The 57,671-nt window shown below is 35.0% G+C and carries 53 protein-coding genes, 1 tRNA gene and 1 pseudogene (2 of these 55 cut by a window edge); 37 read left to right on the top strand and 18 right to left on the bottom strand.

The window, feature by feature from the left end; all coding sequences use genetic code 11:
* Window positions 1-540: the 5' portion of an o-succinylbenzoate synthase gene (locus tag PUH65_RS07230; protein ID WP_305519208.1), read on the bottom strand. Its footprint begins 465 nt before the window's first position; the window shows 540 of its 1,005 coding nt (coding positions 1-540); the start codon lies at window positions 538-540; its stop codon lies off the left edge, out of view.
* Between the two features lie 47 nt (window positions 541-587).
* On the bottom strand, window positions 588-1,604 hold the full coding sequence (fbp, locus tag PUH65_RS07225) for a class 1 fructose-bisphosphatase (RefSeq protein WP_305519207.1): 1,017 nt from the start codon (window positions 1,602-1,604) through the stop codon (window positions 588-590).
* Between the two features lie 265 nt (window positions 1,605-1,869).
* On the opposite strand from fbp, the gene PUH65_RS07220 reads away from it, so the two are divergent.
* The 5 genes from PUH65_RS07220 (at window position 1,870) to PUH65_RS07200 (ending at window position 6,754) form a co-directional block, all read left to right on the top strand.
* Window positions 1,870-3,108 (top strand): aspartate kinase, encoded by a 1,239-nt coding sequence (locus PUH65_RS07220; protein WP_305519206.1) that lies wholly within the window; start codon window positions 1,870-1,872, stop codon window positions 3,106-3,108.
* Between the two features lie 6 nt (window positions 3,109-3,114).
* Entirely contained in the window at window positions 3,115-4,953 is a 1,839-nt protein-coding gene (locus PUH65_RS07215) for a lysophospholipid acyltransferase family protein (protein WP_305519205.1), read from the top strand.
* Window positions 4,954-5,038: 85 nt separating this feature from the next.
* A tRNA-Phe gene (locus PUH65_RS07210) sits at window positions 5,039-5,111 on the top strand.
* 354 nt (window positions 5,112-5,465) lie between these two features.
* Complete coding sequence (locus tag PUH65_RS07205) at window positions 5,466-6,038, top strand: DUF421 domain-containing protein (protein WP_305519204.1); 573 nt, start codon at window positions 5,466-5,468, stop codon at window positions 6,036-6,038.
* A gap of 125 nt (window positions 6,039-6,163) precedes the next feature.
* Window positions 6,164-6,754, top strand: coding sequence for an HD family hydrolase (locus PUH65_RS07200; RefSeq protein ID WP_305519203.1), 591 nt, complete (start codon window positions 6,164-6,166; stop codon window positions 6,752-6,754).
* Window positions 6,755-6,860: 106 nt separating this feature from the next.
* Here the strand turns inward: PUH65_RS07200 and PUH65_RS07195 are convergent, their stop codons facing one another.
* Window positions 6,861-9,011 carry a DNA mismatch repair protein MutS gene (locus PUH65_RS07195; protein WP_305519202.1) on the bottom strand — a complete coding sequence of 717 codons (2,151 nt, stop codon included), beginning with the start codon at window positions 9,009-9,011 and terminating at the stop codon, window positions 6,861-6,863.
* 193 nt (window positions 9,012-9,204) lie between these two features.
* Here PUH65_RS07195 and PUH65_RS07190 point away from each other — a divergent pair, with 193 nt between their 5' ends.
* Together PUH65_RS07190 and PUH65_RS07185 are read left to right on the top strand one after the other, a co-directional pair.
* Window positions 9,205-9,711, top strand: a complete 507-nt coding sequence (locus PUH65_RS07190; protein WP_305519201.1) for a GNAT family N-acetyltransferase — start codon at window positions 9,205-9,207, stop codon at window positions 9,709-9,711.
* 17 nt (window positions 9,712-9,728) lie between these two features.
* Window positions 9,729-10,370: a uracil-DNA glycosylase gene (locus PUH65_RS07185; protein WP_305519200.1), complete on the top strand. Its 642-nt coding sequence runs from the start codon at window positions 9,729-9,731 to the stop codon at window positions 10,368-10,370.
* Here PUH65_RS07185 and PUH65_RS07180 read toward each other — a convergent pair.
* Together PUH65_RS07180 and PUH65_RS07175 are read right to left on the bottom strand one after the other, a co-directional pair.
* On the bottom strand, window positions 10,357-10,875 hold the full coding sequence (locus PUH65_RS07180) for a hypothetical protein (RefSeq protein ID WP_305519199.1): 519 nt from the start codon (window positions 10,873-10,875) through the stop codon (window positions 10,357-10,359). The two genes, PUH65_RS07185 and PUH65_RS07180, sit on opposite strands and share 14 nt — an antisense overlap.
* An 11-nt stretch (window positions 10,876-10,886) precedes the next feature.
* A complete protein-coding gene (locus PUH65_RS07175) occupies window positions 10,887-11,372 on the bottom strand; it encodes a DUF456 domain-containing protein (protein ID WP_305519198.1) in 486 nt (161 codons plus the stop codon).
* 69 nt (window positions 11,373-11,441) lie between these two features.
* On the opposite strand from PUH65_RS07175, the gene PUH65_RS07170 reads away from it, so the two are divergent.
* From PUH65_RS07170 to PUH65_RS07145, 6 genes are all read left to right on the top strand, one after another.
* Window positions 11,442-12,701: a mechanosensitive ion channel family protein gene (locus PUH65_RS07170; RefSeq protein ID WP_305519197.1), complete on the top strand. Its 1,260-nt coding sequence runs from the start codon at window positions 11,442-11,444 to the stop codon at window positions 12,699-12,701.
* Between the two features lie 4 nt (window positions 12,702-12,705).
* Entirely contained in the window at window positions 12,706-13,425 is a 720-nt protein-coding gene (locus PUH65_RS07165; protein ID WP_305519196.1) for a pyridoxine 5'-phosphate synthase, read from the top strand.
* Between the two features lie 94 nt (window positions 13,426-13,519).
* Window positions 13,520-14,305, top strand: coding sequence for an alpha/beta fold hydrolase (locus PUH65_RS07160; protein ID WP_305519195.1), 786 nt, complete (start codon window positions 13,520-13,522; stop codon window positions 14,303-14,305).
* A 71-nt stretch (window positions 14,306-14,376) separates the two neighbouring features.
* Window positions 14,377-15,381, top strand: a complete 1,005-nt coding sequence (locus PUH65_RS07155) for an NAD-dependent epimerase/dehydratase family protein (protein WP_305519193.1) — start codon at window positions 14,377-14,379, stop codon at window positions 15,379-15,381.
* 2 nt (window positions 15,382-15,383) lie between these two features.
* Complete coding sequence (locus tag PUH65_RS07150; protein ID WP_305519191.1) at window positions 15,384-17,147, top strand: long-chain fatty acid--CoA ligase; 1,764 nt, start codon at window positions 15,384-15,386, stop codon at window positions 17,145-17,147.
* 50 nt (window positions 17,148-17,197) lie between these two features.
* Window positions 17,198-18,250 (top strand): diphosphomevalonate/mevalonate 3,5-bisphosphate decarboxylase family protein, encoded by a 1,053-nt coding sequence (locus PUH65_RS07145; RefSeq protein WP_305519189.1) that lies wholly within the window; start codon window positions 17,198-17,200, stop codon window positions 18,248-18,250.
* Between the two features lie 139 nt (window positions 18,251-18,389).
* Here PUH65_RS07145 and PUH65_RS07140 read toward each other — a convergent pair whose 3' ends face one another.
* The 9 genes from PUH65_RS07140 to PUH65_RS07100 form a co-directional block, all read right to left on the bottom strand.
* The gene (locus tag PUH65_RS07140) at window positions 18,390-18,584 is read right to left on the bottom strand and encodes a hypothetical protein (RefSeq protein WP_305519187.1); all 195 of its coding nucleotides are present in this window, start codon (window positions 18,582-18,584) and stop codon (window positions 18,390-18,392) included.
* Between the two features lie 11 nt (window positions 18,585-18,595).
* Complete coding sequence (locus PUH65_RS07135; RefSeq protein WP_305519185.1) at window positions 18,596-19,192, bottom strand: MarC family protein; 597 nt, start codon at window positions 19,190-19,192, stop codon at window positions 18,596-18,598.
* Window positions 19,193-19,235: 43 nt separating this feature from the next.
* Window positions 19,236-20,975 (bottom strand): BatD family protein, encoded by a 1,740-nt coding sequence (locus PUH65_RS07130; RefSeq protein WP_305519184.1) that lies wholly within the window; start codon window positions 20,973-20,975, stop codon window positions 19,236-19,238.
* Window positions 20,975-21,718, bottom strand: coding sequence for a tetratricopeptide repeat protein (locus PUH65_RS07125; protein WP_305519183.1), 744 nt, complete (start codon window positions 21,716-21,718; stop codon window positions 20,975-20,977). The genes PUH65_RS07130 and PUH65_RS07125 overlap by 1 nt, the downstream gene beginning before the upstream one ends.
* Before the next feature lie 88 nt (window positions 21,719-21,806).
* A complete protein-coding gene (locus PUH65_RS07120; protein ID WP_305519182.1) occupies window positions 21,807-22,814 on the bottom strand; it encodes a VWA domain-containing protein in 1,008 nt (335 codons plus the stop codon).
* A gap of 199 nt (window positions 22,815-23,013) precedes the next feature.
* Entirely contained in the window at window positions 23,014-24,021 is a 1,008-nt protein-coding gene (locus PUH65_RS07115) for a VWA domain-containing protein (RefSeq protein ID WP_305519181.1), read from the bottom strand.
* Window positions 24,022-24,918 carry a BatD family protein gene (locus PUH65_RS07110; protein WP_305519180.1) on the bottom strand — a complete coding sequence of 299 codons (897 nt, stop codon included), beginning with the start codon at window positions 24,916-24,918 and terminating at the stop codon, window positions 24,022-24,024.
* 3 nt (window positions 24,919-24,921) lie between these two features.
* Entirely contained in the window at window positions 24,922-25,785 is an 864-nt protein-coding gene (locus PUH65_RS07105; protein ID WP_305519179.1) for a DUF58 domain-containing protein, read from the bottom strand.
* Window positions 25,786-25,878: 93 nt separating this feature from the next.
* Window positions 25,879-26,883, bottom strand: coding sequence for a MoxR family ATPase (locus tag PUH65_RS07100; RefSeq protein ID WP_305519178.1), 1,005 nt, complete (start codon window positions 26,881-26,883; stop codon window positions 25,879-25,881).
* A 287-nt stretch (window positions 26,884-27,170) separates the two neighbouring features.
* Between PUH65_RS07100 and PUH65_RS07095 the strand changes: the two genes are divergently transcribed.
* From PUH65_RS07095 to PUH65_RS07075, 5 genes are all read left to right on the top strand, one after another.
* Window positions 27,171-27,641 carry a DinB family protein gene (locus PUH65_RS07095; RefSeq protein ID WP_305519177.1) on the top strand — a complete coding sequence of 157 codons (471 nt, stop codon included), beginning with the start codon at window positions 27,171-27,173 and terminating at the stop codon, window positions 27,639-27,641.
* 26 nt (window positions 27,642-27,667) lie between these two features.
* Window positions 27,668-28,447 (top strand): 23S rRNA (guanosine(2251)-2'-O)-methyltransferase RlmB, encoded by a 780-nt coding sequence (gene rlmB, locus PUH65_RS07090; protein ID WP_305519176.1) that lies wholly within the window; start codon window positions 27,668-27,670, stop codon window positions 28,445-28,447.
* A gap of 81 nt (window positions 28,448-28,528) precedes the next feature.
* Window positions 28,529-28,978, top strand: coding sequence for a hypothetical protein (locus PUH65_RS07085; RefSeq protein WP_305519175.1), 450 nt, complete (start codon window positions 28,529-28,531; stop codon window positions 28,976-28,978).
* A 20-nt stretch (window positions 28,979-28,998) separates the two neighbouring features.
* A complete protein-coding gene (locus PUH65_RS07080; protein WP_305519174.1) occupies window positions 28,999-29,508 on the top strand; it encodes a nitroreductase in 510 nt (169 codons plus the stop codon).
* A gap of 65 nt (window positions 29,509-29,573) precedes the next feature.
* Entirely contained in the window at window positions 29,574-29,876 is a 303-nt protein-coding gene (locus tag PUH65_RS07075) for a TM2 domain-containing protein (RefSeq protein ID WP_370692025.1), read from the top strand.
* A gap of 54 nt (window positions 29,877-29,930) precedes the next feature.
* Here PUH65_RS07075 and hemB read toward each other — a convergent pair whose 3' ends face one another.
* On the bottom strand, window positions 29,931-30,923 hold the full coding sequence (gene hemB / locus PUH65_RS07070; protein WP_305519173.1) for a porphobilinogen synthase: 993 nt from the start codon (window positions 30,921-30,923) through the stop codon (window positions 29,931-29,933).
* Between the two features lie 124 nt (window positions 30,924-31,047).
* Here hemB and PUH65_RS07065 point away from each other — a divergent pair, with 124 nt between their 5' ends.
* The 8 genes from PUH65_RS07065 to PUH65_RS07030 all read left to right on the top strand — a co-directional run bounded on the left by PUH65_RS07065 (window position 31,048) and on the right by PUH65_RS07030 (window position 39,997).
* Window positions 31,048-31,404 (top strand): T9SS type A sorting domain-containing protein, encoded by a 357-nt coding sequence (locus tag PUH65_RS07065; RefSeq protein ID WP_305519172.1) that lies wholly within the window; start codon window positions 31,048-31,050, stop codon window positions 31,402-31,404.
* A gap of 111 nt (window positions 31,405-31,515) precedes the next feature.
* Complete coding sequence (locus PUH65_RS07060; protein WP_305519171.1) at window positions 31,516-32,778, top strand: NAD(P)/FAD-dependent oxidoreductase; 1,263 nt, start codon at window positions 31,516-31,518, stop codon at window positions 32,776-32,778.
* Window positions 32,775-33,455, top strand: coding sequence for a tRNA (guanosine(37)-N1)-methyltransferase TrmD (trmD, locus tag PUH65_RS07055; protein WP_305519170.1), 681 nt, complete (start codon window positions 32,775-32,777; stop codon window positions 33,453-33,455). The genes PUH65_RS07060 and trmD overlap by 4 nt, the downstream gene beginning before the upstream one ends.
* Window positions 33,456-33,482: 27 nt before the next feature.
* Window positions 33,483-34,466 (top strand): endonuclease, encoded by a 984-nt coding sequence (locus PUH65_RS07050; RefSeq protein WP_305519169.1) that lies wholly within the window; start codon window positions 33,483-33,485, stop codon window positions 34,464-34,466.
* A gap of 25 nt (window positions 34,467-34,491) precedes the next feature.
* Complete coding sequence (locus tag PUH65_RS07045) at window positions 34,492-34,962, top strand: Lrp/AsnC ligand binding domain-containing protein (protein ID WP_305519168.1); 471 nt, start codon at window positions 34,492-34,494, stop codon at window positions 34,960-34,962.
* Window positions 34,963-35,135: 173 nt separating this feature from the next.
* Window positions 35,136-36,134, top strand: a complete 999-nt coding sequence (deoC, locus tag PUH65_RS07040; protein ID WP_305519167.1) for a deoxyribose-phosphate aldolase — start codon at window positions 35,136-35,138, stop codon at window positions 36,132-36,134.
* Window positions 36,135-36,415: 281 nt separating this feature from the next.
* Window positions 36,416-38,809 carry an aldehyde dehydrogenase family protein gene (locus PUH65_RS07035; RefSeq protein ID WP_305519166.1) on the top strand — a complete coding sequence of 798 codons (2,394 nt, stop codon included), beginning with the start codon at window positions 36,416-36,418 and terminating at the stop codon, window positions 38,807-38,809.
* 324 nt (window positions 38,810-39,133) lie between these two features.
* Entirely contained in the window at window positions 39,134-39,997 is an 864-nt protein-coding gene (locus PUH65_RS07030) for a glycoside hydrolase family 25 protein (protein ID WP_305519165.1), read from the top strand.
* Between the two features lie 49 nt (window positions 39,998-40,046).
* Here the strand turns inward: PUH65_RS07030 and PUH65_RS07025 are convergent, their stop codons facing one another.
* Window positions 40,047-41,225: a thioredoxin fold domain-containing protein gene (locus PUH65_RS07025; RefSeq protein WP_305519164.1), complete on the bottom strand. Its 1,179-nt coding sequence runs from the start codon at window positions 41,223-41,225 to the stop codon at window positions 40,047-40,049.
* A 232-nt stretch (window positions 41,226-41,457) separates the two neighbouring features.
* On the opposite strand from PUH65_RS07025, the gene PUH65_RS07020 reads away from it, so the two are divergent.
* From PUH65_RS07020 to rpoN, 8 genes are all read left to right on the top strand, one after another.
* Window positions 41,458-43,335, top strand: coding sequence for an ABC-F family ATP-binding cassette domain-containing protein (locus PUH65_RS07020; RefSeq protein ID WP_305519163.1), 1,878 nt, complete (start codon window positions 41,458-41,460; stop codon window positions 43,333-43,335).
* Window positions 43,336-43,507: 172 nt separating this feature from the next.
* Complete coding sequence (locus PUH65_RS07015) at window positions 43,508-44,884, top strand: APC family permease (RefSeq protein WP_305519161.1); 1,377 nt, start codon at window positions 43,508-43,510, stop codon at window positions 44,882-44,884.
* A gap of 153 nt (window positions 44,885-45,037) precedes the next feature.
* Window positions 45,038-47,275 carry a TonB-dependent siderophore receptor gene (locus tag PUH65_RS07010; protein ID WP_305519160.1) on the top strand — a complete coding sequence of 746 codons (2,238 nt, stop codon included), beginning with the start codon at window positions 45,038-45,040 and terminating at the stop codon, window positions 47,273-47,275.
* Window positions 47,276-47,383: 108 nt separating this feature from the next.
* Window positions 47,384-47,902 (top strand): hypothetical protein, encoded by a 519-nt coding sequence (locus tag PUH65_RS07005; protein ID WP_305519159.1) that lies wholly within the window; start codon window positions 47,384-47,386, stop codon window positions 47,900-47,902.
* Window positions 47,903-48,282: 380 nt separating this feature from the next.
* Window positions 48,283-48,897 (top strand): 30S ribosomal protein S16, encoded by a 615-nt coding sequence (locus PUH65_RS07000; protein WP_305519157.1) that lies wholly within the window; start codon window positions 48,283-48,285, stop codon window positions 48,895-48,897.
* A gap of 77 nt (window positions 48,898-48,974) precedes the next feature.
* Window positions 48,975-49,517: a ribosome maturation factor RimM gene (rimM, locus tag PUH65_RS06995; protein WP_305519156.1), complete on the top strand. Its 543-nt coding sequence runs from the start codon at window positions 48,975-48,977 to the stop codon at window positions 49,515-49,517.
* Between the two features lie 306 nt (window positions 49,518-49,823).
* A complete protein-coding gene (gene asnS / locus PUH65_RS06990) occupies window positions 49,824-51,269 on the top strand; it encodes an asparagine--tRNA ligase (protein WP_305519155.1) in 1,446 nt (481 codons plus the stop codon).
* 68 nt (window positions 51,270-51,337) lie between these two features.
* On the top strand, window positions 51,338-52,816 hold the full coding sequence (gene rpoN / locus PUH65_RS06985; RefSeq protein WP_305519153.1) for an RNA polymerase factor sigma-54: 1,479 nt from the start codon (window positions 51,338-51,340) through the stop codon (window positions 52,814-52,816).
* 40 nt (window positions 52,817-52,856) lie between these two features.
* On the opposite strand, the gene PUH65_RS06980 is transcribed toward rpoN, so the two are convergent.
* Together PUH65_RS06980 and PUH65_RS06975 are read right to left on the bottom strand one after the other, a co-directional pair.
* Window positions 52,857-53,528 carry a beta-carotene 15,15'-monooxygenase gene (locus PUH65_RS06980; protein ID WP_305519152.1) on the bottom strand — a complete coding sequence of 224 codons (672 nt, stop codon included), beginning with the start codon at window positions 53,526-53,528 and terminating at the stop codon, window positions 52,857-52,859.
* Window positions 53,521-54,015 carry an RNA polymerase sigma factor gene (locus PUH65_RS06975; RefSeq protein WP_305519151.1) on the bottom strand — a complete coding sequence of 165 codons (495 nt, stop codon included), beginning with the start codon at window positions 54,013-54,015 and terminating at the stop codon, window positions 53,521-53,523. The genes PUH65_RS06980 and PUH65_RS06975 overlap by 8 nt, the downstream gene beginning before the upstream one ends.
* A gap of 298 nt (window positions 54,016-54,313) precedes the next feature.
* Here PUH65_RS06975 and lptB point away from each other — a divergent pair.
* From lptB to PUH65_RS06960, 3 genes and pseudogenes are all read left to right on the top strand, one after another.
* Window positions 54,314-55,039: pseudogene (gene lptB, locus PUH65_RS06970) on the top strand (LPS export ABC transporter ATP-binding protein); the annotation flags it as partial.
* A 522-nt stretch (window positions 55,040-55,561) separates the two neighbouring features.
* Window positions 55,562-57,289 (top strand): ABC transporter ATP-binding protein, encoded by a 1,728-nt coding sequence (locus PUH65_RS06965; protein WP_305519318.1) that lies wholly within the window; start codon window positions 55,562-55,564, stop codon window positions 57,287-57,289.
* An 8-nt stretch (window positions 57,290-57,297) separates the two neighbouring features.
* Window positions 57,298-57,671, top strand: the 5' portion of a protein-coding gene (locus tag PUH65_RS06960; RefSeq protein WP_305519149.1) for a hypothetical protein. It continues 211 nt past the right edge of the window; 374 of the gene's 585 nt are visible here — the first part of the coding sequence; it begins with the start codon at window positions 57,298-57,300; its stop codon lies off the right edge, out of view.

Genomic DNA, 57,671 nt, shown 5'->3' with positions numbered 1-57,671 from the left:
ATTGGCGTCAACTCTTAATTCTAAATCTTCTTTTGAGAATTTTTGTCGAATTTTTTTTAAAATTTCTTTTTCTGATTTCCAATCTACACCAATTTTCAGTTTAATGCAACCGAATCCTTGTTCCAGTTTTTCTTCGATTTGCTGTTGCATAAATTCTGCAGTTCCCATCCAGATTAAACCATTGATTTTCAAAGAAGAATATCCTTCGGAAAAGTCGCTTGGGAAATAAAGATCTTCACCATTTTGGAGATTCAACATTGCCTGTTCATATCCAAACCAAATGGAAGGAAAATGAAGCAGTTCTTTCCGAAGTAGTTTTTTATTCGCGTTGATATTATCGCAAAGCCATTGCAGCATCTCTTCATATTCTGGAACGTCTTCAAAACTGAGTCCACGGAAAATTCCGCATTCGCCGATTCCTTTTTTATCACCTTCGGTAATTTCCAGAAAATAAGTTTCTTTACTAGTCAAAACACCACGCGAAGTTCCGCTCGGTTGTTTGAACTCTAAAAAGTATTGTTTAAAAGTAGCATTTTTCATAAAAAAAGTCAGAGCATGCTCTGACCGAATTTTGTTTATTTTTAATTTTATTTTGCAGCGGCTTCTCTCATGAACTCTTCCGCTTTTTCAACCATATCATAACTTCCGCAGAAGAATGGTACTCTTTGGTGTAATTCTGTAGGTTCAATTTCCATAATTCTTTGGAAACCGTTGGTGCATTTTCCACCTGCTTGTTCGGCTAAAAAGGCCATTGGATTACATTCGTATAAAAGTCGAAGTTTTCCGTTGGGTGATTGGGCAGTTGAAGGGTAAATATAGATACCACCTTTAATCATATTTCTATGAAAGTCAGAAACCAAACTTCCGATGTATCGGGAAGTGTAAGGTCGGTCACTTTCTTCTAACTGACAATATTTGATGTAATTTTTTACGCCTTGGGGAAATTTAATATAGTTTCCTTCATTGATGGAGTAGATTTTTCCAGTGCGAGAAAATTGCATGTTTGGGTGAGAAAGGTAGTAGGTTCCTAAACTCGGATCGAGTGTAAAACCATTTACTCCATTTCCTGTCGTAAATACAATCATGGTTGATGAACCATAAACCACGTATCCCGCTGCAATTTGATTCACTCCTTTTTGTAAAAAATCTTCCAAAACTACTGGAGTTCCAGGTTCAGAAACTCTTCTGTAAATCGAGAAAATTGTTCCTACAGAAACGTTTACATCAATGTTTGAAGAGCCGTCTAACGGATCAATTAAAACAACATATTTGCTCAAATGCGCATTAGAACTTGCCTTAATTTCGATAAAATCGTCGCTTTCTTCCGAAGCGATTCCGCAAACGACTTCTCTTTGAGATAAAGCTTCGATGAAAATTTCATTTGCCAGAACATCCAGTTTTTGTTGTTCTTCACCTTGAATGTTTTCATTACCGGCTTTTCCGATAATATTGGCGATGCCCGCTTTGTTAACTTGGCGGTTAACCATTTTTGAAGCCAAACGAATTGCACTTAATAAACGAGAGAGTTCACCAGTGGAATACATGAAATCTTCTTGTTTGTCGATGATGAATTCACCAAGAGTTTGGAACGACTGTTCTTGCATTATTTTACTTTTTCGGGTTGTTACAAATTTCGGAAAATTCTTTCAATTTAACAGCATTTTGTTATCAACAAATAGCACAAATAAACGATTCTTTATTTAAATATTGATTAATTTTCTGTTAATCAGAATCGAGTAGGGTTCTTTTCAGAACTATAATCTGAATGCAAGTTTTTTTTATTCGCATAGAATTAATAATTTTGACGGTTGGTATTTTTCACAGAGATGAATTCTGATCGAAATAGAGTATTGATGTTGAGTAATTTAGATGAAGGTTTTTAAGTTTGGAGGTGCCTCGGTTAAGGATGCACAAAGTGTGAAAAATGTAGCCCTGGTTTTAGAAACACAGGGTTTTGAGAGTTGTCTGCTCGTGGTTTCTGCTATGGGGAAAACTACCAATGCTTTAGAAAAAGTGGTGGAAAACTATTTTGCAAAACTTGATTACCAATCTGAAATTGAAAAGGTTAAGTTAAAGCATCTGGAAATCTCCCAAGATTTGTTTGCTGAAAATCACGCGGTTTTTGCAGAGATTTCTCTCTTTTTCAGTGATATCGAATCATTCTTAAGAAGAAATAAATCACCGAACTATAATTTCGTTTATGATCAGGTCGTAAGTTGTGGAGAACTGATTTCCTCTAAAATTTTGAGTGAATATTTAAATGATATTAACTTTAAAAATGTTTGGTGTGATTCCCGGGATTATATAAAAACCGACAGCAATTACCGAGAAGGGAATATTAATTGGGAAGAGACCGAACAGAATATGTCAGCGTTGAATCAGCACGACTGTTATGTTACTCAAGGATTTATAGGTTCTGATGATAATAACTTTACAGTAACTTTAGGTAGAGAAGGGTCTGATTATTCTGCTGCAATTTTCGCCTATTGTCTAAATGCTGAAGCCATGACCATTTGGAAAGATGTTCCTGGTGTAATGACAGGCGATCCCCGAAAATTCGAAAATGTCTCTCTTCTCGACCATATCTCCTATGAAGATGCGATTGAAATGGCGTATTACGGAGCGTCGGTAATTCACCCGAAAACCTTGCAGCCACTCAAACAAAAGAATATCCCTTTTTATGTAAAATCATTTTTAGAACCCAAGAACACAGGAACTAAAATAGGTGCACGTGAAGAAAGAAGTCAAAAAGAATCCTTTATATTAAAAGAAAATCAGCATTTAATGCGCATTGCGACACGGGATTTTTCTTTTATAGCAGAAGAGCATTTAAGTCAAATATTTTCCAGTTTAGCCAAATATAAAATCAAAATTTCATTGATGCAGAATTCTGCGATTTCCCTGGATCTTTGTTTAGAAGATATGTACGGAAGAATTACAGAACTTGAGCAAGAACTTCAACAACAGTTTAATACAGAGATTATAAAAAATGTATCTCTTTATACCATAAGAAATGCTAATTTAGAGCAGTTAAATAAATTTTATTTAAACAAAAATATACTGCTGGAGCAGATTGCTCAAAAAACGATACAAGTCGTAACTAATTAATTGCCAATGAGTCTTATTTCTAAAAGTGATTTAATAAAAGCATCGGGTTTAAGCAAACTTGGTTTTCTAAAGAATCCAACAGCGTCGGCGATTATGCGTTTGACCAAAATTGATGAAGTCAATAAATTATATGATATTCTAAAAGACAAAAAAGGCAAAGATTTCTTTGATTCTTTTGTGCGCGAACGCCATTTGAAATATGTGGTGTTTGAAGAAGACTTGGAAAGAATCCCGAAAACAGGCCCATTTATATTAGTTTCTAATCATCCGCTTGGTGCCATTGATGGAATTTTAATGACTAAAATTTTGTCTGAGATTCGTCCGGATTTTAAAATCATGGGAAATTTTTTATTAGAGAAAATAGAACCGATGAAACCGTATGTGATTTCGGTGAACCCTTTTGAAGGTAGAAAAGAACTTAAAAATAGTTCTTCTGGCATGCGCGAAACTTTAAAACATTTAGAGAATGGCGGTTGTGTCGGAATTTTTCCTGCAGGCGAAGTTTCTAACCGAAATAATGAATTTAGTGAAATCAAGGATAAGAAATGGGAAAGGCCAGCTTTAAAGTTAATCAAAATAGCAAAAGTTCCGGTAGTTCCAATGTATTTCCATGCTAAGAATAGCCGATTTTTTTATCAGGTCGCGAAACTTCATCCCGATTTGCAAACGCTCTTGCTTCCTGCTGAAATGATGCATAAGAGAGAAAAGCCAATACGTGTAAGACTGGGGAAACCGGTCTCTGTTAAAGTACTGGAAGATCACGATTCTGTAGAAGAAATGGGCGAGTTTCTACAAAAGAAAATTCATTTATTAAAATCTTATTACGAAAAAAGAAAATCGTTGGCCGATCGATTAAATATACCTAATCTACGGCTTAATTTCCCTTTGCTTAAAGAGGAAAATGTGGTTCAAAATATCATCGATGAAACGCCGCAGGAAGATTTGATCAGTGAAATAAACACTCTTTACAAATCAGATAAAATGCTTTTTCGTAATGGAAATTACGAAGTCTTTTTTGCGACGTATAACGAAATTCCGTCCATCATGCGAGAGATTGGGCGACAGCGGGAACTTACCTTTAGAAAGATTGGAGAAGGGAGCAATCTGCCTTTTGACCTCGATGAATACGATGAGCATTACCATCATTTATTTCTTTGGGATAATCAAACCAAGAAATTAGTTGGAGCATATCGCATGGCTTTGGGGTGTGAAGTGATGAAAAAATACGGAATAGAAGGGTTTTATACCAGTTCACTTTTTGAATTTGATCCAGAACTCCGACCGTTTTTCCGGAAAGTAATCGAAATGGGTAGAGCTTATATTTCTTCCGAATATCAACAGAAACCTTTGCCTCTTTTCCTTTTGTGGCGTGGGATTGTGCATGTTTGTTTACGGAATCCGGAACATAAATTCTTGATGGGAGGTGTTAGTATTTCAGATAAATTTTCAGAATTTTCAAAATCCCTGATGATTGAGTTTATGCGTTCTCATTACTACGATTCCGCTGTTGCGCAGTACATTCACCCGAAACATGAGTTTAAAGTGAAGTTAAAAGAACGCGATAAAAATTTATTTTTCGATGAAGTTGAATCTGATTTGAATAAGCTCGATAAGATTATCGACGATTTAGAACCAGAAATGCGTTTGCCAGTGCTTATTAAGAAGTATATTAAGCAGAATGCGAAAGTAATCTCATTCAATGTAGATCCCAGTTTTAATGATGCGATTGATGGATTAATGTATATCCGAATTAGCGAATTACCAGAAAGTACCATCAAGCCAGTTTTGGAAGAAATGAGTGAACAAATTCGCCGGGAAGAAAATAATGAGGTTGATAATCAATAGTATTGGTTTTTTTTAAGAAAAAATTTGGATTTCATTTGTATCATAAGGATAAAGTTGTTACTTTTGCACCACTCAATTAACGAAAGGTCTCTTAGCTCAGTTGGTAGAGCAATGGATTGAAAATCCATGTGTCCCTGGTTCGATTCCTGGAGAGACCACTTTTTAAAAAAGGTAAAGCGTTTAGTTTCAAAACTAAGCGCTTTTTTTATGTTCTTTTTGTACAGAAAATTCCCACAATACTCCCACATTGATTTGAAAATTTAGTAATCTGCAAGATTAATTTGATGTTTATTTTAAAGTTTCTGTAGAGTTTATTAATTTTAAGTTTAGTCCAATTTAAGACTTGTAATTTTTCATTTATGATTTATTTTCTAGTTCAAGTGGATTGTTCAACTCTTGCAAATCATCTTTGACGAAGAAAAAACGAATTAAGTTTATAAACCAATGATCTTTTTGCTTAATATTTGATGATATTATTTTTTAGCACAATTACTAACCTAAATTTTAATGCCATGATTGAAGCCAGTGAATATACCTTTGATTTCTGGAAAATGCTCTTTGGTGATTTTACCCTTACCATTTATTTCGAAATCGTCTTACGTGTCATCATTATTATGGGGTATACCATTTTTATGATTCGATGGATTGGTAAACGTGTCGTCGGTGGTTTGGGTAGTGCCGATGTTTTATTAATCGTAGCCATGGGAAGTGCCGTGGGTGATGCCATGTTTTATCCAGATATTCCGCTTTCAATTCCGATTACGGTAATTACTTTAATTGCGGCCTTTCAGAAATTATATGTTTATGTTGGAATTAAATATGAATCTGTTAGAAAAGTAACGGATCCAAAAGTAATGAAACTGGTAGAAAACGGTCAACTTTTAAAACACAATTTTACCGAAGACGATATTGATGAAAATGAAGTTTATATGCTTTTAAGACAGCAAGGAATAAAATTTTTATCAGAAGTTGAACATGCCTATTACGAGCAGTCTGGCGTTTTAAGCGTTTATAAATTTGAAAATCCTAATTTGAAAAATTCAATCTTACCCGAACATATTGAAGTTTTGCAGAAAAATGATTAAAAATAAATTTCTGTTCACAAGATTCATTTATCAAGTAATATTAATGAACAAGTAATTTCTAAAAGATCTTTGCTACTTCTTCATTATGAAATTTACTTCTCCTCTTTTTTTACGAAATTTGCCACATGATTTTAGAAAAAGAAATACAATTCATTCTCGCTTTAGATGCATTGAAGAGTGTGAACCGAAGAAACTTTAACCTCGATGATTCGCGCAGAGAAAATACGGCAGAACACAGTTGGCAAATTGTGGTTTTTGCCCAGATCCTTTTGCCTTATGCAAAACAGAAAGATAAGATCGATCTTTTAAGAGTGATTAGGATGCTTTCTATTCACGATGTAGTAGAAATAGAAGCAGGAGATACTTTTATTTTTGATGAAAGCGCAATGACCGGTAAATATGAACGAGAATTAGCTGCAGCAAAAAAGACTTTCGGTATTTTAGATGAACCTTTAAGTTCCGAATTTCTAAATCTTTGGATTGAGTTCGAAGCCGAAGAAACGCCCGACGCAATTTTTGCTTGCGCAGTGGATCGCATTATACCATTTTTATTAAATGTGTACGGTTCTGCTAAAAGTTGGACAGAAGCCGATGTCAATGTAAACCAAGTCGAAAATATAGTGGGTAAAGCCGTAAAAAGAGCGTCCGATGAAATGGGTGAAGCGTTTGATGTTTTGTTGAAGAAAGCTTTGGATGAAGGAAAGTTGGTTGAATAAAGCTTTTATAATAGAAATAAAAAATGCGAGATTATCAATAAATCTCGCATTGTTTTTTTTAAGTTTTCTGAAATTTAAAATCTAAAATCCATCATTTAAAGTTTCCTTAAATCCGCTCCAGTTCATCACCGCTAATCTGGGTTTTAAACGTTCCATAATTCACAGAAACTTTTCCATTCTTCTCAATTTTTTCAATCGTTCCGACACTTGTCGATCCAGGAATTCTAACACGTTGTCCAATTTTCATCCAAACGGCGCGTTCTTTTTGACGTTTGTCTTCCAGTTTTTCATTGGTTTCTACAATCTTTTCCTGAACATCAACTTTCTTTAATTGCTGCGTTATCTTGCGTTTTACAACTTGTAATCGTTTGGTTTCATCTTTATCAGAACCTAGTTTTCGGAATTTTTCCTGCTCCAGAATTTTCACGAAATCAGCAACCACTAATTTCCTCGATTTCCCTTTCACATAAGAATCGATGAAGGCTTCAATCTTATTCCCAAACTGTAATTTGCGGTGTTCGTCTTCGTAGAGTTTTTGAAAATTAAAGAGTTTTTGCTCCAGTTGATCATTCAGTTTTTCCAGATTCTCCTTTTTATTTTGAGTGGAATCTCTTTTTTCTGTTAAATCTGTTTTCAATTTTTCAACTTCAAATTTTTCCTGCTGTAATTTTACAATCGTTTTATCGAGGTTAATGATATCGTGTTCGACTTTCTTTTTCGCAGATTCAATAATGAATTTTGGAATTTTATTTTTCTCCGCAACTTCAAAAGTAAATGAACTTCCGGCTTGCCCTACTTCCAATTTATAAAGCGGTTCAAGCGAATTTTCATCAAAAAGCATCGCAGCATTTGTTGCATGCGGAAGTTGCTCAATGACTAATTTAATGTTGGTGTAATGCGTCGTTATAATCGAAAAACTTTTTTTATCGTAGAAAAACTCCAGGAAACTTTCGGCGAGAGCCCCACCCAATTCCGGATCAGAACCCGTTCCGAATTCATCGATGAGCAATAATGTTTTTGAATCGGCTTCCCGAATAATTTTTGACATTTTCTTCAATCGGGAAGAATAGGTCGAAAGATGATTTTCAATCGATTGATTGTCACCGATATCGGTCATTAATTTTTCAAAGAAAAACATTTCAGATTTCGGATGAACAGGAACCAAAATCCCACTCTGAATCATCAATTGCAGTAATCCAACTGTTTTTAAAGTAATTGATTTTCCACCCGCATTTGGTCCGGAAATACAGAGAATCCGATTCTGTTCAGTTAATGTTAAAGTTTGTGGAAATATCTTTTTCTTCTTTACTTGATTTCTAATCAGCAACAAAGGATGAAAAGCATTAAATAGTCGCAATGTTCTATGGCGATTGATTTTAGGTAAAATACCACCAATCTTTTCTGCGAATTTTGCTTTTGCTCTCGTGATATCTAAATCAAAAATATACTTTTGATAAGAATACAATTGAGGTTGAAATTCGGAGATTTCAAAGGTGAGTTTTCGAAGAATTTTATCAACTTCTTTCTTTTCCTCTTCAATATCTTCTCTTAATTTAAACTGATGTTTTACAACAGATTCCGGTTGAATGTAAGTAATGGAACCTGTTTTTGAAAGTCCTAAAACCCTTCCTGGAACACGCTTTTTATATCCCGATTTTACGGCCAAAACCCTTTGATCATCAACAATACTTTCTCGAATATCATCTAAATAATCAGTATTGGTAAGAGCAGTTAAGGCTCGGTTAAAATTCTCCTGAATCGCTTTTCTCGCGTGAGAAATATCATGTCTTAATGCTTTCAGAATGGGTGAAGAATCACTTTTTACTTCTCCAAAACGGTTGAATACTTTGTCGATTTTGTCAACGATTTCTTTTCGATATTCTAAATCTTTAACATCGTTATTCAGATGAATAAATAAATGTTCATGAACTGGATAAAATTTTTGAAGTCTCGCGATTTGCTCCGTCAAACTTTTTATTTTGAGGAAAGACGCATTGTCTAATCTGAAATTTTCAATCAACATGAGTTTTAACTCCTCGTCAATATCTTCAAATTCACTAAATGGAATTGCGTTATCACTTTCAAAACTCGATACATATTCAGCGACTTTCTTTAAGGAAAGTTCGGCTTCATCAATATCAAATGGACGAATTGCTGCAATTCGATCTGCGGTTTTTTTCGAAAAGGCAAAAGGGGAAATCTCCGCTAATAATTCGGGAAACTCAAGTTCGTTTAAATCTTCTTTTTGTATATGCACGCGCAAATTTAGTGAGTTAATTTGAGAATGAGATAATTTGAGTAGGAGTTATTTGAGAATGTGGCAGTTGGAATATGATTTTTATATTTTTTTAGTTCAAAGTAGATCTGCTGCTTTAAAATTATTCGCTCTGCATCTTTGCGTAAATCTTTGCGTCTTTGCGTGAAAAGAATCAAATTTCTATCTTTGAAAGATGAAGTTTTCTACGGAACGATTAATTTTAAGAACAATCACAGAATACGATGCCAGTGAGATTTTGAACATTAGAAGTAACGTTGAAATTAATCAATTCCTTCACCGTAATCCACCGAAACATTCTTTTGAAGCGTTAGAGTTTATTTTAAATATCAAAAGAAAATCAGCGAATAATGAAATCGTCTTTTTAGGAATTGCTCTTCAACATCATCCAAAATTATTAGGAACAATTTGCCTTTGGAATTTTTCAGAAGATCGAACTGTTGCTGAATTAGGTTACGAATTACTTCCAGAATATCACGGAAAAGGAATCATGTCGGAAGCGGTAAACTGTATTTTAACTTATGGTTTTAAAGTTTTAAATTTAAAAAAGATAGAAGCTTTCACCCATAAAAATAATTTGAATTCCATAAAATTACTTCAGAAATCAAAGTTTGCTTTAAATGAAAATCGCCGTGACGAAAAGTATCCGGAAAATCTTATTTTTGAATTAAACACTATTTAAATAATCAAACCATTACGATGACTTGCACTGAAATTCTTTCGCCGATAAAAAACACAGAATACTTCAAAAACCTTTGGCAAAAAGTAGAAGAGGAATATTCTACCGAAAAATGTTTTCCACCAAAAGGACAGATTTTTCGTGCGTTGGATTTAACGCCTTTTGAAAATGTAAAAGTGGTGATTATTGGTCAGGATCCTTATCATAACGATGATCAGGCAAATGGATTGTGTTTTTCTGTTTCTGAAAAAGTAAAATCGCCTCCTTCTTTAAAAAATATTTTTAAGGAATTAAAAGATGATTTAGGAATCGAAAGATCCCGAAAAGAGTTGGATGATTGGGCAGAGCAAGGTGTTTTACTTTTAAACGCAACCTTAACTGTGAAAGCACATTCACCAAATTCTCATAAAGATTTAGGATGGGAGAAATTCACCGATTTCATTATTAAAGAAATTTCAGATAAAAAAGAAAATGTAGTCTTTGTTTTATGGGGAGCTTTTGCACAAAAAAAAGTCTCGCTGATTGACGAGACAAAACATTTTATAATTAAATCGGCACATCCATCGCCGTTTTCTGTTTATCGTGGATTTTACGGAAGCAGACCTTTTTCTCAGATTAATGATTATTTAAAATCAAAAAATAAAGAAACTATTTCGTGGTAACTCCGCCGCGTTGTGTTGAAGGATTTTCTTCAGTTGCTTTTTCAAATCGAAGACCAATTTTATAACTTCCCTGAAGATCTTTAAATCCTTTTCCAGAAGTTGTTTCTGGACTTACTTCAACCAATGAAATCGTGTAGCCGTTGAAGTTCTGTTTGGTAAAGTATCCTCTGTTTGCGTCGTTCATGGTACTGAACTGTAAAACCATCGGTCTGGTAGAAACTCCCATGAACTCTACTTCTGCCGTGGCATTTCCTGCCCAGACACATTGCACGTCTTTTGGGCAACGGCTGTCTTCAATCATTTTTTTGAAAGTGACATTCATTTTATATTCCTTTAAATATAAGTTTTGACCCTCTTTTAAATAGATAATTTCTTTTTGAGGAGAAGTTGGAGTTGTTTCCCCCGTTGTATTTTCGTTTGAATTTGCGGAGTTTGCTGTATTTTGATTTTGACAGTTTGCCAAAGAAAAAATAGTCATTGCACTTATTAGCAGTCTGTAAATCATGATTTTATTTTTTAAAACATATCGATTAAAACTACCAAAAACATTGCCAACCCGACTATGAAATTAAATCCTGTGCCATAGAGAAATCCTATAAGAGCACCTTTAGTAGAATTCCAAGCTTTCTTTTTGTCGGACGCGTCGTGCAATAATTCACCAATGAAAACGCCTAGAAACATTCCTATTAGAAATCCAAAAGGAACTGGAATAAGAAATAATCCTACCAATGTTCCAACAACTGATCCGACACTTCCCCAGCGCGTTCCGCCATATTTGCGATTGGTTCTGGCTGGAATGACATAATTTAAAATGGTAGACAAAATAGTTAGGCCTACAAAAATCCAAATGAATACCATTGATAAAGGCGCATCTGTTCCGAATTTATAAATAAGTAAGCCTGCTAAACTTAATAATAAGCCAGGTAAAATAGGGAGGAAAGTTCCTAAAATACCGACAACCAATAATATTATACTAACGATTTGAATTAAAGTAGTGTCCATACCAACTAAATTTTGTTAAATGTACTTATTAATCTGCTAAAGACAAACAGAATTCTTATTTTTGCTGAGATGAATAAAGATATCAATGATACTAAAGATTTCCTGCAGAATATAAGCGATTATATTCACGTTTTCGTTCGGCAAAATTTTCCAGACGGTTGGGTTTTACTCCTTCAGATTTTATTTAAGTTTATATTTTTTATTGGGATTATCTATGTTGTAGATTTTCTTTTTAGGTTGTTGATCAATACGGTTTTTAGATTATTTTTTGACCGAGAGAAATATCCTATTTTAAAGTCAGTTTATGCTGCAAAAATAACCAACTCTATTTCCCATTTAATGGCGCTGTTTGTCGGGAGTTTTTCTTTGGAATCTTTTTTCTATCGTCATCCGAAAAGTTATGATTTTTTGGAACGCTTAATTGCTTTATTATTGGTCATCGTAGTTGCGAAAATGCTGTTCCGTGGTTTAACCGCAATCAGAAGTTATTTTGTAATTAAACAAGATTATTACAAGATTATCGCATTAAATGCAGTTTCTCAAACCTTGAAAATTTTTGGAATCTTCATTACTTCAGTAGTGGCGATTTGTGTGATTTTTGGAATTAGTGGTTCTGCCATTGTGGGAAGTTTAGGAGCAATTACTGCAGTTATCGTTTTGGTTTTTCGGGATACGATTTTGGGTTTTGTTACCGGAATTCACGTGGCTACTTCAAAAAACTTGAAAGTCGGTGACTGGATTGGAATTCCGAAATATAACTTAGAAGGAACGATCATCGATTTAAATCTGTTGACCACGAAAATTCAGAATTTTGATAAAACAATCTCTACCATTCCAACGTACGATTTCTTGACTACTGAAATAAAAAACCTTCAGGTAATGTCGGAAAGTAATACCCGACGGATTAAAAAATCAATTGTCTTTAATATTAATTCCTTTAAATTTTTAAATTTAGAAGAAGTAGATCGTTTGTCTAAAATTAATTTGATAACAGATTATCTTCAAAAAAAGAAAGACGAAATTATTAAAGAAAGATTGACCATTGAAAATTCAGAACTCGTAATTAATGGACGACAATTAACGAATATTGGTGTTTTTAGAAAATATACTTATAATTATCTTAAAGCAAGTGAGCATATCGATCAGAGTGGAACTTTGATCGTGAGACAACTGGAAAACACGCCACAGGGCATGCCTTTAGAAATTTACTGCTTCACCAACGATTCTGCGTGGGCCAATTATGAAGTGATTATGGCAGATATTTTTGATCATCTTTTGGTAGCGTCCAAAGAATTTGATTTAGAAATTATGCAGTTTAATAAAATATAATACAATGACAAAACTTAGTGTAAATATTAATAAAATTGCAACCATCAGAAATGCAAGAGGTGGCGAAATACCAAGTGTAACCGAAGCGGCGATTAAGTTGCAGGAATTTGGTGCGCAGGGAATTACCATTCATCCAAGACCTGATCAAAGACATATTACCAGAAAAGATGTTTATGATTTAAAACCTTTGGTTCACACCGAATTTAATATTGAAGGAAATCCACATCGTGCTTTTATCGATATGGTTTTAGAAGTGAAACCCGAGCAAGTGACGCTGGTCCCAGATGGTGAAGACGCAATTACATCTAACGCTGGTTGGGATTGTGAATATAATTTGGAGTTTTTAAAATTGGTAATTGCTGAATTTAAAAATGCCGGAATTCGAACTTCTATTTTCTTGGATCCAAATCCAGAAATGGTAAAATATGCCAAAGAAACCGGTGCTGATAGAATTGAATTGTACACCGAAGCCTACGCAACTAATTATTCGAAAAATAAAGAAGAAGCGATTAAACCTTACATCGAAACCGCTTTAGAAGCAGAGAAATATGGACTAGGGGTTAATGCCGGACATGATTTAAGTTTAGAAAATTTGAAATATTTTGCAGATCAGATTCCAAACCTTTTAGAAGTTTCTATTGGTCACGCTTTAATTTCTGAGGCATTATATATGGGACTTGAAAATACGGTGCAAGCGTATCTGAAACGTTTGGCAAAATGGTAAAATAATAGGAGCGGGCTTTAGCCCGTTTTTCTGTATTTAATATTTATAGGCTTTAGCCGAAATTTATGTTAATTTTGAACTTTAATTATTATTGATGGAAATTCTACACTCAAAAATTTACGGAGAAGACAAATCAGGAACGCCACTTTTGGTATTCCATGGATTATTCGGAATGCTCGATAACTGGGGAAGTTTTGGTAAAGAAATGGGCGAGTTTCTTCCGGTTCATTTGATTGATTTAAGAAATCACGGAAAAAGTTTTCATTCACCAGAAATGTCACATGATGATTTAGCACACGATATTTTGCATTATATGGAATTTCACAATTTGCAGAAAATCAATTTGTTGGGTCATTCATTAGGTGGAAAAGCTGTGATGCAATTTGCTATTAAATATCCGATTAAAGTAGAAAAATTAATCGTAGTTGATATTGCTCCAAAAGCGTATCCGCCGCATCATCAGGGGATTATAAAGGCGTTAGAAAGTGTTGATTTCGAAAAAGTAACTTCCCGACAAGAAGTTGAAGAGATTCTACATCAATATATTCCCGAGAAATCCGTCATTCAGTTTTTGGCAAAAAACCTTTATTGGACTGATGATAAAAAACTGAATTGGCGTTTTAACTTAAAAACCCTTTCAGAAAAATATTCACAATTTGTTTCAAATGCAATTAAATTCGGAGTATTCTCAGGAGAAACTTTATTTGTCTCTGGTGCCAAATCAAATTATATTTTGCCTCAGGATGAGTTTCAGATCAAACAGCAATTTCCTAATTCTTCAGTCGTTACCATCAAAAATGCCGGACATTGGGTGCAAGCAGAAAATCCTACCGACTTCAATGAAGTGGTGAAAGAGTTCCTTTCTGAACACAGAGTTTAATATATGTTTATTTTAATTAGTGCAACACTCAAAGTTTCCAATTTCATGTCTTCAAATTTCCCCGGTAAATTATGGTATTAGTCACAGGCGCAACCGGAATTCTCGGCAGAGTCATCGTTTTAGAATTACTGAAACGAGGGAAATCGGTGCGTGCAACCAAACGACCTTCCAGTAACTTAGATGAGGTTCGGGAATCTTTTCGGTTTTATACTGATCAACCAGAAGTGTTTTTTAATAAAATTGAATGGATTGATGTGGATTTTGAAGATATCGATTCCCTTCAAAATGCTTTGGATCAAGTTAAAGAAGTTTATCACTGTGCTGGGAAAGTGAGTTTTCATACGAGTGATAGGCTAACAATGTATCGAACGAATATTGATGGAACACGTCAACTTCTTTTTGCTTGTGAAAACTCTTCAGTAAAGAAATTTTGTTTTGTGAGTTCAACGGCAGTTTTAGATGGCGTTAATGAAAATTTTGAAGTAGATGAAGATTCTAACTATAATCCCAAAGTAGCACATTCCTCGTATTCGAAATCCAAACATTTTTCAGAAATGGAAGTTTGGCGTGCTTCTGCGGAAGGTCTCAATACCGTCATCATTAATCCCGGAGTAATTATCGGTAGTGGAAACTGGCAATCGAGCAGCGGTGAAATGTTTGATGCTTTCGACAAATATCCTTACGCAATGAGCGGAAGTACGGCGTATGTAGACGTACGGGATGTTTCGAAAATCGCAATTTCATTAATGGAGAAAAATGTTTTTGGAGAACGATATATCATCATTTCTGAAAATAAAAAAACACTGGATGTTGCTAATTTCGTTCGTCAAAAACTCGGAAAATCGAGAGCAAAGGTTCTTTCGAAAGCCTTTTTGAAATTGGGTTACGCTTCAAATATACTTTTGGGTTGGCTGATTCCAAAACTCAAAATAATGAATAAAGTCAATTTAGAAACCGTAACTTCACGTAACATGGTTTCTAATCAAAAAATTAAGAAAAAACTCGATTTTCAATTTATTTCTGTTTTTGAAAGCCTCGATTTCCATTTAAAAAATTATATCTCTGATAAAAAATAATTATGAACGTTGCTGAATTTTTAAATATAAATACTGCAAAATTTCCCATGAAACCTGCAATTGGTTTTAAGAAAAAGGAAAAGTGGACAGAAATCAACTGGTCAGATTTTCGCCGTTTGGTTTTTAAAACTGCCAATGCACTTCGCGAAGCCGGAATTTCTGAAGATGATAAAGTAGCGATTTATTCTGATAATTCGGCAGAATGGATCATTACCGATTTGGCCATTTTGTCTTTAGGTGCGGTAACTGTTCCGATTTATTCAACGAATAATGAAGAGCAATCAGAATATATTTTAAATGAATCTGAATGTAAAATGATACTGGTCGGAAATCAAGAACAGTACGACGCAGCTTTCAATATTCTAAAAAAGAATCAGGTTTTAACACAAATTATCGTTGCTAAAAAATCGATTTGGATCAAAAAAGAACACAGCCAATATCTGGAGGATTTTATTAAAGATGCAGCAGAAACTTTTGATATTGTTCCGAAAGAAGATAACGATTTAGCAACCATTATTTATACTTCGGGCACCACTGGTGTTCCAAAGGGAGTTATGATCGCCCACGGGAATTTCCATAAATCTGTGGAAGCCCATTTCGAGTTTTTTAAATTTAAAAACTTCGAGCAGGAAACTTCACTGGCATTTTTACCTTTAAGCCATATCTTCGAAAGATCCTGGACTTTACTTGCGCTTTATGGTGGCGCAAAAGTTTACTTCTTAGAAAACACAAAACTCATCGCTAGCGCTTTAGCCGAAGTTAAACCTACGGTAATGTGTGCTGTGCCAAGGTTTTATCAGAAAATTTACGCTGGAGTTAATGAAATGGCTCGTAACAGTTCGAACTCAAAAAAGAAAATTTTTGATTGGGCGATCAAAACAGGAAGTGAAGTTGCAGAATTGAGGAGACTGAATAAAGAAATTCCATTTACATTAAACCTGAAAAATAAAATTGCGGGCATGATGGTCTTTAATAAGATCAAGCGAAAGATGGGCGGCAAACTTTGGTTTATGCCTTGTGGTGGCGCTTCTGTATCGGCTGAGGTGACCCAGTTTTTTGAAGCATTAGGCATTCATATTACCGTTGGTTATGGCTTAACGGAAACTACGGCGACTTTAACTTGTTTTCCATTTCACAATTTTAAACACGGTTCAGCGGGAATTCCTTTAGGCGATACTCAAATTAAAATTGGTGAAAATGACGAGATTCTCGCCAAAGGAAGCTCTATTATGAAAGGATATTATAAAAAACCTGTAGAAACTGCCGAAGTTTTCACCGAAGATGGTTGGTTTAGAACAGGAGATGCCGGAAAATTTGACGAGGCTGGAAATTTATTTATTACCGATCGAATCAAAGATTTAATGAAAACTTCCAATGGTAAATATATTACGCCGCAACCCATAGAAAATCTTCTTTCAAATAATAATTACATTAATCAGGCAATGATTGTGGCAGAAGGGAAACCCTATGTTACAGCGTTGATAATTCCAAACTTTGAGGCGTTACAGGAATTGGTTTCAAAGATGGATATTCCTTTTACCAACTGGTCGGATATTGTAAATTTGGAAAGCATTAAAGAATTTTATCGGGAAAAAATGGATGAAATTCAGAAAGGACTTTCCGGTTTGGAAAAGGTGAAAAAATTTACTTTAATGCCGGCAGAATTTGAAATAGGAAGTGGCGAAATTACTCCAACTTTGAAAGTGAAGCGAAATGTAGTTTTGCAGAAATATGCTGAAGTAGTAGATAAAATGTACAATTCTTAAAATACATTTAAAAAAAATAGTCTTTGTTAAAGTAAATTAGAAAATAGAATATGAACGAATTTTCGGAAAATAAAAACTTCGATATCTCTAATCAGAAAGTTACAGAATCTTGTCCGTCGAATATTGCCTTGATTAAATATTGGGGAAAATATGAGAATCAGATTCCAGCGAATCCCAGCATTAGTTATACTTTGAATCTGTGTAAAACCAATACGGAAATGGAATTTATTGCCGATGAGGAATTTTCTGTACAGACTTTTTTAGCTGGAAAAGAAGAGTTGAAATTTGCTGAAAAAATCGAGAAATACTTTAGAAATATTGAAAAATATTTGCCTTGGATTTTAAAAGGGAAGTATATTATTAAAACTGAAAACACTTTTCCTCACAGTTCGGGTATTGCGAGTTCAGCATCTGGTTTTGGAGCCATTGCAAAATGTCTCATGGATTTAGATCGAATATTTTCCGGACAAATTGATGCGGATTTTTCTTTAAAGAAAGCCAGTTTTTTAGCCCGTTTAGGAAGCGGAAGTGCGTGCAGGAGTCTGTATGACGGAATGGTTGTTTGGGGGGAAACTAAAAAAGTTACTGGAAGTTCAGATTTATTTGCAGTGCGGTATCCGAATGAGGATGTTCATAATGTTTTCCGAAATTTTAATGATTGGGTTTTACTGATTCATGAAGGTGAGAAATCAGTAAGTTCTACTGTTGGTCACGGTCTTATGAATACCAATCCTTACGCAGAAAGAAGATTTCAGGAAGCGCATGAGAACTTTGCACTTTTGAAAGACATCTTGAAAAATGGTGATATGACTGCTTTTATTCGATTGGTTGAACATGAAGCATTAACACTTCACGCAATGATGATGATGAGCGAACCTGCATTCATTTTAATGAAAACCGGAACTTTGGCCGTCATCAACAAGATCTGGGACTTCAGAAAAGAAACCAATCTTCCTTTATTCTTTACTTTAGATGCCGGAGCAAATGTTCATTTACTTTTCCCCAGCGATAAAGATGAATCTAAAATTCAGGAGTTCATTATCAAAGAATTAGTACAACATACCCAGAATAATGGTATTGTAAAAGATGTGATGAGGTTTTAAGAGACGCCAATTTAGTCGGATAAATCTTCAATAGAAAATTAAAAAAAAGGTTTTTCCACTTTGGGTTACTTCTTCTTTAAAGATGACTTTTGAGGTTTTGCTATTTTAAGAATTTTTTATTTCAATTCTTAAGATGCACTTATTTTTTAACCGAAAGTCTACTCATGGTATGCATCACCAAAACAACGATAATTCCTAAAATTCCTGCTGACATAGAAAAAATGAATTTGGAATTTTCTTCATCCCAAAATCCTAAATCCCATTCTATAACATAAAGGTTAATGGCAATAAATACGATGAAAAGTACTAAGAATATTTTATAGAAGCGTTGCATTTTTTTGATAATTAAAATTTAACATACGTTGAAAAAAGTTGAGCGAAATTAGCTGTAAACAACTTGATTGAAATGGCAAGAAGGATAATTCCAAAAACTTTCTGAAGAACCTGTAATGTTCCATCTCCTAATTTTTGTTCTAACCAGTTCGCTGATTTCAGCACCAAATATACGAAAATTGTGTTGATGATAATTCCCGCAATAATATTTATATCATGATATTCGGCACGTAAAGAAAGAGTAGTAGTCAAGGTTCCCGCACCCGCAATCAGTGGAAATGCAATCGGCACGATTGAAGCTGATTTAGATTCTGTATTCTTCTGAATTTCAATGCCTAAAATCATTTCTAAAGCAATCACAAAAATTACAAATGCCCCGGCAATCGCAAATGAATTCACGTCAACACCGATTAGTTTAAGAATTTTATTTCCAATAAAAAGAAATGCGATCATCAAAATTCCCGCAACAATTGCAGCACGTTCGGCTTCTATTTTACCAAACTTCTTTTTTAACCCAACGATAATTGGTACTGAACCGATAATATCGATTACAGCGAAGAGAATCATCGAGGAGGTTAGGGTTTCTTTTAAAGAGAAAAATTCAAACATTATTTGTGTTTATTAATTTCGCAAAAATATAAAAAATAAAGCATTATTTGTTAATCTCAGAATATAAAGTTTGAATGCTGTTGTAGAGGTCATCCATCTGATCATCTGAATGAAATGGGGCGTATTTTTCTATTTGAATTTGTTCACAAAGTACTCTGTATTGTTCCAATACTTGCCGACCTTTATTTTGTTCTAAAAATGTTCTGAAATCAGCTTCTGTATTTGCGTAATGATGTTCTTTGGTCAGACGATTCAGTTCATCGTATGCCATAAAGAAATTTGTGAAATCTTTATTATCTTTTAAAATCTTTAAATATTCGATACTTTCTTCGAAATGATTGCTTAAATTTTTTCTGATGACTTCTTCAGTCTCTGCAATTGTGGTCGTGCTTTTTGAAATTAGAACAGGTTTTAATGATTTCTTCTTTTCTCTGCGTTGGAGTACAAAAAGAAAAAGCATAATCGATGAAGCCAGCAATGTTAGATTTCCGGCAACCACTTTCCAGTTAATTTTTTCTTTATCTTTTATTTTGAAATTGGTAGTTTGCAATACAGGGGTATTTACCGTTTCCAAAACCGTATTGGTATAATCATTAACCCTTTCTAAAGTTGTTTTTGCGTCCGCTATCTGTGCGGGTGTTTTTACATTAATCATCAATTCTTTGGAACCTAAATCAATGTATTTTTTTTGCTCGGGATCAAAGAAAGAGAAATCTTCAAACTTGATGGTGACCGGTCCAGATTTTTTTGGAACCACCACATATTCTGCGATCCTGGAACCAGTAAGTCCGTTCTTTTTTGCGACTGTTTGTGCTGTGATCTTCGGTTCAAAGAAAATATAGTCGGGCGAATTCAATATTTTTGGTAGATGTAAACTTGCTAAATTTCCAGAACCTGTCACCTTTAAAATAATATTTAAAGGTTTATTAATTTCGGGGATTTCTTCACTACGAAGATGTAGCAAATCAATGTTGAATTGCCCCACCGCGTTTTTGAAATGCTGTGGCATTCCGACCGGAAGTTTTTTGACATTCAAATGTACTTTGTTGGATGATATTTTATTTGCTTTTGCAGCACTTGTAAACGTTGCAGAAATTGGGTTGATTTCAACAGTTCCCGTTTCTGAAGGAAAAATCATGAAAACTCCAATGATTTGAGAAGCTAGGCCAGACTTAGATTCAATCTCGGATTTTGCAAAACTTACTGGTTTAATGTTCGCATTTCTCTGCTGCGGAAAATGTATTTTTCCAACTTTACGGAAATTGTCGTAGTTGCGACTGTAAGCACGTAAAATTGCAATTGTTGGTTCGTTTTTATAAACCACTTTATCCTCAATTTCTAAATTCAGATAAATGTCATTTCGGTCGGAAAAATCTGCGACGGAATTTACTTTTTCATTATCTCGAATGTTGATGTCAAAAGGTTCTGTTTTATAAATCTTGCCGTTTACTGTAACCAAAGCAGATCCGATTTTAATTCGGCCTGTCTGTTTAGGAGCCAAAACAATTTGATAAATAAGTTGATTAATGACATCCCCTTTTTTCGCATCCAGTATAATCGTATTCCTTTCTGATGCAGTTCCTATAATATCGAACTTAGAAAAATCCGGCATTTGTAGCGGAGTTTGCTGCTCCATATTTTCTCCACTGATTTCTAAAAGTACGGTTAAAGTAAATCGCTGATTAACTTTTTGGTCTTTCACATTAGACATTTCTAAGGTAACCTGCCCGTAAGTAAATACTGCAGAAATTAGAATTAATATGTAAGACAGTTGTTTTTTCATCACCAATCCTTTTCGTTGCTTTCGGGCATCGAATAGGAATTTTTGTTGAGAATTCGCTTAGCGGTTTCTCGTTCTTTATTACCAACCCGGTCTAGAATTGCGTTCTGTAAATCTTTGGGCAATTCGTTCGGATTATTGTTTTTATTTTTGTTGGGATCATCACCATCACCTTTTCCTTTGTTCTGTTCCCCGCTTCCGGCTTCTTTCTGTGGTTGATCTCCTTTGTCTTGACCTTTATCTTTTTCTTTATTCTGTTCGTCGCCGTTGCCACCACCAGAATTATCTTTCTGCTTTTTCTGTTCTTCCTTTTCTTTTTCTTTCAACATGGCAATCTCATAATTCTTACGAATGCTTTCATTGTAAGGATCTTGCTTTAATGCCTGTTTGTAAAGTTCTGCTGCTTTCTTAGAATCCTGCTGCTGCATATAGGTATTTCCTAAATTATACAGCGCAGCGCTTTTATCGGGAAGATTAGTTGATCGTTTTTCGGCTTTTTCAAATTCTGCTTTTGCCTCATCAAACATTTTTCTTTTGTAAAGTGAATTACCAAGATTATAGTGCGCCATAAACTCTTTATCATTGAGTTGTATGGCTTCCATATATTTTGAAGAAGAGGATTCGTAATTTTCTTTGTCGAATTTTTGGTTTCCTTTGAAGACTAAAGTCTTATAATTTTCCTGAGCAGAAAAAAAGGTAAAGCCAATCGCTAAAAAAAACGCCGCAAAAAATAATTTTATATTCATTACTGCAAAATTATTCCTTTATATGTTAAAGTCTATGGATGAATTTGTTAAATTTCGGTTAAAGTCAGGCGAATGTATTGGTTTTGAATCAAATATTGAAGTCTCGCTTGGGATTTAATAGAAAAATAAGAAGAAATAAAAAGATAGAAACTCCCAGAAAATACTGGTAATAGTGAATCGCATTATTTGATTTTACGATACTTTCGGAGGAAGTTGCACTTTTTCTCAATGCATCAATGATTTGATTGGTCGCATCATCTAAATTATTTCCATCAACATACGTTCCTTCCGTTTCGCTGGCGATATTTTGTAGAGCCATATTTTCTCTTTTCGAAATTACGGTTTGTCCTTGCAGATCTGTTTTGTAACCCATCAACTGACCAAAGACATATTCAGGAATTGGTGCACCTTCTTCGGAGCCAATTCCAACTGTAGTAACTGAAATCCCTTCTTTTTTGGCTAGTTTAATGGCTGATTTCTCATTTCCTTCATTATCTTCCCCATCACTTAGCAAGATTACTTTTCGCGCACCTTTTGGAATATTTTTAAACTTATCTGCCGTAGTTTGCATTCCTTTTAAAAAATCTGTTCCCTGCGTTTTTACAATATTAGTTTCTACGCCACCAAGGTAAATTTCTACTGCAGAAAAATCTGTTGTTAAAGGCATGATCGAAGTTGCTTCACCTGCAAAAACAACGATTCCAACTTTGTCATTCTTCATTTTATTCATCGTGCTGATGATGATGTTCTTAGCTTCGTCTAATCGGTTTGGCGCAACATCCTGAGCATTCATAGAATTGGAAACATCGAGTAGAAAAATCACGTTGTTCATTTTCTGTTTTGATTTTACTTCTTCGGAACCGCTTAATATATCAACAATTGATAAAATTAAAAATAGGGTTGCCAACAAATAAAGAAGCGGTAAAACTTTTGAAAAGCCTGATTTTTTCTCAAATAATTCGGCTTGAAATCGCTCTTCTGCAAAGATGTTTTTTCTTTGGTTTTTCCATTTGAGGTAACGGACAATAATGATTCCAAGTAGCGGCAAAAGCAGCAACAAAAGTAAATACCAGTTATTTCCTAAAGTCCAGTTCATTATTTATAATAGTTCATTATTTTAAAGTTGCCTTTTCGAAAGATAAAATGCCTGAAATTCTAGCCCCGATCGAAGTGAAAATCTTTTTGCGTAGTCTGTTTTTAAAACGATATTTTCTGAAAAAAGATTGTAACGAAGAGCGGGACTGCTTTTGTAACGATCTAAAATTGTGTTGCTCCTAAAAATACGCATTCCTTTTTTAACTTAAAAACTTATAGAAAACCCAACGCAACAGCGCATCAAAAAATAAAACGCCCAAAGCAATCCAGAGGAAATATCTGAAATATTCCTGATAATTATAGAGTTTGGTCGATTTAAGTTCTGTCTTTTCAAGTTGGTTAATTTCGTTATATACGTTTTCTAAACTTTGGTTGGTAGTGGCTCGAAAGTATTTACCGCCCGTAGTTTGCGCAATCTCACGCAGTACAGGTTCATCTATTTGAACTTCTGATTCGGTGAAAACGAGGTCACCAGCATAATCAACTGCAGTCGGCATTAATGCGTATCCGTTGGTTCCGATCCCAATTGTGTATACTTTGATTCCACTGCTTCGCGCTAATTCTGCGCCAACTTGTGAAGGCATTGCGTTTGCGATGGTGTTTACGCCATCAGTCATTAAAATAATGATTTTAGATTTTGCTTTGCTGTTCACAAGATGCGAAACTGCGACGGAAAGTCCTTCTCCGATTGCTGTTCCCTGAATCAATTCCATGGTATTGAGATTGTCTAATTCATCGATAACCACAGCGTGATCAGATGTTATGGGAACTTTGGTAAATGCCTCTCCAGCGTAAGTCACTAGACCGATTCTGTCGCCAGGTCGGCTGTTGACGAAATTTTTTGCGATTTTTTGGAGGGCGGTTAAACGGTCTGGTTCTAAATCTTTTGCCAACATACTGAGTGAAACATCTACGGAGAGCATGATGTCTATTCCTTTGCTGTCATCTTGATCTTGGGAAATGGTAAACGTTCGCGGTCTTGCCATTGCGATGATTAAACAGGAAAGGATGATGTATTTTGAAATTTTCAGCAGAAATAAAACGAAGAGAATCGATTTGTTCTCTTCCATATTTTGGGTGGAAGGAACGGTGATTCCAGAACGTTTTTTCTTGCGTAAATCCCGAGTAATCAATGGAATGAAAACTGCAAATAGCAATAAAAACCACGGACTGTATAATTCGAAATTTAAAAAATCTAAAGTCTTCATTTACACTCCGGTTCTTAATTGTTCTATTTCCAAATCTTTGGAAGAACGTTTTACGAAAGTTTTCATCTGCTCGAAATCGTCTTGCATATTTTGTTGATCCGGGAATACTTTTGCGAATTTCACGAGATCTCCTCTTAAGAAAATATCTTCTATAATTTTTTCATTGTCTGGAGAAATGGTGTTGTTTAGTTTTATTACATCAATTAAATCGTCGGTGAGTAAAACGTTTGCCGGGATTTTATATTGTTTGGTAATAAAGTTTCGCGTAATATCTAAAAGTTCAACATAAAACATACGGTAGTTTCCGTCTTCGATGTAGTTTTTCTTTTTTAGTTTTTCCAGTTCTTTTAATGTCTGATTCGTCATTATGACTGGATCCGACTTTTTACGTCTTCCATATTTAATGAGTTGATAAATGAGGAAGATTACCGCCAGTACAATCAGAACTCCTAAAATATACCACTTATACATTTGCCAGTAATCCTGAACGCCAAGATCTACTTGTTTGTTTTTCATAATATCATTAATCTCATCGCCTTTTTGAGCGGTGTTAATGACTTCGATATCATAAGGAATTGTTTTCAGAAGTTTTCCATTGATTCTAAAATCGAGCGCTGGAATGGTAAATTTACCTTCTTCGAAAACCGCGAATTCAATGATTCGATCATAAGTATCCATCTGCTTATTGATGCTGTCTTTTATTTCCTCGAAGTGGAAGGGAAGCAATTCATTTTTAGGCGCAGATAAAACATCTTTGCTCTGTAAATCTGAAATATGAATGTGTAAAATTCCTGGTTCGCCCAAAGCCAAAGTCTGCTTGTCGATTTTGGAACTTAAGGTTTGCGAAAATGCAAATGCACTAAGGAATAAAAATAGTATAAATTGTATTCTTTTCAAAATTTATCTTTTTCTAAAATATTGATACAAAAATTTCGCGTAATCTTCACCTGTATTTATATTGATAAAGCCAGCCGAGGAACTTTCGAAATCTTCGGTGACGTGTTTTACTTTTTGATTCTGTTGTTCGGCAAACTGGTAGCGCCATCTTGCGTTGCTCGTATTTGCCCAAATTTGTTTTCCGGTTTCTGCATCCGTAAAGAGCGCGTAACCGACATCTGGAATTTCGTTGTCTTTTTGGTCAAAAACTCTCAGTCCTAATAATTGATGTTTTCTGGCGGCGATTCTCACCATTTTCAAATCGTATGAATCTTCAAAATCAGAAAACATAAAAATCAGCGATTTTTTTTTGAAAACCGTCATCATATATTCTAAAGCTTTATTGATGTTCGTCTCTCCTGGAACATAATCTGCAGTTAAGATATTGCTGAGAATTGCTAAAATATGCTTTCTTCCTTTTTGAGGTGGGATTACTTTATAGACCTTATCTGCAAACAAAATTAAACCAACTTTATCATTATTTCCGGCGGCAGAAAACCCTAAACTTGCCGCGATTTCGGCGACGAATTCTCGCTTTAACTGGGTTTGAGTTCCATAATTCATTGAAGCAGAAATATCAACCAACAGCATCATCGTTAATTCGCGTTCTTCTTCCATTACTTTTACAAATGGTTCGCGGAAGCGCGCAGTTTTATTCCAGTCGATGCGGCGGATTTCATCCCCAAACTGATACGGGCGAACTTCAGAGAAAGTCATTCCCTGACCTTTGAAAGCGCTGTGATATTGACCCATCAAAGTTGCTTCCGACTTTTTCTTAGTCCGAATCTCAATTTGTTTTACTTTTTTGATGATGTCTTTAATTTGCATGTCTTTCAGTGTATAAAGGTTTCAATTTAGCAATGAAACAATTTTCAAAAACCAATGATTTATAACCGTAATATCGAGAAATTGATGATGAATTTAAGGCGCTTGAATTTTCGCTACAATTTTATCAACGATTTGGTCAGCCGTAATTTCTTCGGCTTCGGCTTCGAAACTCAGTCCGATGCGATGACGCAAAACATCTTTGGCAATTTCTTTGACATCTTCTGGAATTACAAAAGCACGATTCTTTAAAAATGCCATTGCTCTTGCTGCGATTGATAAATTGATGGACGCTCTTGGTGAAGCCCCAAAACTGATATAGTTTTTTAAATCTGAAAGACCATATTTTTCTGGGAAACGCGTTGCGAAAACCATATCCAAAATATACTTTTCGATTTTCTCATCGAGGTAAATTTGGTTAATTAATTTTTTGGCTTCGGTAACATTATCTAAAGTTATAACCGGGCTGATTTCCGGAGAATGTCCGCTCGCAACCATATTCATGATTTTTCTTTCATCTTCAAAATCAGGATAAGTGATGACACATTTCAACATAAAACGGTCACTTTGCGCTTCTGGCAAAAGATAAGTTCCTTCTTGGTCGATCGGGTTCTGTGTTGCCAATACCAAAAATGGTTTCGGTAACGACATGGTTTCATCGCCGATTGTTACTTGCTTTTCCTGCATGGCTTCTAATAACGCTGATTGCACTTTTGAAGGCGCACGGTTGATCTCATCTGCCAAAACAAAATTGGCGAAAATTGGACCTTTCTTTATGGAGAAATCATTGTCTTTAATACTGTAAATCATTGTTCCGACCACATCTGCGGGGAGCAAATCGGGCGTAAACTGAATTCGGGAAAAGGCTCCGTGAACAGCGTCGGCCAAAGTTTTAATGGCTAAAGTTTTTGCCAAACCAGGAACTCCTTCCAGCAAGACGTGTCCATTACCTAGAAGACCGATTAATAGTCGATCTACCATGTATTCTTGTCCGATAATTGCTTTGTTGATTTCTTGTTTTAAAAGGGTAAAAAAGTAATTCTGTTCTCTTACTTTTTCTGTTAACTGTCTAATATCTTCGGCTTGATTGAGTTCTGACATATTGTTTGTAGAATTTTAAAGTGTAAATTTCCAATAATTAGGAACACCAATCAACACAATTAATGCCAATAATGAGTTAAAGTTTGTTAAACCTTATCGCTATTGACCTGTTTGAAAAAATGGGGAACTTTTAGATTAAGGTATTTAAGATTAAAATATAAGGTTGAAGTCCAGTTTTATTCTTTGAATTCTGTGACAAAATCGTAAATCTAAATTGATGAAACTCAGCGAAATTCTTGTCATTTTCAGTTAATTAACCTATTTTTGGGGCTTAAAATAATGGCAAAATGAATTATCATTTTCAGGCACACCGACAAGTTCGACGAAACCTTTTAGAAATCTTGCAAAATACTTCAACCAAAGATTTGTTGTTGATTCCCGATGGTTTTAATAATAATATTTACTGGAATATTGCACATTGTGTGGCGACGCAGCAATTATTGCATTATTATTTGAGTGGAAATCCTTTTCGCATCGATACTTACTGGATTGAAACCTACAAAAAAGGAACGCTTCCGAATTTGAATGTTCAGCAATCAGAAATTGATGATCTGGCTTTTCTTCTGACCGAAACATCAAAGGTTTTAATGAAAGATTATGACGATGATTTCTTCCCGGATTACACTTCTTACACCACCAGTTTTGGATTGGATTTAAAGAATATTCAAGACGCTATTATTTTCAACAACATGCACGAAAGTATTCATTTAGGATATGCAATGGCTCAAAAAAGAGCAATTCTCGGCGAGCAATTTTAAAAAAATACCGTTCCAATTTCAAGGGAATGAACGTAAAAAACCTTGAGCATTTAATTTTTAAAGAACTTATGAAAGAAGATTTTATATTTGGGTTACGCCCAGTAATTGAAGCAATTGAAGCCGGAAAAACCGTTGATAAAGTATTTTTGCAAAATGGTTTACAAGGAGATATTTATTATGAATTAAAAGATCTTTTGGCAAAACACAAAATCAGACCGAATTTTGTCCCTATTGAAAAACTGAATCGTTTTACCAGAAAGAATCATCAGGGAGTTGTTGCTTTTATTTCAGATGTTCCTTTTCATTCGATTGAAAATATTTTACCTGAACTTTTTGAAGCCGGGAAAACACCTTTCCTTTTAATTTTAGACCGTTTAACAGATGTTAGAAACTTTGGAGCCATTTGCAGAACTGCAGAATGTGCCGGAGTTGATGCCGTGATTATTCCAGAGAAAGGTGGAGCGCCAATGAATTCAGATGCGATTAAAACTTCCGCCGGTGCGATGTACAATATTATCATTTGCAAAGAGAAAAACCTTGGTCATACCGTTGATTTCCTTCAGCAGTCTGGTGTTCAGGTTTTTTCTGCAACGGAAAAAGCACAGAAGTTATACTATGATGTTGATTTTACTGGTCCTTGCGCCATCGTAATGGGAAATGAAGAAACAGGGATTTCTAAAGAAGTTCTTCATCATTCAGATGAGAAAATAAAACTTCCAATGGAAGGAAAAACGCAATCCTTAAATGTTTCTGTGGCTTGTGGTGCGATTCTTTTTGAAGCGACCCGTCAGCGATTGAAAATGTAATTTCCTTAAAATAAATCCTTCAACTTTAATATAATTTCTATTTGAAAAGAATTTTTATCTTTAATAAAAAATAGAAGGGATATGCAAAAGAGCACGATTGTGAAAAATGAAGTTCGCGCTTACGTTAAAGAAAAAATCACCCAAAAAATTCAGAAACTGGAGGATTTTATGGAGTTTACTTTGGAGGCAAGTCGTGAGGTGAAAAAAACTTCAAAGTATGATTCGATCCGCGAAGAAATGCAGGAAGAAATTTATCAAATGCAAAAGCAGTTGGCTTCACTAAAGGATTTACAAAGAAATTTAGCGAAAATAGCAGACAAAACCTCGGTGAGAATTCAGTTGGGTTCCATCGTTTTCACCAATAAAGCAAGATTTTACATTTCGGTTTCTCTGGGGGAGTTTTTCTTTGAAGGAGATCGGTTTTATGCTATTTCTGAAGAAAGTCCGATGGCGAAAATTATGTTTGGTAAACAGGTCGGTGATTCTTTCACGCTCAATAATATCAGTCAGGTTATCGAACAAATCTGGTAACCTTTAATTAAAAATTAAAAATGGATCAAGTAGAAGTCTTAAAAAATATCATCGAGACCAGAAGAAGTATTTTCCCTAAATCCTATTCTACAGACGAAATAGATGAAAATGTTCTTGAAGAGATTTTGAATTCGGCAAACTTTGCACCGAATCATAAACGGACAAAACCTTGGCGGCTAAAAATTTTCCGAGGTGAAGAAAAAAATCAATTGGGAATTACGCTTGCAAATATCTATCAACAAACTGTAAATTCCCAATCGTTTCTGGAAAAGAAATTTTTAGATATTACTGATAAAGTAGCAAAGTCGAATGCGATTATCACAATTTCTGTAAATTTCAGTGGTTTGCTGCCGGAATGGGAAGAAATTGCAGCAACAGCAATGGCAGTTCAAAATATGTATCTGACCGCTACTGCTCATGAAATCGGTTGTTATTGGAGTACGCCGGGAATGATTAATCATTTGGGTGAATTTCTAGGTTTGGAAGAAAATCAAAAATGTATTGGTTTATTTTATTTAGGTAAAGTTTAAGTCTGTTGTAACATTACAAGTTTTTTGTCTACTTATATTAAAACATTTAACAAAAAATAAAAATAATGGAAACACATGGTTACAACAATCCGGAATCAACTCAGAATCCTAATCCTGGTTACAATCAAGGAAATTATCGCTCAGAAAAAAAGATGACGGCAGGTATTCTAGGAATACTATTGGGAGGTTTTGGAGTACATAAATTTTACCTTGGATACACCAAAGAAGGAATTATTCAATTGGTTTTAACTTTTGTGACGTGTGGAATAACGAGTATTATTGGTTTGATAGAAGGAATTCTTTACCTCGTAATGCCTGACGAACAATTTGACAGAACTTACGTTCAGAATAAGAAAGGTTGGTTTTAAAACAAAAAGAACTTCTAAATATTTAGAAGTTCTTTTTTTATGTTTTTAAGTCTTTTATTGATTCAATAAAATCGCCGCTTCTTTTGCCGCATAGGTGAAAATCATATCTGCACCCGCACGTTTAATACACGTTAAACTTTCGATGATCGCTTGGTCGTTATCTAACCAACCATTTTGTGCAGCCGCTTTTAACATCGCATATTCACCACTTACATTGTAAACTGCAATTGGTAAATCAATTACTTCACGAACTTTTGCAACAATATCGAGATACGGCATTCCCGGTTTAATCATGATAATGTCTGCGCCTTCAGCAACATCTTTTAAAACTTCATCAATCGCTTCTCTGGAATTGTGAAAATCCATTTGATAGGTTTTTTTATCTTTAGGAATTTCTACATTTTCTTTCGGTGCAGAATCTAAGGCATGTCTAAAAGGACCATAAAATGAACTTGCATATTTCGCCGCATAACTTAAAATTCCCACATCGGTAAAACCGCCTTCTTCTAAACCGGTTCTGATTGCTGCAACCCGTCCGTCCATCATGTCGCTTGGCGCAACAATATCTGCTCCGGCTTCTGCTAGTGAAACTGACATTTTTACTAATGAATCATTGGTCGCATCGTTGTCGATTTTTCCGTTGGTGATAATTCCGTCGTGACCGTAAATGGAGTAGGGGTCTAAAGCAACATCAGGCATGATCACCATTCCTGGAACTGCGTCTTTTATGGCTTTAATGGTGTTCTGCATCAAACCATTTGAATTCCAGGATTCTTTCCCGGTATTGTCTTTTAAATCCTCAGAAACTTTCATATAAAGATTAACTGCTTTTACGCCAAGAGAATATAATTCCTGACATTCTTTTACAGTAAGATCCAATGTTCTCCTGAAAATTCCTGGCATTGATGATATAGGTTCCTGTTTGTTAACACCTTCCATTACGAAAATTGGCATAACAAAATCGTTGGTAGTAAGTGTGGTTTCCTGAACTAACGCTCTGATTGCGGCATTGGTTCGCAATCTTCGGTTTCTAGAATAGATGATCATTTTTTTGGAATAGTATTTGATTAATCGTTTGCAAATTTAATTATAGTTTTGCGATAAAACTATTGAATTTCAAACAGAATTTCTTACATTTGTGAGTGTATATATTAAAATAAAATCATTATCGGTGAAAAAACTATTATTTTCTTTAATGTTTATCGGCACTTTAGCAGTTTTCTCGGAACAAGTTTCCGCGCAATCTGTTGATCGTGTTTCGATGATGACCAATCAAAAATCAGATGATGGGGTGATGGTTGCGTATCCAAATCCTGCTCGTGATTTTATAATAGTGAAGTCTAAAGACAATTCATTGAAAATTAAATCTGTTACATTTTATTCTATTTTAGGAATGCAAGTTGCAGAATATCAAATCAATAAAAATTCAGAAGAGATTCGTTTGGATAAACTTAGACCAGGTAAGTATTTGATGAGGTATGTTTTAAGTGATAACACTCAGAAAGTTACACAAATTGTTAAGCAATAAAATTTAAATCAATAAATATTAATCCTTGAATACTTCAAGGATTTTTTTTGTCCGCATTTTGGTTATTTAGAATTAATAAAAACTGAGAAAAAATTCCGTAATTTTGTAGCAATGGAAGCACGCGAAAAAATAGTAATTATTGGTGGTGGATTTGCTGGTTTACAATTGGCAAAATCACTGAATAATAAAAGAAAAAAGGTGATGGTAATCGACAAAGTCAACCATCACATGTTTCAGCCACTTTTCTACCAGGTTGCTTGTGGACGTATAGAGCCAAGTAACATTTCATTTCCTTTCAGAAAAATTTTTCAACGTTCCCGAAACATACAGTTTCGACTGACTGAAGTTCAAAGTATTGTTCCGGAGCAAAATAAAATTGTTACCGAAGAAGCGGAGTTTACCTATGATAAATTGGTGATTGCAACAGGTTGTAAAACAAATTTCTTTGGAAATGACAAAATGGAGCACTTGACTTTTGGTATGAAAAATACTCAGGAAGCCATTGCAATTAGAAACCATGTATTGTTGACCTTCGAGAAATTAATTATTGAAAGAAAACGCAGTGACGATGGAAACTGGAATATTGTTATTGTAGGAAGTGGACCAACCGGTGTGGAACTCGCAGGCGCTTTCGCTGAAATGAAAAAAGATATTCTTCCTCGTGATTATCCACATATGAATTTTGAGGATTTAAAAATTATTTTAATTAGTTCAACCGAAATGCCTCTTGGCGTAATGAGTGAGGAAGCCCAAAACAAATCAGCCCAATATTTAAAAGAATTAGGCGTCGATTTTATGAAAGGTGAAATGGTGACGGATTACGATGGGGACAAAGTCTATATGAAAAGCGGGAAAGAAATTGCGTCTAATAATGTAATTTGGGCCGCAGGAGTTACTGGTAATATTATTGATGGCTTAAGTCCTGAAGTGATTGTCAGAAACAGATTTAAAACAGATCGTTATAACCGAATTCTTGGTTATGATAATGTTTTTGCCATTGGCGATATCGCTTATATGGAAACTCCGAAATATCCAGCAGGTCATCCACAGGTTGCCAATGTAGCCATTAATCAAGGGAAAAATTTAGCCAATAACTTTCTAAAAAAATCACAAAAAGACTGGGAAGAATATGAATATATAGATAGAGGAAGTTTAGCTACCATAGGGAAACACCGTGCGGTTGTAGATCTTCCGAAATTTAAATTTCAAGGATTTCTTGCTTGGTATTTCTGGATGTTCTTACACTTAATGTTAATTTTAAGTGTTCGAAACAAATTAGCCGTTTTCTTCAACTGGATGTGGAGTTATATTAATAAAGACTCTTCATTAAGATTAATCATTATTCCTAATAAAAAGAACAATACTGAACAATGAGAATAGATATTATAAGTGTTTTGCCAGAATTAATGGAAAGTCCTTTTCAAACTTCAATATTGAAAAGAGCAATGCAAAAAGGTTTGGCAGAAGTCCATTTTCATCAGTTAAGAGATTGGAGTATTGGGAAACACCGCCAAATTGATGATGAGCCTTATGGCGGCGGTGCCGGAATGATTATGATGATTGAACCCATCGATAAATGCATTTCCGAATTAAAAGCCGAGCGGAATTATGATGAGGTGATTTACCTCACTCCAGATGGTGAAACTTTAAATCAAAAAATTGCCAATACGCTTTCGATTAAAAAAAATCTAATTTTTCTTTGTGGTCATTACAAAGGTATAGATCAGCGAGTTCGTGAACTTCATATAACCAAAGAAATCTCTATCGGCGATTATGTACTTACTGGCGGTGAATTGGCAGCCTGCGTTTTAGCAGATTCCATCATTCGATTATTACCCGGAGTTTTAAATGACGAACAGTCTGCGCTCACCGATTGTTTTCAGGATAATCTGCTTTCACCACCTATTTATACAAGACCTTCTGAGTACAAAGGTTTAAAAGTTCCCGATATCTTGTTGAGTGGCAACTCAAAAAAAATTGAGGAATGGGAACACGATCAGGCACTTAAAAACACTTTAGAAAAAAGACCGGATCTTTTGCAGGAAAAATAAAACGATTTTTTATGCTAAACTACTTTCATGGTAAAACAATTAATTTTTGGAATGGAAAATAAAAGCAACTCGGAATTAATTGGTTTTTACAATGTGGAAAATTTGTTTTGTCCAGATCTTCCCCGTGTTCATAAATTAGATCCTACCAAATCTGGATTACCCAATTGGGACGAACGTAAATATCAGAATAAACTTTCTAAAATTTCACAGGTCTTTCAACTAATATCTGAAAGTGAAAACGGGATGCCAATGCTCATCGGATTGGCTGAAGTACAAGGCAGAAAGCCATTGGAGGATTTGGTGAAATCAGATCCTTTTAATTCAACCTACGGAATTGTACATTATGAGTCTATGGACGAGCGTGGTGTAGATGTTGCGCTTCTCTACGAGCAATCGAAAATTGAAATAATTTCTTCTGAGCCCATCACGTATTTCTTTACCGTGGAAGGGGAGAAATCAGAATATTATGATACGACTAGAGATGTTCTGTTCTGCAAAGTGAAATATTTGGAAACCATCATTAATGTTTTCGTTCTTCACTTACCTTCTAAAAGAGAAAAAGATATCAATAAATCAAAACGAGAATATATTCTAAATGATTTAAATGAAAAGATTTCTAAATTAATTTCTACGACTGATGAAGGCGTTATGGTTTGTGGTGATTTTAATGAAAACCCCGATGAGGAAATGATATCTAATTTCATATATGATAAGGATTTCAACAGAATACTTTTTAATCCATATCTAGATTTGTTTAAAAATGAAAAATTTTCTACGTTTCATTACAAAAATGGCTTACTTTTTGACCAAATGATTTTCTCTGGTAATTTTTTAACCTCAAAGTTGCAGCTTTCATTTAAAGAATCAATGGTTTTTAATCATGAAAAATTAAGCACTTCTGATCGAAAATTTGCTGGTCGACCATTTAGAACATTTGCGGGCTCAAGATATCTTGGCGGTTACAGCGATCATTTCCCCATCTTGACCCTCTTTAATAAAGTTGAGAACTAATAATTTATAACAAACAAATCTTAAAATGAAAAATGCAATTAATGCCGAGTATCATTTAGATAAAATCGATAAAGAAATTATCTATATGTTAATGGACAATGCGAAAACATCTCTAGCGCTCATTTCAAAAAATGTCGGAATATCTACTACAGCAGTTCATCAAAGAATCAAAAAATTAGAAAATGCTGAAGTTATAGAGAATTCAATTTCGTTTCTTAATCCGCGGAAAATTGGTTTCAAGGTGGTATCTTTCCTCGGTGTGTTTCTGGAGCAACCAAGTCATTATAATGATGCCATAAAAGCGCTGAAGGAAATTAATGAAGTAGTAGAAGCCCATTATACCACAGGGAATTATACTATTTTTCTAAAAGTATTATGTCGGGACAATGACCACTTGATGGAGATTTTGAATAAAATTCAAAAACTAAAAGGAGTAACCAGAACCGAAACATTTATTTCCCTGGAACAAAGCATCAACAGACAATTAAAAGTTTAATCAACTACAAATTTTCAGTTGATAAAAAATTATGCATTTCATTTGAAGTGCATAATTTTTTTTAAAAGCAGTTTTAAAGAATTCCAGAAAGTAGGGTGACCATTTGTATATAATTGGTTAAATTTACATTCCTTAATTAAATAGAATATATTTTCTAATTAAACCTATTATTCATGCAAAAGACATTAGAAAAAAACGATATCAATTCTACGCAAAATCACGCTGAGATTCGCAACGAAGGTCTTGCCTTCACTACCAAATATTTCGAGACCCTCAATGTTAATAAAAGTGCTGTTGATCGCCGCGTGGCAACTTTATCAGGGAGAAGAAGTGTGAAAAAAGAATTCCAGGCAGCTTGGTTGCTTAAGGCGATTTCCATGATTGACCTTACGACTTTGGCTGGCGACGATACACGCGGAAATGTTTTGCGTTTGTGCGAAAAAGCCAAAAATCCTGTGCGCCAAGACATTCTTGAAAAATTAGGAATGCAGGACGCAAATCTTACAACAGGTGCTGTTTGTGTATATCACAATTTAATTCCGTTTGCGAAAGAAGCGTTGCAGGGAACTTCAATTCCGATTGCTGCGGTTTCTACAGGATTTCCAGCGGGTAAGATTTCCCTTGAAGATAAAATTACTGAAATCAAAAAATCGGTCGCCGCTGGCGCAAAAGAAATAGACATTGTTATTTCCAGGGATTTAGTTTTAGAATCAGAGTGGAAAGAACTCTATGACGAAATCAAATTATGTCGTGCCGCTTGTGGCGATGCACACATGAAAACCATTCTTGCCACAGGAGAAATCCCAACTTATACCAAAGTTGCAAAAGCCTCTTGGGTCGCAATGATGGCCGGCTCAGACTTCATCAAAACCTCTACTGGAAAAGAATCAGTGAATGCAACCTTAGCAGTAAGTCTTGTAATGATTCGCTGCATCCGTGATTATTATGAATTAACGGGCGTAAAAGTAGGCTACAAACCAGCAGGTGGAATTCAAAAGGCGAAACAGGCACTCGATTATTTAATTCTAATAAAAGAAGAATTAGGCAATGACTGGTTAACACCAGACCTTTTCCGATTCGGTGCAAGTTCCCTATTGGGTGACATCGAGCGACAGTTAGAACATTACGTAACTGGTCGATACAGCGCTGGATTTAGACATCCTATGGCATAAGGATCATACTGAAATTGGCGAAAGTATGGGCGCCTATTTCCGCCCTCCGTTCCCTCTTTTTTCATTGTCGGCTTCGAGACAGGCTCAGCCACCAATAAAAAAGAACTCCACTCAGGTCGGGGCGCATTGGGAACTAAATATAAATAAAGATTATAATAATAGAGACTAATATTTTTTAACAGAATAAATTTACCTTGCTCTTTTGAAAAACTTGAAAAAATAAAACTTTTGTGACTTTTGTGGCCGAAATTTCCGCAAGATCACATCAACACATCAACATAATGGAAATCAAAGAAATATACAACACCATGGTTTACGGTCCCGCCCCAGAAAGCGCAGCACCCGCTGTGGAATTTTTAGAAAATCATAACAGAAATTTCGAATTGTTTATCGGCGGAGAATGGGTAAAACCACACTCCAAAAAATATGCAGATTCCAACAATCCGTCTAATAAACAGTTTTTAGCAAAAATTGCTGAAGCTGACGAAACTGATGTTGATCTTGCTGTAAAAGCAGCCAACAAAGCGTTGCCAGAATGGGTTGCAATCGGTGGATTCGAACGTGCAAAATATTTGTATGCTATCGCAAGACAAATTCAAAAACATTCCAGACTGTTTGCAGTTTTAGAAACTTTAGATAATGGAAAACCGATTCGTGAAACCCGCGATATTGATATTCCGATTGTGGCAAGACATTTCTATCATCATGCAGGTTGGGCAAAATTGATGGAAACAGAATTTAGCGATTACCAGGAAGTTGGTGTAGTCGGGCAAATTATACCGTGGAACTTTCCATTAATGATGCTTTCTTGGAAAGTGGCTCCGGCTTTAGCAATGGGAAATACCATCGTTTTGAAACCTGCAGAATATACATCACTAACCGCTTTATTATTTGCAGAAATCTGTGAGAAAGTTGGATTGCCAAAAGGGGTTGTAAATGTAGTTACTGGAAAAGGAACCGTTGCTGGAAATGCTTTGGTTAATCACAACGATATTCAGAAAGTGGCGTTCACAGGTTCTACCAAAGTGGGTAAAACTTTGAGAACAAATATCGCTGGAACAGGTAAAAAAATCTCTTTAGAATTAGGCGGGAAATCACCATTTATCGTATTTGAAGACGCTGACTTAGATTCCGCAGTTGAAGGAATTGTAGATGCAATCTGGTTCAATCAGGGGCAGGTTTGCTGTGCCGGTTCTCGACTTCTTGTTCAGGAATCAGTTTCAGAAGTATTCTATAAAAAACTTCGTGACCGTATGGATACATTGCGAGTTGGCGATCCGATGGACAAAGCAATTGACATGGGTTCAATCGTGGACAAAGTTCAATTGAAAACCATCGATGATATGGTGAAAATTGGAATTAATGAAGGTTGTACGATTTACCAACCAAAAAATGGACTTCCGAAAAATGGCTGGTACTATCCACCAACTTTATTTACCGATGTTCCAACAAGTGCAGTCATTGCGCAGGAAGAAATATTCGGGCCTGTTTTGGTCGCCATGACTTTCCGTTCGCATAATGAGGCGGTGGCTTTAGCAAACAATACGCGTTATGGTTTGGCTTCAAGTTTGTGGACAGAAAACATTAATCTGGCTTTAGATATTGCGCCGAAAATCAAAGCAGGAAGCGTTTGGATCAACTGTACCAATCAGTTTGATGCGGCTGCAGGCTTTGGTGGTTATAGAGAATCTGGCTTCGGAAGAGAAGGTGGTAAGGAAGGTTTGTATGAATATATGAAACCAAAAGTGGAAGCAGAGTTTACTTCAAAACCAATTCTACCGAAAACTGAAAAAGTAAAGGATTCTAAAAAAACTAAAAACAGTTTGGCAGATATTGACCGTACAACCAAAATGTATATCGGTGGAAAACAAGCAAGACCAGATGGAGGTTACAGCACCGAAATCAAAAATGCGTTCGGAGAATATATCGGTGAAGTTTCTGAAGGAAACAGAAAAGATATTAGAAATGCTGTAGAAGCGGCCCATGCAGAAAAATCTTGGGGTGGAATGACCGGTCATGCAAGAGCGCAAGTTCTTTATTACATTGCCGAAAATTTAGCCATTAGATCTGAAGAATTTGCAGAGAGAATTGTTGAAATGACGAACGAATCTTTAGAGTCTGCTCAAGATGAGGTTGAAAAATCAATTGAAAGAATTTATACGTACGCGGCTTACGCTGATAAATATGACGGTGCAGCCCATTCAACTGTTCAGAGAATGGTGACTTTAGCAATGCCGGAAGCAATTGGAGTAATGGCGGTTATTTGTCCGGAAGAGAGTCCTTTACTAGGATTTATTTCTACGGTGATTCCAGCCATTGCAATGGGAAATAGAGTAGTGGTAGTTCCATCGGAAAAACATCCTTTCTCGGCAACCGATTTCTATCAGATTTTAGAAACTTCAGATGTTCCTGCTGGAACAGTAAATATTGTAACAGGACCGAAAGAAGAATTGGCTGGAGAACTTGCGAAACATTATAACATTGACGGTATTTGGTATTTCGGAACAGCAGAAGGAAGTAAAAATATCGAATTATTATCTACGGATTCTATGAAGCGGTCATGGGTGAATTTCGGAAAATACAGAAACTGGTTAAATCCAAAACATGGTGAAGGTCAGGAATTCTTAAGACATGCGACAGAAATTAAAAACATCTGGATTCCGTACGGAGCTTAGAAATTTTAAATCAAATATTTACAAAGCCACGAAATTTTCGTGGCTTTTTGTTTTTAAAGTTTAACTGCTAAATCGGTCAAAAATTAAAGCAGAAATAAAACTGGAAAATTTCACCATTAAGATTTGTGAAGAAATTAAAATAATTAAGATTTCTTTTAGAAACCCAACTAATGTGAACTTTCTACGCAAAAAATTAACTTAAACGAATTTGACTAAGGTGTAAAAGAAAACTTAATATTTTACAAGTAAAAAAATCTTTGTGACTTTTGTGGTTAAAAAGTTTTAATGGTTTTTCGTCCTAAAAAAATCTATTTTTGCAAACCAATGGCCAAAAGAAAAGTAAAAAGAAAAACAACCCGGAAAATTCACAAAAAACGCAAAAGACATTTTCTTCTGCGTAGAGAAATTCTGCTTTTATTTCTGGCTTTAACCTTAGTAGGAACGGGGTTTTACTTAAAACAGAAAATTTCTTTTCACTATTCGATGTATTTCAATAAATTCGAGCATAAAAAATTATCGAATTCGGAAGCAGAGGAAAATAGGATCAACAGAATTATTGGTGACTACGCCGATAAGACTTTTGGGATGGATATCTCTCATTACCAAAGAAAAGAAGATATTACGTGGGACAGTTTAAGTATTGGAAACCGAGCAATCCCAATAAAATTCGTTGTTCTTCGGGCAACAATGGGAAACAAATCTGCAGACAAACATTTCGATGAATTCTGGAATCTATCTAAAAAACACGAACTCATTCGCGGTGCTTATCATTTCTATAGAGCCGATGAAGATCCCGTTATGCAAGCCAATAATTTTCTGGAAAATGTGAAACTAGAATCTGGAGATTTGCCACCAATTTTAGATATTGAGAAAATTCCCAGACGGAAATCTACCAAAAAACTCGTTGAAGATTTAAAAATATGGTGTCGAATTGTGGAAGAAGCTTATGGCGCTAAACCAATTATTTACACCTATTACCATTACCATAAAGATTTTTTGAAAGGTGAGTTTAATGATTATCCATTGTGGTTGGCAAACTATAATGATGTGCCGCAACCTACACCCGACAGCGATTGGAAAATCTGGCAGTTTACCGAAAACGGAATCGTATATGGAATCAACACCAAAATCGATTTAAATGTCTTTAATGGAAATATGTGGTCGCTGAAAAGACTAACTTTAGATTAACAAAAGAAGGATGCTTGTCGGCATCCTTCTTTAGATTTAGAGAAATTTTTTATTTCATTTTATCCAATAAAGCCTGAGTTTCTGTGTATTCCTCACCTTCTTTTTTAGCAAGTTCAATCGCTTTGGTTGCCCAGATTTTTGCATTTGCTTTATCTCCCGTTTTGAAATAAAGATTCGCAAGCGTATCAGTATTCGCATAACTTTCATCTAATTTTACTGATTGTTTTGCCCAAAGCAACGCTTTTTCTAGAGCGACTTTATCCGTAGCGTTTTCAAAAAAGTTCCATGCAATAGAATTTAATTCAGAGGAAGAGAATTCTGCAGAAGTTCCATCTTTATAGTATTCCATAGACAATTTTTGATATTCATTTTTGTCTTTATTCATCGCCGCAACTCGCATTTTTGATTTCAAAAGCATAGAACTTACGTTCCCTGCTGACATCGTTTTGCTTGCTTCTGTTACATATTTTTTCTCATTAAAAACTTTTGTTTTCGCGTCGTAGGAATCATTGAATAAAGCATTTGTTTTTAAGTTATTAAGCACTTTATTATAATTTTCCTCTGGCATCACTTTGATTATTTCTGCTTTACGAGAAATAAATTCTGGGAAAAGTGGGGAATTACTGTCTTTGGTTAATGAAAAAAGATAAGAGAAATCTTCTTGAGATAGTGGCTCGTTCTTTTTTCCTGCAAAATAAGTTGCCGCTGCTTTTGTCGCTAAATCCGCATCAGCAAAAGCAAATACTTTGATGACACTTTTCAAAAACTCTGGATCTTTATCTCCAGCCTCAAATTTCTTTTTTAGGGCACCCATCTGTTTTGTAGGATCTATCGCATCTTTTCCGACTTCTATAAATTCGGGAGCATCATAATAAGATGTAACACGGTGAATTACTTCTCCGTCACCATTAATGAAAAGATAAGTTGGGTAAGCTCTTACGTTATACTTTTTTGCCAAATCAATTCCTTCGCCTTTTTCCATATCAATTTTAGAATTGATGAAATTGGCATTGTAAAATTCTCCAACCGATTCTTGTGGGAAAACATTTTTCGCCATCAGTTTACAAGGTCCACACCAGGTTGTGTAAGCGTCTAAAAAAAGAAGTCTGTTTTCTTTCTTCGCAATGGCCAGTAAATCTTTGAAGGATTTGTTTTCCTCAAATTTCATTCCCTGTCCAAAAGTAATGATGCTAAAAAGCACCAATAATATCAATGATATTTTTTTCATTTTTAAAATTTATTAAGATGCTAAAATAATGTTTTCTGGAGTAATGTGAATGTAAATTTCTGTTTAATCTTTTGTTAATCTCCCTTAATTTAAGTTAATGTTTTTTTAATCTTAAAAATTGTCAATGATGATCAAGCCTTTTCCCTGAAATCTATCTTCATCTGTGCCTAAAATCGACTCATTTAATTTCCGTACTTTTGCACCTTTCAAAATCATACAGTCCAATTATACAATGAATTACATTTCAGCCGAAAATCTTACGAAATCTTACGGAGTAAAAACACTATTTAGGGATATCACTTTCCATATTAATGAAGGTGATAAAATTGCTATCGTTGCTAAAAACGGTTCCGGTAAATCGACTTTGCTCAAAATTTTAATGGGTAAAGAAATTGCCGATTCTGGGACGGTAACCATTAATAAAGATATTCAGGTTGTTTTATTTGATCAGGAAATTGATTTTGAAGGCGAACTGAATGTAGAAGAATTCATGATGACTTTGGATTCTGCGCCGATTATGGCGTTGAAAAATTATCATCACGCTTTGATTTCTGAGAATCCAGATGATATGGATAAAGCGCTGAACGAAATGGAAATTCACGAAGCTTGGGATTTAGAAAATGAAATGAGTCAAATTTTGAGTCAGTTGAAAATCACTGACTTAACTTCGAAAATGAAAACCCTTTCTGGTGGTCAGATTAAAAGAGTTGCGCTTGCAAAACTTTTGGTTGAAACCCGCGCTCAGCACCGTCATACCTTATTGATTATGGATGAGCCGACCAATCACCTGGATGTTGATATGGTAGAATGGTTAGAAAATTATCTGTCAAAAGCGATGGTAACTTTACTTTTGGTTACTCACGACAGGTATTTCCTGGATGCAGTTTGTGATATTATTTGGGAGATTGAGGATTACAATTTGTATTTCCACAACGGTAGTTATGGAACCTATTTAGAGAATAAAATCATTCGTGAAGACAATATGAATTCTACGATTGACAAAGCGCAAAACCTTTACCGCAAGGAGTTAGAGTGGATGCGTCGTCAACCGAAAGCAAGAACTACTAAATCTAAATCGCGACAAGATGATTTTTACGAAACCGAAAAAGTTGCCAAAACCGATACCAGAAAAGAAAAACTGGAACTGGATTTTGAGATGAAACGTCTTGGATCAAAGATTTTAGAATTACACGATATTAGTAAAAGTTTCGGCGAGAAATTATTATTGAAAGATTTCTCTTATCAATTTCAACGTGGTGAAAAAGTTGGAATTGTTGGAAAAAACGGAGCCGGAAAATCGACGCTTTTAAATATTATTCAAGGTTTTGAACCGTATGATTCTGGTTCCATTGAAACCGGAGAAACCATTAAATTCGGTTACTTTGCGCAAAAAGGATTAAAATATAAAGAAGATCAGCGAGTGATTGACTTTATTAGAGATATCTCAGAAAATTTCCCATTGGCAAACGGAAGAACGATTTCTGCCTCGCAGTTTTTACGTTTGTTCTTATTTGATGATCAAACGCAATATGCGGCAATTTCTAAACTTTCTGGTGGTGAAAAAAGACGTCTGCATTTGATGCATGTTTTGTATCAAAATCCGAATTTCTTGATTTTTGATGAGCCGACGAATGATTTGGATTTACCAACATTAACGGTTTTAGAAAATTTCCTTCTTCAGTTCCAGGGAAGTTTAATTATCGTTTCCCACGATAGGTATTTCATGGATCGTATTGTGGATCACGTTTTGGCTTTTGAAGGTGATGGCGTTATTAAAGATTTTGTCGGAAACTTCACCGAATACCGCGAAAAGAAATCTCAGGAACAAAATAAAAAAATAGCGGCGCCAGTTGCTGAAATGCCGAAAAAAGTTGAAGTTATTCAAACCGCTGCTTCTGTACTGACCAAAAAATTATCATTCAAAGAGCAACAGGAATTAAAAGATATCGACAAACAAATACCGAAGTTAGAAAAACAGAGATCTGAGATTTTGGAGAAACTGAATAACGAAACCGACTATGGTAAGATTGCAGAATATTCGGCAAATTTAGAAACCATTGCAGAGCAGCTTCAAGATTTAGAAATGCGCTGGTTAGAACTTCAGGATTAGTTTTTTGAGTTCTATATAAAATAGAATTAGGAACGGGCTTTTGCTCGTTCTTTTTTTGTCATATAAATTCGTGTGATCGGGCCAAAAAGAACTTCCTAAGATTTTCTAATCTTATTTTTATTACTAAAATCTAAAAACCTTTTGCGTTATTTGCGGTAAAATTAATTTTAACATGAGCAACGACCAAAAATTAGAAGCGAAGTACGGACTTTTTACCGCCATTTCTATGGTCATCGGTCAGGTCATTGGTTCCGGGATTTTCTTTAAAGTTGATGATGTTTTATTATCCACACAAGGAAATGTTTTAGCCGGACTTTTTGGTTTTCTTATTGTTGGAATCAGCGTTGTGTTTGCTGGAATTTCGATGGCAAACTATGCAGAACTGTTGCCAAAAGATGGCGGAATTCTCAATTACGTAAATTACAGATTTGGCGAAAGTGCGAGTTATTTTGTAGGCTGGATTTATATGAGTCTGTTTTACCCTTCGCTCACCGCAGTTTTGTTTACGGTTTCCGGAATTTATATCGCGCATTTATTAGCGGAGTTCATGAACTTTGAACCAACTTTTTTGCATTTTGCTTTAATAGGTTTTGTTAATTTAATTATCTTCTTTTTTATTAATATTTTCCGTCCGAAAAGCAGTGGGATATTTCAACAGATGACAACGGTGCTTAAAGTGTTGCCTTTAATTTTTATCGCTTCTTTAGGAATTTTAAGTTTATTTAAAGGAGAAGTAAGTGAAGTAAATACTTTTACACAAATGGGAAGTGGTTTACAAAATCAGTCTTTTATTCTTTTGGTGGCGGCGAGTTTTATTCCGATTTCTTTTGCATTTGATGGTTGGTATATTGCGACTCAGATTTCTGGAGAGATTAAAAACTCCAGTAAAAACCTTCCGAAGGCTCTGATCATTGGAACTGTTTCTGTGATGGTGATTTACATCGCCTATTACTTAGGAATTGTTTTCCGGATGAGTGGTGAAGAAATCATTCAGTTAAAAGATACGTATATCACAGAATTTGCGAGAAAAGCGGCTTCTAATTCGGGTGCGATATTAATGCAACTCTTTATTATTATTTCAGTTTTGGGAACATCAAATGGTTTATTGCTGGCAACGATTCGGGTTCCCTATCAGTTTTCCAATTTAGAAAAGTCAAAGAAATTTTTGAACTTAAATAAAGTGGATGAGAAAACGAAAATGCCTGTAAACAGCGCGATTTTCGGAACTTCGTGCATTGTTTTTTATCTTGCAATCTATTATTTAACAAATACAAATTCCTTTTTTACGGAGAAAAATTTTGATCTTTCCGCTATTCCTATTATTTTTATTTATTTGGTTAATGGTTCTTTGTTTCTGGGTTTATTTCAATTATTTAGAAAGAAAGTTTTTTCTAGAAATTCCTTTTTAAAAAAAATAATAACGGTTATTGCGGTCTTAGGAAATACAGTAGTCTTGTTCGGAACGGCAACTGCACCCAACGGAATCACTTATTTTATTATTAATTTGCTATTTATTGGCGCAGGATTTCTGTTGATGAAGAGGAACTGATAAATGTCAGTCTTCTGTAATTCGCCTCATTCACAATAAATTAAACACTTAGTTTTAAATTTTATTTAGAATAATTACAAATAAGGTTGTGTAATTGTAATGCGTTTTTTACTTTTGCATCGTTATTTTAATTCAGTCTAAATAAAAACGTACATGAAAAAACAAATCATTTCGCTAGGTGCTTTAATCATTGTCTCTTCGGTAAGTGCTCAAATGAAGTTCGAACCGATAAATGATACTATTAGAATTCAGCAAATTGAAGATATTAATATGCACAAAACGGGAAATCCCAATATTGCAAGACCACTTTCTTCAAAGTCGAATTTAACAATAATGGAAAATCCACAACCCGTTGCAATTGTTACCCATGAAATTATAGAGCAGCAGCAAGCAAAACAGTTAAGTGATGTTCTTCAAAATGTAAATGGACTTTATATCACTTCTTCCCGTGGGAATTCACAGGACAGTTTTGGTGGAAGAGGATTTAACTTTGGGAACGATAATATTTTTAAAAATGGTGCTAGAGTTAACAGCGGTGTTTTCCCAGAAGTTTCCGGTCTGGAAAGGGTAGAAGTTTTGAAAGGGGGAAATGCAATGCTTTACGGAAATGTTGCCGCTGGTGGAGTTGTTAATTTAATAACAAAGAAGCCGAGATTCACAAACGGCGGAAGTATCGGCTTAAGCGGTGGAAGTTGGAATACTTATAAACCTACAGTAGATTTCTACGGGCCGCTGAGCGAAAAAGTTGCTTTCCGTGTAAATGGTGCTTACGAAACTGCTGACAGTTTTAGGGATGTTGTTTCTTCCACAAAATATTATTTCAATCCTTCTTTCTTATTTAATATTGGGAGAAACTCTCAATTGATTGTAGAGGCAGATTATTTGAAGAATGATTTTACACCAGACTTCGGAATTGGGTCAATTACCAATAAAGATGGTTCTTACTCTTTAAATAAATTCTTGCCAAGAAATGCTTTCCTGGGGACAGACTGGCAATATCAAAATGTGCAACAGGCGACAACCGGAATTACTTTTAATCATCAGTTTAATGATATTTGGACTTTAAACGCTGTTGCTTCTTATCAGAATTATACGAAAGATTATTTTTCAACGGAGAGAGTGCAGTGGAGTTATGACGCCGCAGACCGCTTGAACTGGAAACGTCCGCTTAATAAATCTTATAATGAGCAGAATTATACATCATTACAGGTTAACTTAAATGGTGAATTTAAAACTGGAACCGTTAATCATAAAATTTTAGTGGGAACTGATGGCGATTACGGAACTGCTGATTCTTACACTTATTTAAATCCTGCGAACGGAAAAACTTTTGGTACTTCTTATTTATATGGAACGAATGGTGCTGCAGGCGGAACTTTGTATTTAGACGATGCTGCGAGTTGGGCTTCAGGAGCAATGCCTGATTCAATGAAAAAGGATAGAAATAGAATTCCTACCCAAAGATTCGGAATTTACGCTCAGGATTATATTGAACTTTCAGACAAATTTAAAGTGCTGGCTGGTTTAAGATGGTCGTATATTGAAAATAAAGAGTCAGAAAAAGTGAATTTTGCAGATGGTAAATTAACAACTGGAGAAGGAACTGTTGACAGAGCATTTTCCCCAAAAGCAGGTCTGGTTTATATGCCAAATGATCAATGGTCTCTTTTCGCAACTTATACCAATTCATTCTCTGCAAATACAGGAAGAGATATTAATGATAATTCTCTAAAACCTTCTTTAATCGACCAGTTTGAAATAGGCATGAAACATAATTTCTGGAATAATGCCGTTGCATTAAACCTTTCAGTTTACCAGATTGAAAACAGAAACTTCTATCAAACTGCCGAATTTAAAGCAGATGGTTCACCAAATGTAGATTCAACAATTAAAGATTTCGCCGGTAAAATGAGAAGTCAAGGGGTAGAATTAGACATCACCGGAAATCCTTATCCAAACTTGTCGATTATCGCTGGAGCGTCTTATAACCATTCAGTTTATTTAGATACGCCTGCAGATTTCGGATATGTTGAAGATCAAAGATTGGTGAGAACCCCAGCGACTACAGCGAATGCTTCCATATTCTACACGTTTACTGATTACGTAAAAGGATTGAAGTTGGGTGCAAGTGTTTATTATGTTGGAGACCGACTTGCTGGCTGGAATGATACCAAAGCCACAAATGATACCAGAGGTGGAATTACAAGATTGTTGGAAGTTGACGATTATATAACCGCTGCGATCTCAGTTGGGTACGACTGGAAGAAATTCTCTGTAATGGGTAAAATTGGAAATTTATTTGACACGGTGAATTATAACTACCACGAGAATTACTCGGTGAACCCGATTACACCAAGAAATTTCTACATGACCTTAACGTATAAATTGTAATTAAAACATTTTTTCATATCATCTTAATTTTAAAGTAATAGTAGTGGAGATTTCGTTTCCACTTCTGTTATTTCAAGTAAAAAAACAAAAAACAAAAAACAGAAAACTATGGCAGCAATTAAAGACACCAAGTCATTCATGCGGATTACGCACCGTTATTTAGGTTATTTCGCGGCGGGAATTATGGCCGTTTATTCCATCAGTGGGGTATTATTGATTTACCGTGATACTAATTTTCTGAAAAAAGAAAATAAATCCGAAATTGTATTAAAACCCAATATGACGGAAAAGGAACTGGCGAAAGAAATTAAAATGAAAAATGTGGAGTTTAAACCGGGAGATGGTGATTTAAAAACCTTTGAACAGGGAACCTATAATGTAAAGACGGGAGAAGCAAAATATACCAAAATGCAGTTGCCTTTTGTCTTAGAAAAATTCAATCAGTTGCATAAATCTACATCAAAACATCGTTATGCTTCTTTGAATACAGTTTTTGGATTGACGCTATTTTTCTTCGTAATTTCTTCTTTCTGGATGTTTAATTTCAAATCAAAAGCATTTCGTCGTGGAATGATTTACGCAGGAATCGGATTTGTGTTGGCTTTGATCATGGTGTTCTTTCAATAAATCATTAACAGCAGAATTTTTTGACCACAAAGACACAAAGTTTTTTTTTAGTGCAAAGTCCATGAAAGTGCTGCGCATAAAAATTTCATAAGGCAATCTTAATAATTTTAATTCCTTCATCAAACTTTAATGGTGAAATTTGAAATCTTAAATTGATTGGTCGCAGTATTTCTAGCCCTGATTGAACGGTCTGTTTGAGCTCTCCCAAGTAAGGAAAAAGCTGAGGCGGGAAGCGAGTAGTGAAAGCAGGTTCTCGGCTCCTAAAAAAAATGATAGTCAGACGCTAAATAATTCGCTTCTAGAATTGTAGCCTCGGAAAATTTAATTATCTTTGCACCCTTATAATTAATCGGGACGAGTTCCCACAAATTCAAACATTTATGTCAGTAAAAATTAGATTACAAAGACACGGTAAAAAAGGAAAACCTTTCTACCACATCGTAGTTGCCGATGCAAGAGCAAGTAGAGATGGTAAATTCATCGAAAAATTAGGTACTTACAATCCTATTACCAACCCAGCAGTTATCGAAATTAACGTAGATGCGGCAGTAAAATGGTTAGATAATGGAGCGCAACCAACTGATACTGCTCGTGCAATTCTTTCTTACAAAGGAGTGCTTTACAAAAAACACTTACAAGGTGGAGTAGCAAAAGGGGCTTTTGATCAAGCGACTGCAGATAGCAAATTCGCAACTTGGTTAGAAGGAAAAGCGCAACAAGTTCTTGGTAAAAAAGACGGTTTGGCTAAATCTAAAGAAGATGCTAAAAAAGCAGCTTTAGAAGCAGAAGCAAAAGTAAACCAAGGTAGATTAGACGCTGCACAAAAATTAGTTGATGATGCGAAAGCTGAAGCAGATGCTAAATTGGCAGAAGAAAAAGCAGCAGAAGAAGCGGCTAATGCTCCAGTAGCAGAAGAAGCGGCTCCAGAAGCAGTAGCTGAAACTACTGAAGAACCAACTGCAGAAGCAGAAGGAACTGAAGAAACTCAAGCTTAATAAATTTCTTACTTAAGAATTATGGAGGCGTCATTTTTTGACGTCTCTATTATTTTAAAACCATTTATATTTGCATCATGAAAAAAGAAGATTGCTATTTTTTAGGAAAAATTACCCGCAGACACGGACTACACGGAAACGTATTCCTAAAATTGGATACGGATCAACCTGAAATGTATTCTAAATTATCCTCTATATTTGTTGATATCAACGGATTGTTGGTGCCTTTTTTCATTGCTAAACAATCTTGGAGCAAAGGCGAAACGCTCATTGTATCTTTCAAAAATTCTACCGAAGCTTTGGTCGATCAGGTCGTGGGGAAAGACGTGTACCTTCCGCTTTCTGGCTTGCCAAAATTGACCGGAAATAAATTTTATTACCACGAAGTTGTAGGGTTCGAAATCCGCGAAGAAGATGGTAAATCTTGTGGAATTATAGAAACGATTAACGACCAAACGGGTCAGCATTATTTCGTGCTCAAATTAGCAGATAAGCAAATTGTTATTCCGATTATCAGAGATTGGATTCTGGAATTAAACAGGGAAGAGAAATTTATCAGAATGTCTTTGCCAGAAGGATTGATGGATGTTTTCTTGATTCCATCGAAGAAAGACGAGTAAGTTTTTTTTTTGGCGACAATTCCGCCTTTCGTTGTCGATTTTTTTAATTGCTGGCTTCGACAAACTCAGTCATTAATTAAAAAGAACTGCACTCAAGTCGGGTCGTAACTGGGATTTAAAAACAACCCCTTTTTTTAATAGTAGTTTTTGTATTCTCGCACTACGGAAGTGTAATCTTTCGATTGAGTATCCAATTAAATGAATTTGAACGCTTATTAGTAAGCGTTTTTTTTATGATAATTTCCGCCTAAGAGCAAATTTTACGCCAATTTTTAGTAAGTTTGCATCTATTGATTTTAAGGAAATATGAGAACAACAATTAAAGAATTATTAGAGGACTATAAAAAACTAATTCATCACGACATCACAGTGCAAGGCTGGGTAAGAGCATTTCGCTCTAATCGATTTATTGCTTTGAATGATGGGTCTACGATTAACAATTTACAAGTGGTTGTTGACTTTGAACAATTTGATGAGAATATTCTTAAAAACATCAGCAACGCTGCATCAGTAAAGATCATAGGTGAAGTGGTAGAAAGCCAGGGAGCCGGACAGAATATCGAAATCATCGCCAAGAAAATCATCATCTTAGGAGATAACTTTACTGAAGAAAGAGATAAAACAATTCTTCAACCGAAGAAGCATTCCTTAGAGATTCTTCGTGAGCAAGCGCATTTGCGTTTCCGTACGAACTTATTTAGCGCTGTTTTCAGAGTGAGAAGTTCGGTGAGTTTTGCGATTCATCAGTTCTTTAATCAGAACCAGTTTTTCTATATGAATACGCCAATTATTACAGGAGCCGATGCTGAAGGAGCCGGTGAAATGTTTGGCGTAACGAATTTTGATCTTGATGAAATCCCACGGGATGAAAATGGAGCAATTGATTATTCACAAGATTTTTTTGGTAAGAAAACCAACCTGACCGTTTCCGGACAGTTGAACGTAGAAACTGCCATGATGGGATTGGGAAGAGTGTATACATTCGGACCAACTTTCCGCGCAGAAAACTCGAATACAACGCGTCACCTTGCAGAATTCTGGATGGTGGAACCGGAAGTTGCATTTAATAATTTAGAAGACAATATCGATCTTGCAGAAGATTTCTTAAAATACGTCATCAACTACGTTTTAGAAAATTGCAAAGATGATCTTGAATTTTTAGATAAGAGATTTGCCGAAGAGCAAAAACAAAAACCCGAGAAAGACAGAGCTTCAGAAGGTTTGCTGGAGAAGTTACAAAACGTTATTCAGAAGAGATTTAAACGTGTTTCTTACACCGAAGCGATTGAGATTCTTAGAAACTCGAAAGAAAATAAGAAAGGCAAATTCCAGTTTCCTATTGATGAATGGGGCGCAGATTTGCAAAGTGAACACGAACGTTTCTTAGTTGAAAAACATTTTGAATGTCCGGTTGTTTTATTTGATTATCCAAAAGAGATCAAAGCGTTCTATATGAAACTGAATGAAGATGGAAAAACGGTTGCTGCCATGGATGTTTTATTCCCTGGAATTGGTGAAATTATCGGAGGTTCTCAAAGAGAAGATAAATTCGATGTTTTGAAAGCCAAGATGAAAGATATGAATGTTGATGAAGAGGAACTTTGGTGGTATATGGACACGCGAAAATTTGGTTCTGTGCCGCACGCTGGTTTCGGACTTGGATTAGAAAGATTGATTCTTTTCGTAACAGGTATGACTAACATCAGAGATGTAATTCCTTTCCCTAGAACACCGCACACTGCAGAATTTTAAAATAAATTTACTATGTTTATGGTTCAAAAGAGCTGCATTAAAACTTAAAAGAGAAATAACATCATAATATGTTGAAACAAAATCTTCAAATGAGACTTGGCCAGAAATTGGCCCCGCAACAAATTCAGTTAATGAAATTGATTCAACTTCATACCCTCGAATTTGAAGAAGAATTGGAACGTGAACTTGAAGAGAATCCTGCTTTAGAAAAAGTACAGGAAGATAATAAAGAAGAAGATTACGCCTCGCTGGATGAAAAATATGAAGATGAAGGCAATGAAAGTATCGATACTGATTTTGATGTTAATGAATATATTTTCGATGACGAGCCAGCCTACAAATCTTCGGCCAACAATTACTCTGCAGATGATGAAGAGTTCGACAGTCAGTCGCTTTTAACAGAAGGCCAGTCTTTATACGATTATCTTTTGGAGCAAATTCGTTTGGCAAATATCGATAATGATGATTTGAAAATTGCTGAATATATCATCGGGAACCTAGACAATGATGGTTATCTTCGTAGAGAAATTAAGCAATTAGTTGATGATCTTGCATTTTCTCAGGGATTGATGACGACGCCAGAAAAGGTGACTGATATTTTGGAAAATTACGTTCAGAAATTAGATCCACCAGGAGTTGGCGCAAGAGGTTTGCAGGAGTGTCTTTTACTGCAAATAGAGAAAAAAGTGAGCGCTGAAAAAGCCGTGATTTTGGCAGGCAATATCTTGAGAAGTCAGTTTGATGCTTTAACGAATAAGCATTACAACAAGATTATTCAGAAATATGATATCGAGGAAGATGATTTGAAAGATGCTCTAGAAGTGATTTCTAAATTATCGCCGAAAGTTGGTGGGAATTTCGATACTCAAACGATTACCATTAACCAGGAAATTATTCCTGATTTCCTTATCACCGTTAAAGATAACGGTAAAAAAGGAGTAGATGTAATTCCATCTCTGAACAGTAAAAATGCTCCATCACTGAGAGTTTCAGATGAGTATAAAGACATTTTGACTACCTATTCTCACGATAAAAAATCGGCTGAGCATAAACAGGCGGCACTTTTTATCAAGCAAAAATTAGATGCAGCAAAATGGTATATCGATGCGATTAATCAGCGTCAGAATACTTTGTTACAAACGATTTCTGCCATTGTTCAGTTGCAGAAAGAGTATTTCATTACTGCTGATGATAAATCATTGAAACCGATGATTTTAAAAGATGTTGCCGATATCACAGGATTTGATATTTCTACGATTTCCAGAGTGGTAAAAAGTAAATATGCAGATACCCCAAATGGAATTGTATATCTGAAAAGTCTGTTCTCTGATTCATTGACAAACGATGATGGTGAAGAAGTTTCTACCAAAGAAATCAAAACGCATCTTATGGATATTATCGATGGTGAGAACAAAAGAAAACCTTATACCGATGATGCTTTGGTTAAATTATTGAAAGAAAAAGGATATAATATCGCCAGACGAACCATTGCAAAATATCGTGAACAACTAAATATTCCGGTGGCAAGGCTAAGAAAAGAATTATAAAAATTTATTTTAAGAATATAAAAAGAAGAGGGGAATTGAATTAATTTCCCTCTTCTATATTTTGGAGTTGTTCCAGATTTTTACCCAATCTTCTTAGGATAAATCCGTAGACTACACGGTAATAAATCCAGATTAAAACCACGCTTATTCCCATTGTCAATAATAATCCTGCAATAAATCCGATTAAGGTTGGATTGGTCAATTCAATATTTTGCTCGGCTAAAACTGAAAACGTAAATATTCCCAAAATCAGGGTAAATAAAATGACCAAAGCAATGTTTGCCACGATAAACAATTGAACCGTTTTTTTAAATTTAATGATTTGCAGAATTAACTTTTTAAGGTTCGATTCTACATTTATTTTTCGATAATTTTGGTAGAAACAGTAAACAAAAACCGCAGTCATAACCAAACTTACGATTTTTAGGATAAGATAAATATTTGATAATGTACTTTCGAAATTTGACGAATTATCGATTCCTAATTTCCCCAGAACACTCATTAAATCGGTGGTGTCTTCTCCTAAAAAAAGATAATACAAGTTGGCTCCCAGAATTAAAATGAATTCCACCAAACTGATCCAGAGAATATATTTCACATAATTCCGTGAGGATTTATTCAGCATCGATTCTATTTCTCTGCTGTCATATTTTGGCTCAATCGGTTGTTTTTGCCAAGTTTCTTTGAAACTGTCTAAATCAAATTCAGGCATGTTTTTCCATTAGTTGTTTTAAAGTTTTTTTCAGCCGATTCATTTTAACTCTCGCATTAACCTCCGTAATTCCTAAGTTTTCTGCAATATCACGATAAGGTAAATCATCCAAATACATTGTGACAATCGCACGTTCTACATTGGGTAGCATTTTAATCACTTTATAAAGAGTTGAAATATGTTGTTGTCTTTCATCATCAATTTCTACAAAATCACTATGATGATAATCCATCAATTCGTCGGTTTGGGGCGATTTTGTTTTTTTTCTGAAGAGCGTAATTGCAGTATTCAGTGCAACACGATACATCCAAGTAGAGATTTTCGATTGTCCTTTGAATGAGTCGTAGGAACGCCAAAGTTGTAACACAATTTCCTGAAAAAGATCTTGTTCATCCTCCAAAGTATTGGTATAAAGTCGAGAAACTTTGATAATCAAACCTTGATTATCTTTAATTAGTTTCGCGAACTCTTTTTCTTTGGCACTCAAATCTGATGATTTTTCTAAAGAGCGAAGATAATTTTTTTAAACCGAAAACTCAAGTAAATCTGTTTAATTCCAAAGGAAATCCAATGTTTTTTGTCAGGAATGCAGGAATTTTAAATATACTCTCCTATTTTATTAATATTGAAATATGATTGCGAAGATTTAAAAAGGTTTTGTGAATTTATTGCTTTTAAATGTTCTATAATTTTAGGGATTTGGCCTGGTTTTTACCATTCAATTTCGTGGTTGTATGCAAGTAGGTTTTAATGCAACCTTACATCTAATTTATTATATTTGCTACATGATTCTACGCGGAGAAAATTTAATTAAAGAATACGGCCCTAAAAAAGTGGTAAAAGGAGTTTCAGTCGAAGTTCGACAAGGCGAAATCGTTGGGCTACTCGGTCCAAACGGAGCCGGAAAAACCACCAGTTTCTACATGATTGTAGGCTTGGTAAAACCAACTTCGGGTAAGATTTTTTTAAATGATAAAGAGATTACCAATGATGCCATGTATCGCCGAGCCCAAAAAGGAATCGGTTACTTAGCGCAGGAAGCCTCAGTTTTTAGAAAACTGTCGGTGGAAGATAATATCTTGGGAGTTTTGCAATTGACCAAACTTTCAAAGCGGGAACAACAGATGAAATGCGATGAACTTATCGAAGAGTTTTCTTTGCAACATGTTCGTAAAAACCGAGGTGATTTACTGTCTGGTGGTGAAAGAAGAAGAACTGAAATCGCACGTTGTCTTGCAACAAGCCCGAATTTTATTTTATTAGATGAACCTTTCGCTGGAGTTGACCCGATTGCAGTAGAAGATATTCAGAAAATTGTAAGAAGTTTAGTCGATAAAAATATTGGTATTTTAATTACCGATCACAATGTTCAGCAGACTTTAGCGATTACTCATAAAACCTATATCATGTTTGAAGGACGGATTTTGAAAGAAGGACTTCCGCATGATCTAGCCAATGATCCACAAGTTCGTGATGCTTATCTGGGCGAGAATTTCGTATATCAGGATATTTTAAATAAACCCAAAAAGAAATCTTTTGTCTATAATATTTGGGCAGGTAATTTTGATTCTAAAAATCAATTCCAAAATTTTGTAGATGAGAATTTTCAGAATACAGATAATTTAAGATTGATGTACGGTTTTGAAGATATCAGTTTTGCTTCTTTGGCAAATTCAGAAATCGAACATATCTTTAATGACGTGGTTGACAAAAATTCTAATAATTCATTTTTGTTTCAGAAGAAAGAAATCAATTCAAATTATTCTTTAGTTGAAGCAGAATCAAGCGCAAAAGCAGCCAGCAAGCCAGAGTTACATTATTTAACAACGTTTTCTTTTGATTCTTAATAAATATTGAGACAATAATGGTTATTTAATTTCCAGTTGTAATAGTATATTGTGGTCGCTTTTTTGTTAACTTAGAATATTCCAAATTTTTTTCTAGTTTAAAATATGCCAAAACCTTTCAAAAGAACTGTTACTCTTTACAACATTTATCAGCAACTGATTCCCTTCATTAAACCTTATCGTTTGATGATGTACGGAACTTTATTTCTGACTTTTGTCGGTGCTTTAATGGCACAGGTGAATCCTTTGGTTTTAAAATACACCGTTGATGAAGTCACTAATTTAACGCAACTCCCAAATCCTATGGATGAGGGAATTCACGTTTTGGTGATTATTTCTTCGATTTTGTTGGGAAAGGAAATCATTAATATTTTTATTCAGTTTGGTCAAAAATTTTATGGCGAAAAAATAAGAATTAATACCAGTTCTGTTCTCGCTCAGACTGCAATTGACAAAATCTTGACGTACAGCGTAGCTTTCTACACCAATGAAAATCACGAAACTGGAAAACTGCAGCAAAGGATTGATCGTGGAATCGAGAGTTTAACGAAACTGGTTCAAAACTTTTTTATTGATATTTTACCGCTTTTTTCCAACGCAATTATTGCTTTGGTGATTATGTATATGCAAAATGTGTATGTCGGTTTGGTTTCTACAATTGTAGTTCCTATCTATTTTGCCGTGAGTTCTATGCAAGCGAAAAAACTTGCTGGAGTTCGTCGGCAATTAAGAAATCAACGGGAAAAAAAGACATCGGGACTTTTAAATTTAATCAATTCGATTATGGTGATTAAAAGTTTTGTTCGGGAAAAATTTGAAGGTGAAAAACAGTACGATTTGCAAATGCAGTTAATGGAAAGCCAGTTGTTTACCCGAAAAACCAATTTCTTTTATGATGGTTTAAAAACTTTTATCGAACAGTTCGGCGTGGTGCTCATTATTCTTTTAACCGTTTATTTAGTGCTCGATCAGCAAATGACTATTGGTGCGATTATGTTGCATATTCTTTTGTTTAATAATGTTTCGGCGCCGATTCGCCAACTTCACCGGATTTACGATGATATGAATGATGCCATGATTTATGCCGAAGGATATTTTGATATTTTAAATGCCGATGATCAAACAGAACCCAACGGAATTTATATCGAAAAAAATATCAAAGGGAAATTTGAATTGCAGAATGTAGATTTCACGTATCCGAATGGAATGAAAGCCTTACACCATGTTTCAATGAATATTCAAGCCGGAAAAACCACCGCCTTAGTTGGTTTAAGTGGCGCTGGAAAATCCACCGTAATTAATCTGTTGTGTAAATTTTATTTGCCCGATTCCGGAAATATTTTTCTGGATGATGTTGAGTTGAATGACTTTGATAATACGGCTTTGCGAAACGATATCGGTTTGGTTCTACAGAAGAATCATATTTTCCAGGGAAGTATTGAAGATAATATTCGCTACGGAAATATGAATGCGACTTTTGAGGAAATAGAAACTGCCGCGAAAAAGGCCTATCTCCACGATCAAATCATGGATTTGCCAGAACAGTATAATCACGATGCAACGCAACTTTCTGGTGGACAACAACAGAGAATTGCAATTGCCAGATTATTCTTGAAAGATCCACCAATTATATTTTTGGATGAACCAACTGCAAGTTTAGATGCAATTGCGACGGAACAGATCAAAAACTCTTTAGATGCGATAAAAGAAGGAAGAACAGTGGTCATTATTTCGCATTCCTTGTCGCAGATTTTAGATTCAGATTGTATCTATGTCATGGAAAAGGGAAGAGTCGTAGAAAGCGGAACTCATGATGAATTGATCAATCTTAATGGTTCTTACCGAGATATTTTCGATGCTTCTGCAAGAAGTCTTAATCTCGATAAATTAATGAGTTCTTTTAAAGAAAATTAAATTTAAAAATGAAAAAATACATCATCTTTCTTTTGCCATTATTGGCGTTAAATTCTTGTTCAAAAATAGAAGAAACCATCAATGAACAAATTGAAAAAACAACGACCAGCGTAAAAGAAAAAGCACATACTGCGGTTACAGAGACGCTGAATGAAACCGTCAGCAATTCCATTAATTCTTTGACCAATGCAGAGAATACTCAGTTTAAAGAAGTTTTTTCGCAGGGAGATCCTACCATGATTTCTGATTTTAAAGGCAAGAAATTTACGTTCCCAAATGGTTCGCCAGCGTATGTTTTTAAATATAAAGCCGATAAAGATTTGTTGATTCCGTATCTCGAAAATCAAGAAACTTCGAATGAGGAGAAATCTGATACTGTAGC

It is taken from the genome of Kaistella sp. SH40-3 (assembly GCF_030686865.1).
GTDB lineage: Bacteria > Bacteroidota > Bacteroidia > Flavobacteriales > Weeksellaceae > Kaistella.
The sequence above is the reverse complement of the archived record's forward strand: the minus strand, read 5'-3'. Positions and strand labels throughout refer to the sequence as shown.

Coding starts and splice junctions, on each gene's coding strand:
- PUH65_RS07030 (WP_305519165.1), top strand. CDS start 39,134: ATGGCCAAAAGAAAAGTAAAAAGAAAAACAACCCGGAAAATTCACAAA.
- PUH65_RS07020 (WP_305519163.1), top strand. CDS start 41,458: ATGAATTACATTTCAGCCGAAAATCTTACGAAATCTTACGGAGTAAAA.
- PUH65_RS07165 (WP_305519196.1), top strand. CDS start 12,706: ATGACAAAACTTAGTGTAAATATTAATAAAATTGCAACCATCAGAAAT.
- PUH65_RS07220 (WP_305519206.1), top strand. CDS start 1,870: ATGAAGGTTTTTAAGTTTGGAGGTGCCTCGGTTAAGGATGCACAAAGT.
- PUH65_RS07185 (WP_305519200.1), top strand. CDS start 9,729: ATGACTTGCACTGAAATTCTTTCGCCGATAAAAAACACAGAATACTTC.
- PUH65_RS07080 (WP_305519174.1), top strand. CDS start 28,999: ATGGATCAAGTAGAAGTCTTAAAAAATATCATCGAGACCAGAAGAAGT.
- PUH65_RS07145 (WP_305519189.1), top strand. CDS start 17,198: ATGAACGAATTTTCGGAAAATAAAAACTTCGATATCTCTAATCAGAAA.
- PUH65_RS07075 (WP_370692025.1), top strand. CDS start 29,574: ATGGAAACACATGGTTACAACAATCCGGAATCAACTCAGAATCCTAAT.
- PUH65_RS07045 (WP_305519168.1), top strand. CDS start 34,492: ATGAAAAATGCAATTAATGCCGAGTATCATTTAGATAAAATCGATAAA.
- PUH65_RS07130 (WP_305519184.1), bottom strand. CDS start 20,975: ATGAAAAAACAACTGTCTTACATATTAATTCTAATTTCTGCAGTATTT.
- PUH65_RS07115 (WP_305519181.1), bottom strand. CDS start 24,021: ATGAAGACTTTAGATTTTTTAAATTTCGAATTATACAGTCCGTGGTTT.
- PUH65_RS07205 (WP_305519204.1), top strand. CDS start 5,466: ATGATTGAAGCCAGTGAATATACCTTTGATTTCTGGAAAATGCTCTTT.
- PUH65_RS07085 (WP_305519175.1), top strand. CDS start 28,529: ATGCAAAAGAGCACGATTGTGAAAAATGAAGTTCGCGCTTACGTTAAA.
- PUH65_RS07060 (WP_305519171.1), top strand. CDS start 31,516: ATGGAAGCACGCGAAAAAATAGTAATTATTGGTGGTGGATTTGCTGGT.
- PUH65_RS07215 (WP_305519205.1), top strand. CDS start 3,115: ATGAGTCTTATTTCTAAAAGTGATTTAATAAAAGCATCGGGTTTAAGC.
- PUH65_RS07140 (WP_305519187.1), bottom strand. CDS start 18,584: ATGCAACGCTTCTATAAAATATTCTTAGTACTTTTCATCGTATTTATT.
- PUH65_RS07010 (WP_305519160.1), top strand. CDS start 45,038: ATGAAAAAACAAATCATTTCGCTAGGTGCTTTAATCATTGTCTCTTCG.
- PUH65_RS06980 (WP_305519152.1), bottom strand. CDS start 53,528: ATGCCTGAATTTGATTTAGACAGTTTCAAAGAAACTTGGCAAAAACAA.
- PUH65_RS07160 (WP_305519195.1), top strand. CDS start 13,520: ATGGAAATTCTACACTCAAAAATTTACGGAGAAGACAAATCAGGAACG.
- rlmB (WP_305519176.1), top strand. CDS start 27,668: ATGAACGTAAAAAACCTTGAGCATTTAATTTTTAAAGAACTTATGAAA.
- PUH65_RS07015 (WP_305519161.1), top strand. CDS start 43,508: ATGAGCAACGACCAAAAATTAGAAGCGAAGTACGGACTTTTTACCGCC.
- PUH65_RS07135 (WP_305519185.1), bottom strand. CDS start 19,192: ATGTTTGAATTTTTCTCTTTAAAAGAAACCCTAACCTCCTCGATGATT.
- rimM (WP_305519156.1), top strand. CDS start 48,975: ATGAAAAAAGAAGATTGCTATTTTTTAGGAAAAATTACCCGCAGACAC.
- PUH65_RS07005 (WP_305519159.1), top strand. CDS start 47,384: ATGGCAGCAATTAAAGACACCAAGTCATTCATGCGGATTACGCACCGT.
- PUH65_RS07155 (WP_305519193.1), top strand. CDS start 14,377: ATGGTATTAGTCACAGGCGCAACCGGAATTCTCGGCAGAGTCATCGTT.
- PUH65_RS07170 (WP_305519197.1), top strand. CDS start 11,442: ATGAATAAAGATATCAATGATACTAAAGATTTCCTGCAGAATATAAGC.
- rpoN (WP_305519153.1), top strand. CDS start 51,338: ATGTTGAAACAAAATCTTCAAATGAGACTTGGCCAGAAATTGGCCCCG.
- PUH65_RS07105 (WP_305519179.1), bottom strand. CDS start 25,785: ATGCAAATTAAAGACATCATCAAAAAAGTAAAACAAATTGAGATTCGG.
- PUH65_RS07200 (WP_305519203.1), top strand. CDS start 6,164: ATGATTTTAGAAAAAGAAATACAATTCATTCTCGCTTTAGATGCATTG.
- PUH65_RS07150 (WP_305519191.1), top strand. CDS start 15,384: ATGAACGTTGCTGAATTTTTAAATATAAATACTGCAAAATTTCCCATG.
- trmD (WP_305519170.1), top strand. CDS start 32,775: ATGAGAATAGATATTATAAGTGTTTTGCCAGAATTAATGGAAAGTCCT.
- PUH65_RS07125 (WP_305519183.1), bottom strand. CDS start 21,718: ATGAATATAAAATTATTTTTTGCGGCGTTTTTTTTAGCGATTGGCTTT.
- hemB (WP_305519173.1), bottom strand. CDS start 30,923: ATGATCATCTATTCTAGAAACCGAAGATTGCGAACCAATGCCGCAATC.
- fbp (WP_305519207.1), bottom strand. CDS start 1,604: ATGCAAGAACAGTCGTTCCAAACTCTTGGTGAATTCATCATCGACAAA.
- PUH65_RS07175 (WP_305519198.1), bottom strand. CDS start 11,372: ATGGACACTACTTTAATTCAAATCGTTAGTATAATATTATTGGTTGTC.
- PUH65_RS07095 (WP_305519177.1), top strand. CDS start 27,171: ATGAATTATCATTTTCAGGCACACCGACAAGTTCGACGAAACCTTTTA.
- asnS (WP_305519155.1), top strand. CDS start 49,824: ATGAGAACAACAATTAAAGAATTATTAGAGGACTATAAAAAACTAATT.
- PUH65_RS07000 (WP_305519157.1), top strand. CDS start 48,283: ATGTCAGTAAAAATTAGATTACAAAGACACGGTAAAAAAGGAAAACCT.
- deoC (WP_305519167.1), top strand. CDS start 35,136: ATGCAAAAGACATTAGAAAAAAACGATATCAATTCTACGCAAAATCAC.
- PUH65_RS06965 (WP_305519318.1), top strand. CDS start 55,562: ATGATGTACGGAACTTTATTTCTGACTTTTGTCGGTGCTTTAATGGCA.
- PUH65_RS07035 (WP_305519166.1), top strand. CDS start 36,416: ATGGAAATCAAAGAAATATACAACACCATGGTTTACGGTCCCGCCCCA.
- PUH65_RS07190 (WP_305519201.1), top strand. CDS start 9,205: ATGAAGTTTTCTACGGAACGATTAATTTTAAGAACAATCACAGAATAC.
- PUH65_RS07120 (WP_305519182.1), bottom strand. CDS start 22,814: ATGAACTGGACTTTAGGAAATAACTGGTATTTACTTTTGTTGCTGCTT.
- PUH65_RS07025 (WP_305519164.1), bottom strand. CDS start 41,225: ATGAAAAAAATATCATTGATATTATTGGTGCTTTTTAGCATCATTACT.
- PUH65_RS07180 (WP_305519199.1), bottom strand. CDS start 10,875: ATGATTTACAGACTGCTAATAAGTGCAATGACTATTTTTTCTTTGGCA.
- PUH65_RS07100 (WP_305519178.1), bottom strand. CDS start 26,883: ATGTCAGAACTCAATCAAGCCGAAGATATTAGACAGTTAACAGAAAAA.
- PUH65_RS07050 (WP_305519169.1), top strand. CDS start 33,483: ATGGTAAAACAATTAATTTTTGGAATGGAAAATAAAAGCAACTCGGAA.